We start from the raw sequence: 57,671 nt of genomic DNA, 5'->3' as shown, positions 1-57,671 counted from the left end.
AAAAGCATTGGTGAAGTATTTCATTAAATGCTTTTTAGTTTTCAACACATTTCTATTGTAAGTAATAATATCACCCCATATGTAAAAGTTTTACATATGTCAATATTTAATGTATATAATAATATTATATATAAAACTAACTAATTTTCACGAAACAATGATTCATAACACTAGTGCTACATATGTATAAACTTTTTGGAAAATGAATTACTGAATATACTTTGTAAGATTAAAAAAGCCTTGAGGATTTTGAATCAATTAAAATCAAAAATAGCTATTTATATATAATTTAAAAAAGTAAAATAATATTAATTAAAATAATTGAGGTTGGTTATATGAAAGGGCATGCGATAGTTGTCATACTTATGGTCTCTCTACACTACTTTTTTTAGAACTTATAATAATTAAATATTTTCATCCAGCATTCATTAATCATTTTTTTGACGAATTCACCTATACCAAACCATAAACTCGGAATAGGGGACAAGCTCCTATTCCTCGAACCTTGACGAACTTACTATTGTTAAGTCTATAGTATAGGCCTTTCGCTATCGTTCAAGGCATCCAGTTCGACCTAAAGCTCGGACTGCATATAATGGTGGTGCTGGTTAAATAAAACTACTTTTTTCATTGATGACTTACGGAACCGGCCGGAAATGGTCGTTTCCTCACTATAGTTTATGTTCGCCAAGTCTATTCACCCAGGCCTCCCCTCCACGCCTCCGCTAACGCTCCAGCGTGGGAGTCGGCCTGGGCGAATTGGCTCGCTTAATAACATGGCTATGGTTAGGTTGCTATTTCCAGAATTAATTAACTACAAAAAAATTCGCAATTTTTATTCAAAATTTAATAGTTGCAAATATCAGTTTACAGGCACTCTTATCCCTATTTCAGTTACATATATATACCTAATTTAATAGACTTCTAACTATATTTTGAATATTTTAGACAAAAACAATAGCTTTAAAGATTGTTCGTTTAAAATAAAATATTTTTATCAAAATATTATTCAAAGGAGTACGGGATTATGGAATTCAAAAAAAGTATAATCATAATAATACTGGCTGTTTTTATCATAAGCATTACAAACGTCAGCGCCAGTGACGTGAACGAAACATTAAGTGCTGAAGACATGCAAACTCTTTCAGACTCACCTAAAACATTCACAGAATTAAACAATGACATTAACGAATCAGAAAGTACATTTGAAGTAGAATATGACTACCGATTCAACAACCAAAGTGATGATGGTCCAGTCATAATTGAAAAAAGCAATTTCACAATAAACGGGAACAATCATATTCTCGATGGAAACAAACAATCCGGAATATTCAATATAACAGGAAACAATGTGACAATAAAAAATCTTGTTTTCATCAATGGTAATGCCACTAATGGGGGAGCAATATATTCAACCGGACAGATTACATTGAACAATGTAACTTTTATAAGCAATAATGCCTATTCTGGTGGAGCAATATGGGCTGATGGACTATTGACATTAAATAACACAACTTTCATTAGCAATAATGCTCATTATGGTGGAGCAATTAAATATTATGATAATGTACTTAATTGTATTAATTCTCGTTTTATTGACAATTCTGCTGATGAATCAATATATTCAAGTAATGCCGTATTAAATATCTGCAACTCATCTGTCACTTCAAACAAGTCATGTAAATATGGTCAAATTTTTGCTTTTAGTTCCACAGTTAATATAGATAATTCAGATTTCATAAACATATCCTCTGTTTATGCCTCAGCACTGTATTCGGAATATTGTGAAATTTCAATTACAAATTCCAGATTTGTTAATCTTACAGCTGAGAAATCTGCAGGAGCAATTGCCATAAGAGGGTCAAGTAACTCTTATATAAAAGGCTGTAAATTTGTAAACACCAAATCATTTAAAAATGCAGGCGCCATACATGTGGATTATGGAATTGAATCATGCAATGCAACCCTAGTTGATTGTGTGTTTAACAATGCTTCATCTATGATTGGTGGAGCATATATTCAATTGGGAGGTAATTTAATCTTGAACAGTTCCAACTTCACAAACAATAAAGCTCATGTTGGAGGCGCAGTTTATATCTCATTTACCAATAGTACAATTGATAATTCTATTTTTGATTCAAATGAATTATTTGATGAGGATTCCACCAGTTGTGGAGGTGCAGTATATTGTGATATGAGCAATATGACATTAACCAAATCAGAATTCATAAATAACTCTGCATTTCTGGGAAATGCAGTATATTCCTGTGATTCATGGTATAATATCACCAACTGTCTGTTTGCAAACAATACAAATGCGATTTTCACAGATTTTGACAAAAACCAGTGCAATCTCAACAGTAATGAGTATAATAATGACAGCGTAATCACCAATCAGTCATTTTATAATCCCCTATCTTTTGCATGTTCTGGATTGAATCTGACATTAATCAACAATACAATCAATGTTGCCAGTCTTCCTTCTAGGTTTGATTTACGTGATTGGGGATGGATTACTCCTGTTAAAAATCAGGGCAGAATGGGCTCATGCTGGACATTTTCTTTTGGAGAAGCATTGGAAACTGCTCTTTTAAAAGCAACAGGCATCAGATATGATATTTCTGAAAATTATATGCATAGTCTCCAAATAAGATATTCAGATTTTGGAGATTTGTACAATGATGAAGGAGGCCTTTATTATATGGCTTTGGCCAATGTGGTCAGCTGGCTGAGTGTTGGTGAAAAAGATGATGAATATGATGAGGTTGGAAAATTATCACGTTTTATAGATAGTGTGAATAAGATACGTCTTCAGGATGCTTACTTCATAATGCCGAATTCAGCCGATTATATAGTGGACGTTAAAAAAGCAATTTTAAATTATGGTGCAGTTTCAATTGCTTATGCATGCAGTGAGGAGGAACCATATTTCAATGAAAATACTTCCGCACATTATACTAATGAATCACTTCCACAAAATCATGGAGTTGCCATCATCGGATGGGATGATAACTACTCTGCGGATAACTTCCTAATTACCCCTCCTGGGGATGGTGCATGGATTGTTAAAAACAGCTGGGGAAGCGAATGGGGAGATGAAGGATATTTCTACTTATCATACTATGAAAAATCATTATTTGTACCTGATCCAGATACAGACATCATTTATCCTTTCATAGCTTGCATTTTCACTAATGCAATTGATTATCATGTCAATTATCAGACTGATTTATCTGGTTTACATGATTTTGACGGCAATTACACTCAATATTCCAATGAATTCACTGCAGAATATGATGATTTGATTGCTGGTGTTGGAACATACTTCAACCAGTCATGTATCGATTATTCCTTTGACATTTATGTGAACAATAAGTTGATACACTCACAAAGTGGCATAAGCGAGTTTGCAGGATACAGGACCATTGTCTTAAGCAGTTATGTTCCGGTTAAAAAAGGGGACAAGTTTAAAGTTGTATTTAAAAATAATAATCTTCCTTATGAGGTATACTCTAGAAATCATTATATTCATGGAATGTCCTTTGTAAGTGCAGACGGCAACGTATGGAGGGATATCACTTTAGAAAACAAGACAGTTTGTCTGAAGGTCTATACTGTGGCTGATGATTCCAGAATAATTGACAATAAAGGCCTGTCAGTGAATTATGGTGATGAGTCTTTCTTCACAGTTAGGGTTGCAACTGAGGATGGTCATGCCATTGCAGGTGCATCTGTTCAGTTTACAATCAATGGAAAGAGAATCAATTCAACAACTGACAATGATGGTATTGCAAAATTGGAAATTAATGAGGTTCCGGGAACTTACCTCATCACAACCGTTTATAATAATCAGACATATCAAAACAATGTCACTGTAACATTGAACTCACAGGAATGTATGATTACAGAAAACAAAAATATTAAAGTGGATTATGACGGTGGTTCATATTTTACTGTAAAAGTGGTTTCCAGCGATGGTAAAGTGGCACTAAGTGGAGAGTCAGTTATATTTGTAATTAACGGCAAAACCTCATCTGTTAAAACGGATGAAAATGGAATTGCAAAAATCAAGATAACTGATGTTCCTAAAAAGTACACAATGACAACTATATTCAATGGCAAAAGCTATAAGAATACAGTTACAGTAAAACAGGTATTGACTACAAGTAAAGTCACTGTTAAAAAGACTGCCAAGAAGTTCACTTTAAAAGCAAAGCTTAAAATCAACGGTAAACTCGTTAAAGGCAAAACTGTAACATTCAAGTTCAACGGCAAAACCTACAAGGTCAAAACCAATAAGAAAGGAATCGCCCAAAAGACCTTGAAAAAGAATGTTATCAAAAAGCTTAAAAAAGGCAAAACCTACACTGTCAAAGTGACCTACCTTAAAAACACAATAAAAACAACAGTTAAAGTAAAATAGTGCTCAATGCACTATTTTAAAATTTTTTCTATTTCACGTTTAATTAAATCAGAAGGAAACTTATTCTTTAAATTTAATGGGGAGAATTATGAAAACTCATGTGAAGTTGGTGCTACTTTCCTCTTTACACTACTTTGAAATTTAAAATAATTTAATATTTCATTCACTTGTTTATTGGGGGTTGGGATTAAAAAGAGTATTAGTTTATAGTATAATATTTGAATTTCTATTTTTTTCACATTAATCTTTTGTGGAAGTAATTCCTTGGTGCAGTATTAAGTATATGCGCAATATCATGATTCATAAATATGAATCTGCAGAATTTGATGTAATGGAGTATGCATTAACTGTTGAAGTTCCTGAATTAAAAGAAGATTTAGTTAAGTTGAAAAATATTAATTTGTAATAATCTATTTACTTTTTTCTAGTTTTTTTGGAGTTTATATTATATGTTTCCAACTATGACTTTTGTTATTGCATTGCTTAAGTATTATAAATGTAGGTATTAATTGACTCTTTCAAAAACTTTGTTGATTTGAAATTTTTTGATGAAAATTAGTTTGTAATTTTTAATTTTATCTAAAAATAGTTAAATTTAATAAATAGGTGGAGTAAAAGTTTTTATTATGCCTAATCAAAAAACAAATACTCCAAATAGTATTTTAGATGTTAAACAATATATATTTTGCGATTCTAATGGAGGATTAGTCCTTTCAGATTCTCGTTTTGTGAAAATTTTTAAATCCTGTCAAAAAGCTCTTAAATCTTTTGATTTAAGTTTTAAAAAGGATGTTCCTTATTTTAAAATGAGTTTAGCTAGATGTCCACATTGTGGAACTCGTCATGTTGTTAAATATGGTTTTACAAAAAGAACATTAGTATTTAAAGAAATTGGTAAAACTAATGTGAAGGTTCAGCGTTATATTTGCAAACGTTGTGATAAAACCTTTCAAACAGATTTAACAAGTCTTGTTGATAAAAACAGCAATTTTACGAATGAATTGAAAAGTGAATCTGAACATTTAATTTCAGATTATCTGGGAAGCTTAAAAAATGTTTGTAAATCTTTTAAAAAATTCTTTGGAATCACAGTTTCACATCAAACAATTGAAAATTGGCTTTTTGTTAATGAAAACATTTTTAGAATTTGATTTAGGGCGTTGCTCGGGTTATTATGTCTTTGATGTAGAATGGATAAAAATCAACGGAAAATGGAAATATCGTCACACATTACTTGATTCTATTTCAAATTGCATCGTAGCCGATGCAATTTACGATACTGAAGATGATACAACTGTTGAAAAGTTTTTAAGAGAATCTACAGCAAATAAAAATAAAATTGCAATCACAACAGATTTAGATAAAAAATATGCCTCAATTATCCCAAAATTAGGTTTTAAACATCAATTGTGTATTTTTCATACTAAAAAAAGTTTAAATAAACAATTAAAAACTTTTAAAGATAAAAATCGCATTTCTGACGAAGAATATCAAGAATGTCACAAACAACTGAAAATGATCAAAGATTTATTCGATTTAAATGATTATAATGAATTCAAAAATGAAGTACAATCTTTAATTTATCGTAAAGATGATTTTTCATCCAGTGATTTATAAAATAATCAGAAAATCAATCACTCCACGATATAAAAGCTTCATTTATCACTTAAAAGATAAACGAATTGAAAAAACAAGTAACAAAATTGAAAATGCATTTCAAAAAACAATGCCAAAATCAAGAAAACGAACATTCAAGACCAAACGGGGCGTTTTAAAACGAATCTATCGCAGAGATCTCATTTGGAATGACAATCGCAAAAAGGATTTTGAAAATCAACAAAGTTTTTGAAAGAGTCTATTAATTAAATAGCTATTAATTATATATAATTTGAAAATGAAATAATTAATTAAATAATAAAATTATTTGGAGAGGACAAGATATGAAAGGTGACGTATATTACGGTAAAGGTATCCGAGAATTAAAAGATGAATATCCTGATTTATATGAATTGGTATCTAACATTAACGATACAGTATGGGACGGTAATGTCTTGGATTATAAAACTCAAAAATTAATCGCTATTGGTATTACTGCTTCTCGTGCAGACCCAAGAGCTACCAAAAAACAAATCAGAAGTGCAATTGAAGTATTGGGCATTACTAAAGAAGAAATTGTTGATGTTTTAAGAGTTGTATTATTGACTTCAGGTATGCCTGCATTTTCCAAATCACTTCAAATATTAAATAGTGTTACTGAAGCTATTGAAGAAGAAAGAGAAGATAAAGCTTAAATTTCTTCTCTTAACTATTACTATTGTGTTTTGTTTCTTTTTCTATTATGCATTCTGCATTATTTTTTAAAACTACTTGTTGAGTTTTGTGACGGTTTGTTTTTGGGAGAGTATCAGGACCACTTATTTTTCTAGCATTGCAGATAATTTTTTCCCCTTTAATTTTATCTCCTTTTTTCAAGTAGGTTCCCATATTTTCACCTAATATTCTACATTTAATTTAATTCCTTTTTCTTCAAGTTCATCAATTATTGAGTCAACATCAAGAAGATCTAATTGCAAATCAAACAGCAGGTCTGACAAATTGGGGTTTTCATGTTCGCTACAGTAATTAATTATTTCTTTAACTTGTTGTTCTTTAGGGATTTCTCTTAATGTCATTTCTCTTTGAATAATTCCATTTCTATCATTATTGAAATAAGTTGTTCTAGCAATTAAGTTAACAGCGCTATTATCTTTCATTTTAATTTCTTCAAAATTTTTGTTTTCAATTTCAGGAAATAATACTACTGGACATAATATATCTTCTATAAGAGGTTCAATCTCTTTATAAATAACGTTCATATGGTCAACCATTCCATTAAAAAACATTTCATCATTAACTTTAATGTTTAATAATAATTTTGGTTCTGTTGTCCATCCAAGGTCATTACAGACCTCAAGAGAGTATTTGCTTTCTGGGAAATGTTTTAATAATTGTGGTTCAATTGCATCAATGATTTCAATAGTTTTTTCATTGGCTTTAATAAATTCTTCTATTTCTTGGGGAGATTTAAGGTAAAAATTCTTGCTAATTTTCATAATGATTCCTCCATTGTTTTGACTTTGAAAAATTGCTTTTACTTCGTAAAATTGTCTTGATTTTGAAGTAACATACTTTATTTTTCTATTTAAGAATTTATATGCACTTAATAGCTTAAATATTTGTTGTTTTAACTTTAAAACAATTTAACCTATTAAAATCAATATTGTAGTGATGGAATAATGGATTTTAACGTTGCTCTGGTGATTTGGGGTTAAAATAATTTAATAATCAATGAAGTAACATGTAGATAATCTCTGAAATAAAAAATAAAATTAAAAATATCATTCCTGGATTTAATAGAATTGTCTTTAATGGATTATCTAAAGCAATTTGAGTTTTTGCTCCATTAAATCTGGCCTTTTTGTACCTTGACAGACCTATTATTCCAATTAGCAGGGCAGAAAGAATAATTATCATATAAATGACTACAATCGCCAGATCTGTTGGTGCATATGCGTTTGACAGTAATGTCTGTGCGCTTTTGACTACAATGACGCTTACAACTGATCCCATCAGATTTACAATGATGTGTAGTGCGATTGTATATATTATTTTCCCGGTTTTTATGTAGACATATGCGAAAAATCCGCCCAATAAAAATGCATAAAAGAATTGGCTTATATTTCCGTGGAAAAATCCGAAGATAATCGCTGAAATGATGATTGAAACTCTTGCACCATATCTGATTGTTCTGTCTATTAGAAATTTTCTAAAGAATATCTCTTCAAATATAGGTCCTATTATACTGACCAACATTAAATTTAACATGATGTCTGAGGAGTTAATTAGTCTTTGAACAGGATTTGTGATGCTGGTGTGGAAAGCATTTCCGATTATTGATGTAATTGCAAGCCCAATTATGTTTCCAATCCACATTAACGTAAAGGTTATCCCCAAATAAAGCAGGAACGTTTTTATGTTCAAATTTTGTTTTTCCAATTTTTGCACTTCAATTTTTTTCATTAAATAGAATAGTATTGGAAATGGCAATATGTAATTGCAAATTGCAGATATTATGGTTATAACATTAAAATTACCAAGTAGGCTGCTGTTGGTTATCCCAATGACATTAACGACAATTACTTGCATTATTAAAGCAGATATTGCAAATATCAGGTAATTAAATCCTATTTTTGAGAAAAATTTTTCATGTATGTTCAATGTTTCACCAGTTATCATTATTTCAGTTTTCTTAGTATTTAACTCTAACTTTAGGTAAACCTAAACTTTAAATATTAGGTATGCCTAAATATTAATAGCTGAGCATTTTATTTTTACAAATATGGAGAGTAGAAAAAATGGTAAATAAAGAAATTTTAGACAAATGCGTAGAACACAAACATGCACTTATTTTTGCAGCAGGGATTGCAACAGCTATTGTCGGTAAAAAATTATTAGAATCTAAAGCTGTAAAAGATGCTGCAACTCAAGGAATGGCAAGTGTAATGACCATTAGAAAAGATGCTGAAGAAACCTTCCAGGACATGAGGGAAGAAGCTGAAGAAATTGTCATGGATGCTAATGAGGAAACCAAAAAAGAAATTTACGTAGAAGCTAAAGATTAATTTTATTTTATTTTTAAAGGTAAAGAAAATGAAATATAAAGTAATGTATGATAACGGATCTCGTTTAAGGGTTCGTTCAGGCCAATGGGCTTTCACTAAAAAGGAAGGTTATGGTCTTGCCTCATTACTTTTAGAACATGATTTTATCAATGAAGTCTATACTTCCCATAGAAATGGTAGTATTATTATTTATTATGATTCTGGCGATAAAAACAAAAAGAAAATATTTAGCATTTTAAATAAAATCACAATCGATGATTTGTTTGAAGCAGAACCAACACAGATTCAGGTTTCAAAAGAAATATCTGATGATTTTTATTTGAAATTGTCTTCAATGATTTTCAAAAGATTTATGGGAAGATTATTCCTGCCGATGCCTATTAAAAATGTTTTAACATTTTACAGGGCCATTAAATATATTTGGGAAGGTTTGGATAGTTTAACTGACTTCCGTGTTGATGTTGCACTTCTTGATGGTGCTGCAGTTTCCGGAGCTCTATGGCAGGGTGAATATGCATCAGCAAGCTCCATGATGTTCTTGTTGTCAATCTCCGATGCACTTGAAGACTACACAATTCAAAAAGCCAAAAGCAATCTGAAAGATAGTTTGGCTTTAAATATTGATACTGTATGGGTAGTAGGAGAAGACGGTGAGGAAACACAGATGCCTGCAATCGACATTGAAAAAGGAGATAAAATCAAGATCCATATGGGTGACGTAATACCTGTAGATGGAAAAGTAATTGATGGCGAAGCGATGGTTAATGAAGCTTCAATGACTGGAGAACCGTTAGCGGTTCATAAACGTGATGGAAAAACAGTTCATGCCGGAACGGTTGTGGAAGAAGGAAATATTATCGTTGAGACATATTCAATAAATAAGGAAACAAGATTGAATAAAATCATCGATCTGATTGAAAACTCAGAGGAGCTGAAGGCAGATACTCAAAGTAAAGCTGAAAAGCTGGCTGACTCGATTGTTCCATACAGTTTCCTTGCAACTGCCTTGACATATCTCTTTACAGGAAATGCCTCAAAGGCGTTATCTGTTTTGATGGTTGATTTTTCATGTGCAATTAAGCTTACCACTCCACTGTCTATTATCTCTGCCATGAGTGAGGCGTCTGATAACAGGATGATGGTAAAAGGCGGAAAATTCCTTGAAAACTATGCAAATGCAGATACTATTGTATTCGATAAAACTGGAACTTTAACAAATGCAACTCCGAAAGTTGTGGATGTTATTCCGATGTCTAGAAGATACAAACGTGATGAAATCCTGAGGATGTCTGCATGTATTGAGGAGCACTTCGCACATAGTATCGCAACAGCTATTGTAAAGAAAGCAGAAGAGGAAGGCCTCAAACATGAAGAAGACCACAGTGAAGTGGAATATATTGTTGCGCATGGAATTGTAACTGAATATGACGGTAAACGTGCTGTAATTGGTTCAAAACATTTCCTGTTTGATGATGAGAAAGTTAAAGTAACCAAAACCCAACAGAAGAAACTTAATAAAGTTGAAAAAGAACATTCTGTTGTTTATCTTGCCATTAACGGAAAACTTGAAGGCGTAATATGCATCGATGATCCTGTAAGGCAGGAGGCTAAATATGTCATTGAAGAACTTAAGAGTTTAGGTATTGAAAATGTCATAATGCTTACAGGTGACAGTGAAAGTGGTGCAAAAGCCGGTGCTAAAGCATTAGGCATCACTGAATACAAATCACAAGTGCTTCCTGAAGACAAATCAAGAATCGTCGAGGAATTAAAAGCCGAAGGTAAAACCGTAATTATGGTAGGGGATGGAATTAATGATTCTCCAGCTCTTGCTGCTGCTGATGTGTCTGTTTCAATGAAACATTCATCGGATATTGCACGTGAAGTTGCAGATGTATCTCTGCTGTCTGATGATTTGCATGACCTTGTTACACTTAGAAAATTAAGTATGGGAATGCTTGATAAGATTAATACCAATTATAGAAATATTGTAGCAGTAAACGGTTCATTATTGGTTTTAGGCGTGTTTGGAGTAATTCCACCGACTACATCGTCAATGATACATAATCTCTCTACAATGTTGTTTGGAGCCATGAGCACAAAATCCGTTCTAAAAGATGAAGATTTTAATAAAGGTATAGAAGTTGAAGCTATTGAAGTGGCTGATGCTTCTTAATTTTATTTTTTTTAAAGTTTTTTTTAAAAGTTTTTATATTATGATAACCTAACTAAACATGTATAAAAATTTTAATTTAGTGATGAAATGTTTGATAATTATAAAAATAAGTTCATTCCATTAATTGTACCGATTATCTTAATATTATTTTGGTATTTTATAACTGATGGTATAGAATTATTTTCTGCGTATATATTGCCAAGTCCTATCGACGTTTTAAATTCAGCTTGGACGGTAATTGAAAACGGAAAACTTCTTACAAATACTATTGATACTTTATTTAAGGTATTTTCAGGTCTTATTTTAGCATCTGTTGTAGCTATTCCTGTTGGAATATTGCTTGGATGGTATAAAACTTTAGAAGATTTATGTACATTTGTAATTAGTGTTTTAAGACCAATCCCTCCTGTTGCATGGATTCCATTTTCAATCTTATGGTTTGGAATAGGTACATTTCCGGCAGTATTCATTATATTTATGGGATGTGTATTCCCTATTTTAGTCTATACTATTGACGGAGTAAAAAGAACTGATAAGGTTTTAGTTGAATCTGCTCAGACTTTAGGTGCAAATGATTGGAATGTCTTAAGACGTGTTGTTGTGCCTTCTACTTTTCCATATATTGTTTCAGGTTTAAAAGTAGGTATTGGAATTGCTTTAATGTGTACAATTTCAGCGGAAATGATTGGTTCAAGTAGTGGTTTAGGGTATATGATTTTAACAGCAACTAATTTATTTGATACTGGTACTACTGTTGTCGGTATGCTGGTTATTGGTTTAATCGGACTTGCATTTGACTTTGTATTTACTAAAGCTCAAGATAGGATTTTCTGGTAGGTGTGTTAAATGGCAATTGAAGTGAAAAATATTAATAAATCCTTTGACAGTAAAAAAACAGAAAAATTATCTGTTTTGGAGGATATTAATTTAAACATTAACGATGGTGAATTAATTTGCCTTTTAGGCCCATCAGGTTGTGGAAAAACAACTCTTTTGAGATTGATTGCAGGTCTTGACCATCCTACCTCTGGTGAAATCGTTGCTAATGGGGAAATCGTTAAAAAGCCATCCGGTGACAGAGCAGTAATTTTTCAACAGTATTCATTATTCCCATGGCTGACTGTACTTCAGAATGTAACTTTCGGACTTGAAATGACAAAAAAAGGTTCAAAGGAAGAAAATATTGCCGCTGCAGAAAGATATTTAACAAGTGTTGGTTTAATTGACTTTAAGGATAGCTATCCTCATGAACTTTCAGGTGGTATGAAACAGAGGGTTGCAATAATTAGATCTTTGCTTAACCATTCACCTATATTGCTGATGGATGAGCCGTTTTCTGCATTGGATATGCAAAATAGACATAAGCTTCAAGAACAGCTCATAGGGGTCTGGAAGAGATTCGAAAATACAATTGTTTTTGTAACTCACGATGTCGACGAGGCCGTTTATCTGGCAGATAAAATAGTCATAATGGATAAGAATCCCGGAAGGATTGCAGAAATAGTTGAAGTTGATATTGAAAGACCAAGAAAAAGAGAATCTCAAGAGTTCATTGATTTGCAGGAATCAATAGTTGAAAAATTAAATATGGAAGAATAATAGTTATAATTTAGCTATTAAAGTTCCATAATTTCCATTTTTTATACCTTCATAAACATAATCCAAAGATTTTAAAATTGATGTTTTCAAGTCATTATTTTTTGCAAGATAAGCAACAATAGCTGCAGATAAATTACATCCTGTTCCATGCAGATTGTCTGTTTTTATCAGTTCTTGTTTTTGAATTGTAATTTCACCATCAATATTAATGGTGTTTATTCCGTCAAGATGCCCTCCAGTAATTATGTTGTTGCATATGATATTTTTTGAAGCTTTTATGGCATCTTCTTTATTTTTAATTTCAATTCCTGTTAGTTTTTCTGCTTCGGTGATGTTGGGTGTTGTTAAAATTGAGTTTGGAAGCAGATATTTATTTAAAGCTTTTGCCAAATCTTCACGTGTCAGATTGCCTCCTGAAGTTGCAACCATTACTGGATCAACCACCGCTTTTAAGTGGTACTGTTTAATTTTTTTGGAAACCAACTTGATTATTTCCGGAGAGTATAACATTCCGGTTTTTATAAATTCTACTTCGTAGGCATCTAAAACAGAATCAATTTGCTCTTCAATGTAGTCTTCGCTAACTGGCGATGTTGAGAAAAATTTATATGGATTTTGAGCGGTTAGTGAAGTAACAATGCCTGTTCCATAAACTCCAATCGCCTGAAATGCTTTAATGTCTGTTAAAACACCTGCTCCAGCTGATGGGTCAACACCAGCAATTGACATCACTATCATTTAATCATTCCGTGTAACTTTAATTCTTTCAGATCCCCGAAACGGTTCAAAAGTTACATTTAACTCTTTTAGATATTTTCTTGTATGTGTTTTTTCGCCGTGAATCATGATTTCGCCTAAATCTTCGGCAGTATTAACATCCAATGCCATAAACAGTGAATCGTGAACCTGGGGATTTAATTTTTTCCTCTCGGCAGCCTGCACATGTTCCTTATAACTAAATCCTTCAAATCTTGTGCGAATTGCCAATGGTTTCATAATAATCATGTTTGTTCCGCCGCCTTTGGATGGAACAATGATGAAATCAAGTTTCTTGGATGCATCAATAATCATTTGAATATTGGTTTTGCCAATCAGGGGGATGTCAGATGGAACAATTATGATTTTTCTAGCTTTTCCTTTGCAATATTTCATTGCCTGTGTTAATGCTTTGTTTAAATTTGAATTTTCATCTTCAAGAATTGTATCCAGATTTAAACTTTTTGCATAACTTAAAACGTCCTCATCTCTGCTGATTATGAATATTTTGTCAACATGCTTTTTTAAGGTGTCGGTAACATCATGCAGCATTACTTTTAGAAGCTTTTCCCTTTCTTCTTCGCTGAGAAATGGGGAAAGCCTTGTTTTGGCATTTTTGAATTTGCTGACAGGAATTATTGCGTAAATATCATCCATAATATCACTAATAAGTTTTAGCTATTAAAGCGATGTATTTGGCATCTTTGCCGCTTGCTATGCATTTGCCTTCGGATACTTCTTCCTGAATACCTAAAACGTCGTAACCGGTTTTCTCTTCAATTTCATGACCGACTTCTTCGTCTCCGCACCAGTAGAACTTAACTACATTGCCCGCTTCGACAAGTTCGGAGACTTCATCAATGTTTTCAGCGAATTTAACATGTTCGGTCTGGAAATCCCATGCAGAGGAAGACAAGTTTTCGGAAGTTTTATCAAGTAAATCCAAAACATTGTCTGCTAGAGAATCATCTAAAGTGAGTTCTATTTTTTCACCTTCATCTCTTCTCATGGCAATTGTAATATTGTTTTCCAGGTCTCTTGGTCCTAGTTCAAGTTTAACTGGTGTTCCTTTCAACTCCCAATCGAAGAATTTTTTACCTGGGCGGATGTCTCTGTCATCAATATTTACTCTTAAACCTTTTTCTTCTAGTTGTGCTTTAATTTCACTGCATTTTGCTAAAACTTCTTCTCTTCCTTTTTTAAATAAAATAGGAATAATTGTTACTTGGTTAGGGGATACTTTAGGTGGAAGGCGCAATCCTTTTTCTTCTCCGTGGATTGAAATTAAAGATGCAATCACTCTGTCGGATACTCCGGCACAGGTTTGATAAACGTATTTGTGTTCTCCATCCTTATCTTCAAAGGTAATGTCGAATGTTTTTGCAAAAGTCTGGCCTAAATTGTGGATTGTACCAATTTGTAAGGTTTTACCGTTTGGCATGATTACATCAAAGGCCATGGTGTAGTCTGCACCTGGGAACTTATCCCATTCAGGTCTTTTTGAAATTAAGTATGGAATTCCTAAATCGTCGAAAAACTCTTTATATATTTCAATAAAGTCTTTAATTTGTTCATCGGATTCTTCTTTAGTTGCATGAGCAGTATGAGCTTCTTTAAATGTAGTAATCTCACGCACACGTATTAAAGGTCTTGTGTGTTTTGTTTCGTATCTGAATGTATTTACAATTTGATAAAATTTAATTGGAAGGTCAATATGTGATCTAATCCATAATGAATACATAGGATACATTGCGGTTTCACTGGTTGGTCTTAAAGCAAGCTGTTCATTTAATTCAGTTTGACCACCTTTTGTAATCCAGTATACCTCATCCTCAAACCCTTTTACATGAATTCCCTCTTTTGCAAGTTCTGTTTCAGGTATAAGCATTGGGAACAGTACTTCTTCATGGTCTTTATCTAATAATTTTTTAATAATTTCCATAGTGTGTTTTCTTATCTGAAAACCGTATGGCATCCATACAGCCATTCCTTTAATAGGATATCTTGAATCAGTAATATTTGCTTTTTCTAAAATATCATGAAACCATTCGTCAAAATTTTCCACCATATCACCTAAAATAATTTTTATAATGTTAAAATATCTGTTTTTAATAAGTATTAAATGTTTATTTTAGATTACCGTTCAGTTAAAAGAAACTTATTTATAATTATCTTTTACATATATATTATTGAATAATTTAATTTAGGAGATATTATGAGCAATAGGAAAATACAAATGCCTCGTGAAGTTTACATTGACCCGGGCATTGTAAAAGATACTGGTGAGATTTGCAGGTCTTTGCATTTGGATAAAAAGATTTTGATTGTTACTGGTTCCCATACATATGATGTAGGTGCAGTTCCGGTAATTGAAAGCCTTGAAAAAGATGGTATTGAATATGATGTAATTAAAGTTAACAATGCTTCTGAAGATTCAATATCTGAAGTTGAAGAGTTAATTACACCGGAAACTACAGTTTTGGGAGTTGGTGGTGGAAAAGTTATTGATGTAGCCAAGTTATCTTCATTTAATCAGGGTGTATACTTTGTTTCTATGCCGACTACCGCTTCTCATGATGGTATTGTATCTCCTATGGCATCTATTAAAAATCCTGATACTTCGATATCTGTTGCTGCTCACTCTCCGATTGCAGTTATTGCCGATTCTGAAATTCTCGCACAGTCTCCATTCAGACTATTGGCTGCGGGTTGTGCAGATTTAATGGCTAACTTCACAGCCATTAAGGATTGGGAGTTGGCACACAGACTTAAAAATGAAACGTTCAGTGAATCTGCAGCGGCATTATCCATAATGTCTGCTCATTTAATTACTGATAATATAGCTAATATTAAACCTAATCTTGAGCCTAGTGCCAGAATTGTTATGAAATCTCTCTTTAGCGGAGGTATGGCTATCAGCATTGCAGGTTCATCAAGACCTGCCAGCGGTTCTGAGCATCTGTTCTCACATGCACTGGATAAGATTTTAGAAAAACCGGCTTTGCATGGTGAACAATGTGGAATAGGTACAATAATGATGATGTATCTTCATGGAGGTAATTGGAAAGCTATTAGGGATTCTCTAAAAGCAGTTCAGGCCCCAACCTCTGCATCAGAAATTGGGGTTGCTGAAGATGACATTATTGAAGCGTTAATGATGGCTCATAAAATCAGGCCTGAAAGATACACAATTTTGGGAGATAACGGAATATCTCGTGAAGCAGCCTATGAACTGGCACATAAAACAGAGGTGATTTAGATGATTACATTGATAGGTAAAAGCTTAGCAAAAAAAGGTCAGGAATTCGTATTTCTAGGTCCTGCTGATGAGTGTGAAGACTGCAGATTTAAATCATCCTGTGTCGGTAACTTGGAAGTTAACCGAAAATATGAAATTGTTGATATAAAAGATAACGAGCAAAAATGCCCGATTCATGCAGAAGAAACTGTGATTCCTGTTGAAGTCGATAGGGCTAAAATAACTTTACTAACAGAATCTAAAAATATTTTTGAAGGCTCAACATTCACATTTAATGCTCCAGATTGTGATGAAACTTGCGAATATCATGATTTATGCTTCCCTGAGGGATTAGAGGAAAATGATAAGTGTATAGTATTGAAAAATGATGGAAAACATAAAGACTGTATTAAAGGTTATAATCTTAATAAACTCACTTTAGGATTCGTGATATAAATGAAAAATGCCAGCAGTAACAATTCTAGTAAAAAAAATGCAGGTTATAAAGCAGCAGAATATGTAAAGGATGGAATGGTTTTAGGACTTGGAACAGGTTCAACCACACATTTCTTTATAGAAAAAGTTGGAATGAGAATCAAAGATGAAGGAATAAACGTTTTAGGAATTCCAACATCATTTCAATCACTGCTGATAGCAAAAAAATGGAATATTCCTATAACTACATTGGAAGAACATGACATTGACCTGTCTGTCGATGGAGCTGATGAAGTTGACTCTAACTTTAATCTGATTAAAGGCGGTGGAGCGGCTCACACTAAAGAAAAAATAGTTGACTATGCTGCAAAAGAATTTATTGTAATTGTAGATGAGTCAAAGTGTGTTGATGAATTGGGTAATTTTCCAGTACCTGTTGAAGTGCTACCTGATGCATCAAGAGTTGTTATACAAGCTCTTGAAGATATGGGGGCGACTTGCGAGATTAGAATGGCTCAAAGAAAAGATGGTCCTGTTATAACAGATAACGGTAACTTTGTAATTGATGCCAAATTTGACAAAATAGAATCTCCGGCGCACTTGGAAATAGATTTAAACTCAATTCCAGGTGTTGTGGAAAACGGAATATTTTCACAGATGGTTGATAAAGTCATTGTCGGAACTGACGATGGTACAAAAGAATTGTAGGTGGTAAAAATGCCATTTTCTGCTGGCGGAATGATTCCAGATTTTAGGGATATACTTTACAAAGTTGCTATTTTATTCGGGGCAATAATTGTAATTTATGGAGTTTTGTGGTTACTTGTTAATTTAGGAGTAATACCTGCATTGGTTGCAGCTATTTTCCCACAAATAGTTCTGATTTTAGTTGGATTATTTATAATATATGTTGCTTACAGTAAAAGGAATATGTATTAATTTTTTTTTTAAAAAAAGAAAATATTAGAGAGATTTAAATCTCTCTAGTTAATTGTTATTTTTGCGCTTGCTTTTGATGCTTGGTATCCGTTGTCACCTGCAAAGTTAATGTTTGCGGTGTATGTACCTTTCTTAGTTATATCTAATTTGAAGGTAGCTTGGCCTTTTGCATTGGTTTTTGCAGTGTAGGTTTTACCGTTTACAGTAAGCTTAATAGTTTTACCATTTCTGAGGTAGGTTTTACCGTCGATGGATGATCCTTTTTCTGTTTTTAAGGTTACTGTGTATGATTTGGTTTTTGCAGATGCTTTGTATGATTTAGCAGAAGCAGAAATGCTAGTTGTTTTCTTGGTTACGGTGATTTTTTGAACAACGAATGCGCCTTTATAGTCGTCGTCGCCTAAGAATGCTACAGCGAAAGTGTATGTTCCTGCATTACCTAAGTTGATTTGTAATCTGGCTAAACCGTTTTCATCAGTAGTTGTGTTGTATACTTTTCCGTTGAATCCTATTTTTACAGCTTTATTTGCAATAGGTTTGGATCCATCGGTTAAGGTTACTTCGAAGTATCCTCCACGTTCACCAGCGTAATAATCAATAGCTTTAGTGTTATAGTCTTTTGCTATAATGCTTGTGTCTTTTCTTACAGGGTTAATGTTTTCTAAAGTAATTGAAGTTTCACTTGCTAACCAAGGTTCTGATCCGGCATATTTGAGGGTAACAACAGTGTTGTCTTCAGCTTGGATGGTAAATACACCTTTATCATCAGTTTTGGTAGTTACGTTGGAATCTCCGACTTTAGCAGTAATTTCTGCATCAGCCATAACTTTACCTTCAGCATCTTTTAAAACACCAGTAATGGTACAGTTACCTGTTACTTCACTAATACTTAAAGTAGTGGCAATGTTTTCTCCAACGGTAAGTTTGAATTTTGCGGTAGTTTTAACGTATGTTCCTTCACCCGCATAATTCATAACAACGTCATATACACCATAGTCTAGGATTGCATTAACTTTAGCTACACCGTTTTCATCAGTAGTTTTTTGGTAAGTAACATTGTTAATGACTACTGAAACGTTTTGGTTTGCAATTCCTTTGCCTTTAACGTTTGTTAATTTGACTTCAACAGTTGCATTTTTACCAGTTTTAGCATCGTCTGCGGAAATGATTGTGTCGTAAAGGGTGGTGTAAGTTCCTTCAGCATTTTGATAATATTTATTTTCAGCTTTAGCAAGGTAAGTTACAAATGTAGGTGGGAATGGTAACCAGTCAAGGTTATATGAGTTCATACCGATAGTTACGTTGTAGTATCCTCCACCGAGTAAGATACCGATTCTGCTTCCTTCGATGGTGTTGTTGAATATATTTTCGTTACCTGATCCGTAAGCAGTAATGCCGCTGATTGAACAGCCTAAAACAGTGTTGTTGTAGACATTGTGTCCTTGGGAGTGCATGAGGTAAATACCTTCTCTTGCACCGTCAATGGTATTGTTAAATACGGTTACTCTAGGACCGGTTCCGTGTCTTACGTCAATACCGTGGTTAGCAACATTGATAATAATATTTCCTGCAATTATACTTTCAGGAGTTCCGAAGTTTAGGATACCTGTTGTGAATTGATTTTTAATTTCGTTGTTTGTAACGATTGCAACACCAGAGTATTCTAAGTAAATACCCCATGATGCACCATCAACAGTACATCCGGTAATTGTAATGTTTTTACTGTTTTGAGTACGGATTCCTGCAGTTTTATAAGCTACGGAAGTTCCAGGAACAGTAGCTAATGGTTTGTATCCAGGATATTTTGAAACAATGTTTAAATCACTAATTACAACACCTGAATTGTTTACGGAGTATAATACTGCAGGATTTGAAATACCATATCCTCCTTCAGCAGTTGTTGCTGTGATTTTTGAAGGAACGTTGGTTAAATTAAGATTGTCATATCCAACTAAAGTTGCACCGTTACCAATTATTTTGATGTTTTTATCTGTGTAGATGGAAATGTTGTTGTAGACTGCATTTTTAGCGAATTTTAAAGTATCTCCATCTTTCATACCTTCCATCATTTTTTGTATGTCAGCTGAAGTCATATCTTCAGGAACATTATAAGTAGTTCCGGTTTCACTTAAAATTTTGGTGTAATCAATATTGATATCTTTAGGTGTTGGGATTTCTTTGTAAGCTTTGTAAGCTGGTGAATATGAACTGCTGTCACTGTGAGTACCCATCATTGCTTCTGCACCGTTGTAATCGGATTGTGCTTCAGCGATGTAGTATACAAAGGTTGGTGGGTATGGTAAGTTATTTAAATTGTATGTATTTGGTCCAACAGTAATGTTTCTGTATCCGCTATTGAATAAGATGCCGATTCTTGATTTTTGGAAAGTGTTGTTGTATATCTCGATGTTGGATGATCCGCAACAGGAAACTGAACTGATTGAACAATTTATGAGTTTGTTGAATGCTGCAGTGTGTCCTGCAGAGTGCATGAGGTAAATGCCTTCTTGTGAACCGATAACTGTGTTGTTAAGTACTTGAACATTTGGTCCGGTTCCGTGTCTTACGTCAATACCGTGGTTTTTAGCATTGACTACTTTATTTCTTTCAATTAATGTTCTAGCTGATCCGAAATTTATAAGTCCTGTTACAGCTTGGTTTTGAATCAGGTTATCAGTAATTTTTCCATCATGGGAATATTGTAAATAGAGTCCCCAAGATGAACCGTCAAGCTCATTGTTTATAAAAGTTAAGTTATTTGCATATGATGCGAAAACTAAGGTATTAGAATATCCTGAGGAGCTGTTTGCCCCACCAACTATATTCAAACCATTAATGGTTACGTTATTTGCTCTAACTACATATAATGTTGCTAGGTTTGATATTCCGTATCCTCCTTTAGCACTGGTATTGGTAATAATACTTGGGGTATTATTGATTGAAGGATTGTCGTATCCGACTAATTTTGCGCCATTACCGTTAATGGTTATGCTTTTGTTAACGTAGATACAAATATCGCTATAAGTACCATTTTTAAAGTCCAACACGTCTCCATCTTTCATACCGTTGATTGTATTCTGGATATCATCACTTGTTGCTCCAGGTGAAATGGTATGATGTGAAGCTGTTGGAGTTTCATCTACTGCTAAAATATTATTATCTTGCATATCGCTTGCATCTTCCGCAAATACTGCACTGGATGCAAAGCATACAATGGATACTAATAAGATAGCCATTATAAATCTCTTTTTATTCATGATTTCACTCAATTAAATTAATTTATTCCTTGCTTATTTCACATAAAAATAATTTTGTTCATCGATAAGCAATTATTTTATATTTGTGTTTTTTATATTATTTAAATTTAAAATTTTTGATTTATTTATATAACATTGTTAATTATGTTTTAAAGAAATTTTAAGGGATTAAATGCAATATTTTTGCAAAAAACTTTATATATTATGTCACTTGATATATTATCATATAATCAATATTTATGTAGGTTCATTTTGTTGATTTTTATTCGCAAAATTGGGCTTATTTCATTAAATCAATAGGTCAATAGTTATTGGGGTTTATATTGTTGATTTATCACTTTATTCTCTTCGAACAATTGATTTTTTATCGATTATTGATTATGGTTTATATCGAGGGGAGAGTATGAATAAAAAATTTATAAATCTTTTTTTCATATGTTTAATAGGTTTATTCCTTATTGCTGCGGTGTCTGCTAGTGACAGTGGGGATGGCGGTTTAAATAAAACTTATCAAATCAAATCTTCTCTGTCAAATGATGAAATACAGACTTTGTTTGATAATGCAAATGATGGAGATACATTTGAATTCACCAGTTACACATATAAGAACATATCTTTAGTTGTAGATAAACAGATTACTATCAAATCGAATAAATCTGCTACAATATATGCATCTACCAGTGTAAGCGATAAGGCTAAAAGCATGGGAATAAGCGAAACCTTCGGATTTTACTTTACATCAAATGGTGCTGGAAGTGTTTTATCTGGAATCAGAATTATCGCAGATTCATGTGATAATGCGGTCCTAGTTGATGGTGCTGATGGTGTTACCATTAAAGATAGCAGAATAGTGAAAGGTGAAAATTCTATTTTAGTTAAAAATTCAGAAAAAATCACTTTAAGCAACAACGACATATCACAGGCTAGTAAAAATGGAGTTCAGCTTCAGAATGTAAAATACAGTGATATAGTAAATAATAATGTTCATAATAATGGAAGATCAGGTATTGAGACTTCAAATATTTATAACAGCAATATTTTGCGAAATGCTGTTCACCATAATGGATTTAACGGAATTTCAATGTATGATAACTCAGCAAACAATATTATAAAGTACAATACCGCACACAACAATACAAACGGCATTTTCATCGATTGTAAAACTATAAATGACACGGTAATGGCAAATACATTTTCATACAATCGTAATGATCCGTTTTGTGAATTGGGAGGTTCTGAAACAGGAAACGGTCTTTTATTTGGAGAAAACTTCAGAACACCAAGTGAATCTGGAAGGCTGCTTGTTAAAAACAATGCATTAATTCACAATGAAAATTTCCAGGCTAAAAACAATCCTTCAAATGAACTTTTCAAATTGGATCAAAATTATTTTGATTCAACTGACGGTGAGGATACTTTTATCTGTCCGATGCTTCTTGCAAAAATCCTAAAACTGGATACAATTACAATTCAAAATGGAATTGGAATTCAACTTCAGGATGAAAACGGAAAACCTATTACTGATTCACCGGCATTTGATTTGGCTGATGTTGAGGTAAACGGAAACAAATACACTGCAAGAGTGGAAAATGACGGTATTGCAAAAATCCAGTCTAAAGATATTGAACCTAATGCCGAACAGAATGTAAAGATTACTGTTGGGGACAGAATTCAAAAAGTCCTTGAAAAAAAGGTCAAATCAGGTTCTGAAAGATATCAGGAATCAGAAAAACCTATACAATCCAGTGATGAAAATTATCGGGATGATGATGGTTCAGATGATAGCTCTCAAAATCAAAACACTGATGGAACCAATTCCAATGGCAATGGAAATGGTAATGGAAATTATGTAGATGGTTCATCTCAAAGTTCACATGTTTCCAATGGACAAACCACTGGAAAATACGGATCCAACAGTTCTGATGTAATATCTTCAGATTCAACTGACCAAGGTGAAAATGCAATGTCTATGGGTGATGTTAATGCAGGTTCATCAAGTGAAGGTTCTGGAGAGGGATCAAAAGCTTATGAAATGGTTCCGGAAACTCCAATTTCCAAATCAGTTGACAATACATCTGGTCTTGTCGTATTAAGTATCCTGATTTTATTGGGTTGCCTTGTTTATGGATATAGATGTAACAGTAAATTCGATTAAAATTTTCCTTTCTTTTTTTATTATTTATTAATTATTATTTACAAATAAATATTTGATGATAATTAAATCTGATTCTTTAAAAATTAATACGAATAAAAATTTTGAAATTATTGATATTACCTCATTGGTAAATGAGTTAATCAGTATTGATAATGGAATTGTATCTATTTTTTCTAAACATTCTACTTCAGCTATTGTTGTTAATGAAAATGAATCTGGACTGCTAAGAGATTTTGAATTTATGCTTGATAATTTGGTTTCGGATAAATTCAGTTATCAGCATGATAGAATTGACAATAATGCTCGTTCACATTTAAAATCATTTTTGCTGTCTTCAAGCGAATGTTTGCCTGTAAAAAATGGAAAACTAGAGTTGGGTACATGGCAATCAGTATTTTTCATAGAATTAGATGGGCCAAGAGCCAACAGAACAGTAACTTTGACGATGGTTGGTGAATAATTGAAAAAATGGACAATAATTTTAATAGTTATTATAATAATATTGTTAATTCTGATACTTATTTTTAATAATTATGACACTACATCAGTTTCAAATAATTACTCTGAAATTGAAACTCAAATGAGAAAATTATGGTATTGAAAAAAGAATTCATTTGTTGATGAATTCAATTTCAAATGCAATTACTGGATATTCTAAAGTAAAGTTTGTAATAACTTCCGGAGACACTTCTCCAAAGAATCCTTTGATTGTACCTTTTACAGATTCTCCAGTTACATCAGCCACTCTTCCTTCAATGAAAGTCTTGTTTTCACTGTCAGTTATCTCCATGGAATAGCCTAAATTAGCCAAAACGCTTGTCATTACAGATTTGATTTCGGTAAAGTTTGCAGTTGAATGACAAATCAATGCAGCTAATTTTTTAGAAGATTTTGTTTTATTTTCCTTTGAATCATCCAAGTATAACACATCACCAATTTCAAATATTTTCTGTGGCAAATCTTCATGCTTGTTGTCTTCTAAAAATTCCATTAAGCTATTAATCAGGCTGGTTCTAATCATGGTCCTGTCAATTGTAATTGGTCTTGCAACCTGAACGTGGCCTTCTTCGGTCTGGTTCATCTTTTTGTAATGGGCGTCTTCATTTGTAAGCATGAGGCTCATTACTTCTTGAAAACCCAATCCGACCATTACTTCACGGATAGTTGATTCTGCTTTAAACCAGTTATTTTCATAAGCTACAGTGTTGATGTCTGGCAGTTTTGCTTCAACACTGTTGATATGATATTGGACTGCGATGTTTTCAACAACATCGACTTCATGCAATATGTCTACTCTGTAAGCAGGTATTATTGCATTGACTTCATTGTCATTAATGATTTCAGCATCAAAACGTGCCTTTAAGAGTAATTCTTTGATATCTTCGGCAGTTAAATTGGTTCCTCCAATTAATTCATTTGCGGTTGAAACGTGTACAAGTTGTTCTTGTGGAGTTAAATCAGGACTTATAATAGTTTTGTCTTCATATTTAACTTCCATACTTTTAATTTGACCTCCAACTTCTGCAAATGATGAACAAATGATGTTTAATGCCTGATTGACTGCTTTTTCATCAGTTCCAGTCACGTCAACAATAATGTTTTTAGTATCTTCTTTAAGTTTGGTTAGCTCACCGTTAATGATTGGTGGCATTGATAAAACATTATCGTCTTTATCTAAAATTAATGGATACTTGTCAAATTTATCAATTAAATGAGCATATGCTTTTCCTTTATCATGCTCAGTTAATATTTCGTTTGGAGTCATTTCGGATTCTTTTTCCAAAGGAACAAATGCATTGGCATCTTTTGGAGTTGCGATATATTTAAATGGACCATTAACAACATCTGCATTGTGAATGCCTATTGCAACTTTTTTCCTATCTCTTCCGATTACCCAGTGGAGGTTTTCCTGGAAATCCATCACGTATTTCAGTTTATCTCCAGTAAAATCAACATTATCTATTTTAGCAAATCCGATAAATGGTCTGATTTCAGCAACATCACTTTCTACTTCAACATATTCTCCGGATTCCTCAACTTTATAATCTGGAAGTCCAATTTCTTGGCCAATAAAACCTTTAAAAGATCTGGCTACTCCTTCAACAGATAAATTGTCAGGTCTGTTAGGGAAGAATTCCACTTTAATTTCCTCATCATCAAAGTCTTCAATATCACTGGACATCATTGGTAAAGTGTCAATTAATTCGTCTTTTTCCATATCGATTCCCAAATCTTTTAAATCTTCATATTTGAATGTAATTACTGGCATTTAATAACTCCATTATTTATTTTTATAATCCATAAATTAATATGAAAAATAGAGATTCACAAACGAAGTGAAGTGCTCTATGTTCTAGTTCACCCATATTGCGTATTAATATTGTATGGGTTACATCAATTACAAAATGAATCAGGGCTGCAAGGATTCCTACAACTGGATTTAAGAAAACTATTGATACAACTACAAAATGAAATCCAGCTTCCATTATTTCATGTGCAAGCCATGTTTGCCAAGTTGTTTTAGTGGTTTGTTGGATAAGGCCACCTAAAATAATGTAAAAGTTATTCAAAACTTTCCACATTAATTGTGTGTGCAATATATCGCTTATAGCTAATATAATAGCAACATAAAACCATAATAATTCCATTTTTTCACAGTCCTTTTATAGATTGATAATATAATTATTTTATTTTTTTATTATAATATACTTAACTATTTATTTTAATGTTGATTCTCTTATTTTATAATTACTTTTTTAAATAATAAACTACATATTTAATAATATTATTTTTACTTAATTATTTAGGAGAAAATATATGTCAAAAGAAGAAATTCCTAAAGACTATGATTTTAAAAAAGAAAAAGAATGGGAGGCAAAATGGGAAGATGAAAACATCTACAAATACATTGGAGATGGTTCTCGTCCTAGATATGTTATTGATACTCCTCCTCCATACCCAACAGGTTCTATTCACTTGGGCCACGTTTTAAATTGGGTTTACATTGATATGAATGCAAGATACAGAAGACAAAAAGGCCATGATGTACTGTTTACCCAGGGTTGGGATTGTCACGGCCTTCCAACTGAAGTAAAAGTTGAAGAAACTCATGGAATTAAGAAAAATGATGTTTCAAGAACTCAATTCAGAGAGTATTGTGTTGACCTGACAACTGACAACATTGCAAAAATGAAAGCTCAAATGCAGGCAATGGGTTATTCACAGGATTGGACCCGTGAATTCGTAACCATGACTCCGGAGTATATGAAAAAGACCCAATATTCATTTTTAAAAATGTATGAAGATGGATTAATCTATCAGGGCAAACACCCTGTTAACTGGTGTCCTCGTTGCGAAACAGCTATTGCTTTTGCAGAAGTAGAATACTCAGATAATACTACATTTTTAAATTATGTTAACTTCCCACCTGCCGTTGAAGATTCATATGATGATATTGCTTCATCACAATCCTCCGGCAAACAGGCAGATCCTAAAGAGGAAGGAATTTTAATTGCAACTACCCGTCCTGAATTAATGTCTGCCTGTGTGGCAGTTGTAATTCATCCTGAAGATGAAAGATATGCTCACCTTTTGGGAAAATATGTTGAAGTTCCTCTATCACATCAAAAAGTAAAAATCATTGCAGATGAAGAAGTAGACCCTGAATTCGGTACAGGTGCAGTAATGATTTGTACATTCGGGGATAAAACTGACGTAAGTTGGGTTCAAAAATATGATTTGGAAGTAATCGATGTTATTGACGATACTGGTACATTAACAAGTGCTGCCGGAAGATATGAGGGAATGGACTTACAAAGCTGTAAAAAACAAACTATTGAAGATTTGGATGCTGAAGGATACTTATTAAAACAGGAAGAAGTTGACCAGAATGTGGGTCAATGCTGGAGATGTAAAACTCCTGTTGAAATTCTTCTTAAAGAGCAGTGGTTTGTTGCAGTACGCGAGTTAATTGAAAAAACCAAAGTCGCAGCAGATGAGATGAGATGGGTGCCGGACCACATGAAATCCCGTATGGTAAACTGGGCAGATTCCATGGAATGGGACTGGTGTATCTCAAGACAAAGAATATTTGCTACTCCAATTCCTGTATGGTATTGTAAGGAATGCGGTGCCGTAATCCTGCCTGATGAAGAAGATTTACCAATTGATCCGACAGTTGATAAGCCAAAACATGCATGTGAATGCGGTTGTGAAGAGTTTATACCTGAAGTGGATGTTTTAGACACTTGGATGGATTCATCAATTTCACCATTGTCCATTGCAGGATGGCCTGATGAAGATTATATAAATCATTTCCCATCTGATATTCGTCCGCAAGGCCACGACATTATCCGTACATGGGCATTTTACACAACTTTAAGATGTATTGCCCTAACTGGTCAAAAGCCATTTGACGATATTGTAATTAACGGTATGGTATTTGGTGAAGACGGAAATAAAATGTCCAAATCAAGACCTGAATTTGTTGTAGGACCTGAAGAGGTTATTGAACAATACGGTGCTGACTCATTAAGAACCTGGGCTGCCAACAGCGTTCCGGGATCTGATGTAATATTTGACTGGAAAGACATTAAGCATGGATACAGGTTCCTTAGAAAATTCTGGAATGCATTCAGATTCATCAGCATGCAAATATTTGATGAGGAAATTTCATATGAAGATGTTAAAGATAATTTGGGACCAGTTGATTTATGGATTTTATCCAAATTAAACAATCTCAATAAAACAGTTGATGAAGCTTTCGCAGATTATAACTTTGCCGAAACAATCACATCAATCGAAAGATTCTTCTGGCATGATTTCTGTGATGAATATATTGAAGCGGTAAAATACAGATTATACACTGATGTTTGCGATGAATCCAGAAGAGCTGCAAAATATACTTTAAGAACAGTCGTTGAGACTTCTTTGAAATTATTAGCTCCAATTGCACCATTTTTCACTGAAGAAGTTTACCAATATTTCTCAGATGAATCAATCCACACAACTTTATGGCCTGAGGTATATGAGGAATTAATCAGTGAGGAAATGGAAACTAAAGGTGAAACAACCGTTGAGTTAATTGATGAGGTAAGACGGTTTAAATCAGCTTCTAAAATTCCATTAAATGCAGAACTTGCTGAAGTGAATGTATACACTTCAGATGATTCATTAGTTGATATATTCAATGATTTTGAAGATGATATTAAAGGAACTTTAAAAATTAATGATTTAGCTATTAGCTCTGGAAAACCTGAAGTTCATGAAAAAATCATCGAAGTTGAACCTGACATGTCTCAAATAGGACCTAAATTCAAAGGAGATGCCGGAAAAATCATTGGTTATTTAAAATCAACAGATATTGAAGAAATTGGTGCTGTTTTAGAAAATGATCATGAACTGACAATTGGCGATATTGTAGTTCCTGAAGATATGTTGAATATCAAAAAGGAGATTGTTGGGGCATCCGGTAAAAAAGTGGATATCTTGCAATCTGAAAACTTAGACATGATTGTGGAAGTAATTAGATAATTACTTTCCATTAACTTTTTTTTTAAAATCAATATTGTTTTTACTTTAAATTATTTTTAACTGAAGTAAATATTGTATTTTGTTTATTTAAAGTATTTATACTACTTTCCAGTGAAATAAAAACTGGAGATGAGAAATTATTTTTGTATATTTTAATGGACTTGTGTGTGATGTCAAAAGCCTATATCTATTTTTATTTAAGTCCAGGAGGGTTCTATTAGTGTTTTGGTCTCATCTCCTACTCAATATCATTATCTAATTTCCTCACAACTCTTGCAGGAACTCCTATTGCAAGAGAATTGTCCGGAATATCTTTTGTAACAACTGCTCCTGCACCAACAACTACATTATTTCCAATAGTAACTCCCGGTAAAACTGTCACGTTTCCACCTAACCACACATCATTACCTATTCTGATTTCAGTTGCCTGCGCTAAATGTTCTCTTCGACCTTTTGGAGTTAAAGGATGGCTGGCAGTAGTTATTAGAGTATTTGGACCAATCATCACGTTATCCCCAATATAAACTTCTTTAACGTCAAGAATTGTTAAATTAAAATTCGCTGTAAAATTATTTCCTATGAAAATGTTTTTTCCATTATCAAAACAGAATCGTTTGGCAATCCAAACCTTTTCACCTACTGAACCTAAAATCTCTTTTAAAACTTCATGTTGCTTGTCTAAATCATCTTCAGTAAGTGAATTGTATATATTTGCATTTTCAATTGCATTCAATTTCATTAATGATACTTCTTCATCGTCATAGCAGTATTCAAGACCTGCTTTCATTTTATCAATTTCTTTCATAGGTAAATATATATTGAATTTAATTAAAAAATATTCTGATAAAATGAAATGGGATATATTACTTTGAAGCTATTAATTCATTAATTATTGCTTCATTTTAATAATAAGCATAGCTATATCGTCAGATAGTTCCTGATTGTTGTAAAATTTGTTGAGGTCATTTTCAATGGATTTTATAATGCTGCTTAATTCATTATTCTTATTTTGATTTAATGTTTTTTGCAGATTTTCGTATCCGTAATATTCATCATTGCTATTGTTTGCATCAGTAACTCCGTCAGTATATAAGAATAATGTATCATTAGGTTTTAATCGAATAACGTGTTTTTCATAGTGTATATTTTCCATTCCTGCTAAAAGTAGCCCTGGTTTACCACTTAAAAATTCAAAATTACCATTGTTTTGTTTAATTAATGGTTTTTTGTGTCCTGCATTAACATAAGTCAATTCACCGGTTTTTATATTGAGCTTTCCAAGCCAACAGCTAATAAACAATTCTTCAACATTATCTTTACAAAGTTCGTTGTTGGCTTCGTAAAATGCTTCTGATAAATCTGAATAATATGTTGCATAATCTCTGATTAATGTCATGGCTTTTACCATGATTAATGCAGTTGACACACCTTTTCCACTAACGTCTCCTATTACAAATCCAATATTTTCATCATTAATTTTGAAGTAATCATAAAAGTCTCCGCCAACCTTATGTGCTGCTTTCATAAATCCCCAAAGATTAAGATTATTATTTTCCTGGAATTTTTCAAAATCTGTCGGAACCATTGAGTATTGAATTTCATGAGCTAATTTGAGTTCTGTTTCATATCTCTCTTTTTCTTTGGTTACATCCAATAAGTTGTTAGTATAATCTACAAATTCTTTTTGCATGTTAAGCAAGGATTCAGACAGTGATTTTATTTCATTGTTTACGGTAATTGAATTCAAATTATTAACTAAATCCTCTAAATCATTATCATCACTTATCTCTTCAGACAGATATGTGGATAACTGATCGATTGGTTGTATAACTTGCTTTTCCAAAAACAGCATATAAATTATTAATGGTATTAGAATGGCCAGGAAAAATCCGGATAACATAATAAGATAATTTAAAAATTCAGATGCAATACCAAATTTATAAACTCCACTTATTGTTAATGAAATCAAAAGAATAGTAGGGATTATAATTAATATAACGAATATTGTAATAAATGCATTATAAAATAATGTAGGTTTTTGAGTATTTTCTATTTTAAAGACATCTTCATTCAGTGGTTTAATTAAAAATATTCCGGAGAATATTAAAATTAAAAGTAAATAAATAGTATTTTGGTTGTTTATTGTAAGAATTGAAAGTATTATTGAAATTAAGAAGAATGCTTCATATAATTTAATAGGCATGATTTTTTTAATTTGTTTTGGAGTATATGTTGCAATATTTAATTTTCCAAATATTCCCATACCTAACAACAGCAAAATCAATCCTAATACGAATATCATATAATAGCTTTCAAGATTTAAATTGATGACTTTATCAAAGATTTGATTGGTAAACAGATATGTTTGCAGAATCATGAAAAATATGATGCATATTATTTTAATGAAACTACTAAAACTATTTAAATTAGGTATTTCATAATTTCTATTAGATTTGATTGAATACCATAATTTCCAAGGCATTATTCCCAAAATAAATAGGGATGAACCAGTTAATAGGATTGTTAGAGGGTTGGTCATGCCTAAAAATAAAATCCAATATAATACTTCAACTATGGTAAATCCTACTATCGAATATGGGCCTAACAATAAACTTAGTAAAAGTAAAGAGGATAACTCTAAGTGAATAGAATTGTTATCAAACCAGATGGATCCAATTAAAATTAGCATTATATTTATCATCATGGAGATTAATATTATAAATTTCCTTGATTTGAAAAGTTCTTTACTAATCATTTTCCACCTGCTCCATTATATTTTATTATAAGCATTGTTGTATCGTCAAATTGCTTATTATTGCAAAAATTATTAATGTCTTTATTAATTTCAGTTATTATATCGCTTAATTTTTCATTTTTATTTTCATTGATTATTTCTTTTAACCGTTCTTCTCCATAAAATTCATCATAATTGTCATTAGCTTCAGTAACTCCGTCAGTATATAAGAATATCATGTCTCCGGCATTCAAATTAATTTCATGTTCACTGTATTTGATGTCTTTCATTCCTCCAATGACTAAATTTGGATGTGTATTTAAATACTCAAAATCGGAGGGGCCATGTTTAATTAACGGTTGGTTGTGTCCGGCATTAACATAGGACAGTTTTCCGCTCTTTAAATTTAATTTTCCAATCCATGTTGTTACAAATAATTCCTCATCATTTCTTTCATAAGCCAAATTGTTTACTTTTTCAATAACCTGTGACAAATCATCATTAAATTTAGAATGGTTTTTAATTAAATACATTGTTTTAACCATGAATAATGTTGAAGGGATTCCTTTACCACTTACATCGCCAATGACAAAGTATACATTGTCTTCATCAATTTTGAAATAATCATAGAAGTCCCCGCCAACTTCTCTTGCAGGTTTCATTGTAGCGCTGACTTCAAATTCATTTTCTGAAAATTCCTCGAAATTTTTTGGCACCATGTTTGATTGTATATTGCTTGCAACATCAAATTCAGTTTTGAATTTTTCTTTTTCAGAAGTTGTAATTTGAATTTGCTTTAAATTATTCTTAATCTTATTATAGGACCTTACAAATGAATTGGCCAATACTCCAATACTGTCATTTCCAATGTATTTTTTTACATTAATAATTGATTCACTTCTATTTTCTGTTTTAAAGTAATTGTCTGCAGTATCAATTAGTGTGTAAAGTGGATTGGTTATCTTTTTTTCGATGTATTGTATATGAATTAATGAAACTAGTAATATTAAAATGCTTGTGAATGCAATGATAAGTAAAAGTTGATATGATGGATCAAGATCAGGTGTAAATGATAAAATAAGTGTGTTGAAATAGTTAAAGTTCAAAAATATAGTTATGGATATAATTATTAAAAAGATTAATATAATTTCTTCAATAATAGAATAGTTGTCGTTTGTTGGCTTAATTGTCCTGTCAAAAGTATTGAAACATATCAGCAGAGAAGTCACTATTAATATAAAATAGAAAATATGCTTTATGAACCTAATACCTACAATGAATTCCTTAAACATGATATATGCTACACATATTAAAAGTACTGTTAAAAGATAATATGGGTTAATGTTTATTTTTGTTATTCTTCTTTTAGGAGTTCGTAAAGGTATCTTAAGTATATTAAAAGAACTAATCAGTAGCAATCCGAATATTATTGAAAATGTAATAATATTTAAAATGTAAGGGAAGTTAAAATCCACATCTGTAATGGAATATGAGAAATTTAAACCTGGATACAATGAAAAAGAAATAACTAGAAGTGCAAAATATACAATGGAAACAATCACTGTTATGCAAAAGAACTTAACAATATTATATGTTGAGTTAAATCTTGGGGTGTCTATTTTCTTTTTTGTTAAAATATTATACCACAATTTATATGCTAGCAGTGAAATAAAAAATGTTGTTGCAAAATCAATAATCGGTGTAGGAAAACCTATTCCTTCAATTAGTTCCCCGGTTAATGTTGCAGTTGCAAAACCTAAAGCTCCTGCCGGACCAAACATCAAACCGAATGTTGGGGCAAAAGCCATGTCTATAAATATGTAATTGCCTCCAATACGTTGGTATTCGAAAAGGTAGTTTAATATCAATTCCACACAAAATGTGAAAATGAATAGGAATATTGGATTACTGAATAACTTTTTAATTTTTGAAGGAACCATTGAATATTATGTATAAATACTGGTATATATAAATCTTTTTTTAGTTATTTTTCTAAAAAATGTTAGTATTTAATAGAACAAATTGGTTTTTTTATGAATAATATATAATATTGATTATTACTAAAAAGTATTCAATATAATTATTTCATCTACATTGAATTGAGGGGATGTTAGAAATACGAATATTCTAATTAAAAATATATGTATATATATTTTAAAATTTAAAAATAGTAATGTGTATTTTACAGTTGGTTGAATTATGAATTTATTAAGCAATGATAATAAATTATTAAATTCTTTTTTTAAAAACTATTTATTCGGAACAGTAATTTCTGTTGTACTTACTATTTTAACTGTTATTTTAAATGGAATTGTCATTGGTAATTTCTTTGGCAATATTGGTCTTGCAGCATTCGGTTTAGCGATGCCAATTATTTATGCCAATCTGGCAATAGGATATATTTTCTCGTATGGCGGTTCCATTGTTGCATCCAATAACCTGGCTGATGAGAAAAGAGTAAATAACAATTTCTCCGTGACTTGTATTGTTGCGGCAATTGTGGGGATTGTTTTAACTGTATCATTGTTATTTTTTTCAACAAATGTTGCCCAAATATTAGGTGCATCAGGCGAATCATTAGATGCAACTGTATCACTAATGAGAGGTTTGTTTTTAACGATATTACCTTTGATGTTTTTATATATTTTTGTAAATTATTCAAGAATCGATGGGTATCCTCTATTGGGTCTTTATGCTGGTTTGATATTATTTATATTAAATTTAATTTTAGATTTGGTATTTGTACTGATATTGAAAATGGATATTTTTGGTATTGGACTTGCAACTGCATTAAGTAACATGATTACAGTTCTATTTCTATTGAGCCATTTTCTTTCAAAAAAAAGTTCATATAAATTCCAAAAGAATTTAGAATTTAAAATGGAATTGTCCGAGATAATCAAGTCAGGCCTTCCAAGTGCTTTGAATCAGGTTTATAATATGGTCCGTACAATAATTACAAATAATTTAGGAGTATGGGTTGGTGGAGTTATATTTTTAGGTGCCCTTTCTGTACAATCGAATGTTTATACATTGTTATGTAGTGTAGGTATTGGAATCGGGTCTACTACTTTAGCATTGGGCGGTGTTTTTTATGGTGAAAATGATAAAACTCACTTGGAACAATTATTGGAAATATCAATTAAATATGCATTGGTTATCATTTTTATTATTTCTATAATTCTCTTTATTTTTGCCCCTTATTTCGTGTACATGTTTGGAAATAATCCTGAAGTGTATGACACTGCAATAAGAGGTCTTAGAATATTTACATGGTCTTTGCCGTTTTCGGGATTATGTTTTATTTTATTGAACTTTTATAATGCAACACAGCAGCTAAAGATTGCCAATTATATTAGTTTCGCCCATAGTTTCCTATTCTTGTCAGCATTTGCAACAATATTTTCATTTTTAATTGGTGGTGATGGTATTTGGATAAGTTTTGTATTGTGTGAAATTGTTACATTGCTTAGTTTACCTTTCTTAATTAAATTAAAAACTAAAAAATTCCCTAAATCATTAAGTGATTTTGTAATTATGGATGAAAATGAATTTCCATCTGAAGACACTTATACAGCATATCTTGAGTCAGAAGAGGAGTTATTGGACCTCGTTGAGAATATTGATGAAAAATTGAATGATAGTGATTTGAATGATAAAACCAAATTGAGAATACAATTGATACTTGAGGAAATGGGAACAACTATTTTTACCCATGCCTATAAATTTAAGAAAAATAAATATTTAAATATCAGAATTCTTTATAAGAACACTGAAGAAGTAATTATTTATTTCCAGGATAATGGAGTTCCTTTTGATATTGAAGGCGATATCTGGAATAAAAAGGAATTTTATGGAATTAAAATAGTTAAAAACTTTTCAAAGGACATAGATTACAATAACAACCTTAAATTAAATAACAATAAGATCATTATTCCTAAAAACTAAATTGGTGAATTTATGGATATAGAAAAACAAAAAGACGGAAAAAAATTAGATATTAAATTAGCGGGTAGATTGGATACAAAAACTGCTCCTGAACTATCAGAAGTACTAAAAGATAGTTTAACGGATGTTGAAGAGTTAACTTTTGATTTATCTGAATTGATTTATATTTCAAGTGCAGGACTTAGAATAATTTTATCTACTCAAAAAACAATGAACGAACAAGGTTCTATGAAGGTAACTAATGTTCAGGATATTGTTATGGAGGTATTCGAATCAACTGGATTTGTAGATATCTTGACAATTGAGTAGTTTGAGGTTGAATTATGGATTTAAGCAATATTGATATTTCTAAATTATCCTTTTCTGAACGGTTTTATTTAAAGTGTATTTCAGATGGAAATATGGTTCGTGAATCATTAGATATTATGACCAAGGACCCTATGAAATATAATGCTGATTTATTGTTTAAAATTCTTGAGGATAATAAAGATACAGAGTATGGTCAAAAATATGATTTTGCAAATATTAAAAGCATTGAGGAATATCAAAACAAGGTTCCTATAACTGATTATGATAGTTATGCAGATTACATTTACAGAATGACTGAAAACGGAGAGAAAAATCTATTAACCTCCTATGAAGTAATTCATTATGCAAAATCATCCGGTACAATGGGGAATCCTAAAAGGATACCTGCCAGCTCTCTTAATCAAGAAATCAACATGAAATATAATTATGCTTATCTATTCAACATGTTTTCTGAAAAAGTTGGTTTTGACTGGATTAAATATCCTTTTTTAAATTTAACAGAACTTTCCATATCTACATTGCCTTCCGGTGACACTTATGGTTCTATTTCAGGTAAGATAATGGGTGGTTTTGGCGATAAAATTTCTGAGTTTATCACATCTCCGATTGAGGCTTTAATTCCTGAGGTCGGAACTGATATTCGTTATATCCATGCACGCTTTGCATTAATAAATCCTGACATTTCATTTACAATAACCAGTTTTGTAAGTTTGTTTTTAGAAATTTTACGTTACATTAAAGGTAATTGGGAACTGTTAGTTAAAGATATTGAAAATGGGACTATTAATGAGTCTGTAAAAATGTCTGATGAAGTTCGTGAAAGTTTACTTGGAAAAATCAAACCGATGCCTGAAAGGGCAGATGAACTTAGAAAAATATTCAAAGAAGGCTTTGATGAACCTATTGTTCCTAAAATTTGGCCGAGAATGTTGCTCCTTATAGGATGTGGATCTGGAGGTTTTTCAAATTATGTTGAAAAAATTAAAGAGTTTACAGGTCCTGAATTTAATTTTGCATTAATTGGATTAACTGCATCTGAAGGTATATTCTCACTTTTTACTGAATTAAACAGTCATGATGAAGTTCTCATACCTGACAGTATGTTTTATGAGTTTTTACCGTTGGATGCTGATGGGGACTTTAGTAAAATCGTGACTCTGGATAAATTAGAAGAAGGAAAAGAATATGAAGTTATTACTACTAATCTATCCGGATTTTATCGTTACAGGATGAAAGACGTTGTTCGATGTATTGGAAAATATAACAACACACCAATGATTGAATTTTTATATAGGATGGACCAATGTTTAAGTTTGGCAGGTGAGAAGGTTAACGAAGTAAACTTAAGAGCAGCAGCATATAAAACAGAAAAGGATTTAGGATTCGATTTAATAGATTTCTCAGTTTATGCTGATTCGGAATCATCTCCAATGAAATATGTTTATTTAATGGAAGTTGAGGATTTACCGGATGATGTAACAAAAGGAATCATTCAGAAAAAAATAAATGAGAATTTCTGTGCTACTGATCCAGTTTTACAAAATAAACTTGAAAAAGGGTTACTTGGAAAAACAGAACTTCATTTGCTGCAACCTGAAACTTATCTGCTATATAAAGAATTAAAAGTTGCCAGAGGTTCTTCTCCCGCTCAAGTTAAACCTCCTAGAATACTAATGGATGAACTAGATAGGTCTTTCTTCAATATTTTAATAGATGAAGAATTGGACCAGGATTGCGGATTGAAAATGGAAGAAATTATTTTAAAATCTAATACAGATAATTTGGATGTACTTTTATTAACAATTGAAGAATTGCTCGAAGATAAAGAAGTCCCAATAAAATCTAAATTGCAGTTGGAGTTAATAATGGAAGAATTGTTTGTAAATATTTGTAATTATGCTTATGAAAAAGAGGGTGAAATAAAAATCCAATATGGACTTTTAGAAGACCCTTTGAGGATAATTATGAATTTTATTGATGGAGGAATAGAGTTTAATCCTTTAAATAATGAGTCTCCTGATTTAACTCTTGAAGCAGAAAAAAGAGAGATTGGTGGATTAGGTTTGACAATAGTTCGGAAAAATGCGGATAGAATTGATTACAATTATGAAAATAATCAAAACATTTTAACTATTGAAAAAGTATTTTAATTCATCTAATTATCCAATTTTGGAATTTAATTTATTATTATCTAAAATTTAATAAATGATAAATATTTTATATATCTTTGGCATGATAAAATGATTCTTAAGGTTAAAAAGATTTCAGAAATTGGGGGTGTTGTCAAAGCGCCGCCTTCAAAAAGCTATTCTCACAGAGCAGTAATTTTGGCATCACTTGCAAAAGGCACTTCGAAATTATATGACATGTTGTATTCTGAAGATACTTTGGCATCAATTAGAGTTTGTAAAGCGTTGGGTGCTGAAATTAATAAATCTGAAGATTATTTGGAAGTTATTGGAACAGGAGGGAAACTTCACAATTCTTCAACTAAACCGATTGATTTGGCAAATTCTGGAACTACCTTGCGTCTAATGACTTCGGTGGCTGCTTTAAGTGATAATGAAGTAGTTTTAACTGGTGATGATTCCCTGCAAACCCGTCCAATGGGTTTATTAATGAGCGCCCTACAACCGTTGGGTGTCAATGCAGAATCAATTAATGATAATGAAAAGGCACCAATATTGATTAAACCAGGTTATGTTGGTGGTGAAACAAATATTTATGGAAATGTTAGCTCACAGTTTATTTCATCAATTTTAATATCTTCACCTTTGTCAAAACATGGTGTAGCATTATATGTTCTTCCGGAATTTAAATCAAAGCCATATGTTAACATGACTTTGGATATTATGAGAAAATTCGGTGTTAAAATACTAAAAGGATATTACTTAAAGCACGATAATTGTGATAAGGAGCATCAAAGTTGTAGGATTGATGAATTTAAGGTTATAAAGCAGGAATATGTGGCTTGTGATTATACAGTTGAAGGTGATTATTCTTCAGCATCATATCTTTTAGCATTGATAGCTATTAATGGTGGAAATGCTAAAATTAAAAATCTGTTTAGGAATTCTAAACAGGGAGATAAGGTAATTTTAGATATATTGCAAAAAATGGGTGCCACAATTATCCGTGGTGAGGATTATGTTGAAATTGCATCAAATGGACATTTAAAATCTATAGATGTTGATTTGTCTAATGCTCCGGATTTGCTCATCACCGTTGCAGTTCTAGCGGCGATGGCTGAAGGCACTACTAATATCACTGGTGTGGCTCATGCCAGAGTTAAAGAAACTGACAGAATTGATACTACTTGCAGAGAGTTAGAAAAATTGGGCTGTAAATTAACTGAACGCGAAGACGGAATGAGTATAACTGGCGGAGTTGGCTCAGGTGTTGTTGATTCTCATGGAGATCACAGGTTGGCTATGGCATTTTCACTAATTGGTTTAAAACATGATATTGAAATAACAAATGGGGAAGTATTTGACGTGTCATTTCCTAATTTTATTGAATCTATGGCTGAGTTAGGATTTGAATTGGAGTTGGTATGATGAATAAGGAAGAAAGAGTAATTGAACTTGTAAATCAGCTTGACAATACTTTTGAAATAAGGACTTTTTTAGACCAGGATCCTTACAAGGTATTAGTCAGGACAATTTTGTCCCAAAGAACAAGAGATGAAAATACAGATCAGGCTACTGAAAATTTATTCAGTAAATATAAAGACATATATGAAGTGGTTGATGCTCCAATTGATGATATAAAAGAATTGATTAAACCTGCAGGATTTTATAATGTTAAAGCTGCAAGAATTCAGGAAGTTTCACAAATTCTCATTGATGAATACGGTGGTGAGGTTCCAGATACTTTAGAAGAGCTTGTAAAGCTGCCTGGTGTTGGAAGAAAAACTGCCAATTGTGTATTGGTGTTTGCATTTGACCTACCAGCTATTCCTGTTGACACTCATGTTCACAGAATTTCTAACCGTTTGGGTTTGGTTGATACAAAAGAGCCTGAAGAAACTGAAGTAGAACTTTCAAAAATAGCTCCTAAAGAGTTATGGATTAAGTTAAATGATTTGATGGTTCAGTTCGGTCAAAATATCTGCAAACCTCTAGGGCCTCAGTGTGAGATTTGTCCCTGCACAGAAATCTGCGATTATTTTGATGAAAACATCTAATTTTTTTATTTTTTAAAATTTTCCAAAACATTTATAAACTAAAACAATGTTATATAACAATAGTTATTATAACATTCGTTATATTTAACTTAAAGATAACCCTTTTAATATACCATTAAAAACAATTAATATAATAGGAGAAAAAATTATGGCAAATATACCAGAATTAAAAAGAGGAGTGCTCGACAGTATTACTGATGCTATTGGAAACACTCCAATTGTAAGATTAAACAATTTAACAAAAGACTTAGAAGCAGAAGTGGATGTAAAAATAGAATCATTTAACCCAACAGGCAGTGTAAAGGATAGGGTTGCAGTTGCTATGATTGAGGATGCAGAAGAAAAAGGACTGCTTAAGCCAGGTGCTACAATCATCGAACCGACAAGTGGAAACACTGGTATTGGTCTTGCATTTGCAGCGGCTGCTAAAGGTTACAAATTAATTTTAACCATGCCTGATACCATGTCTGTTGAGAGAAGGAAATTCCTAAGCGTTTTGGGTGCAGAACTTGTTTTAACTCCTGGTGCTGATGGAATGGGTGGTGCTATTGCAAAAGCTAATGAACTTAACGAAGAAACTGAAGGTTCAATTATTTTAGGTCAATTTGACAATCCTGCAAACGTTAAAATCCATGCTGAAACTACTGCTCAGGAAATCTTAAGGGACACTGAAGGAAATGTTGATATTGTAGTAGGTGGTGTTGGTACTGGTGGAACAATTACTGGAATTGGTAAAGTATTAAAAGAAGAAGTTCCTGGTGTAAAAATTGTTGCAGTTGAACCAAAAGATTCTCAAACCTTGGGAAAAGGTGAAAAAGGACCTCACAAAATTCAAGGTATTGGTGCAGGATTTGTACCTTCAATTTATGATTCTGATGTAATTGATGAAATCATTCCTGTTGCAAATGAAGATGCTGGAAACACATTGCTTGCTCTTGCTAAAAAAGAAGGCATATTTTCAGGAATATCTTCCGGAGCTGCAACTTGGGCTGCATTGGATTTAGCTAAAAAAGATGAAAACAAAGATAAAAGGATAATAGCAATTTTACCTGATAATGGTGAAAGATATCTCTCTGTAGAATGGTTATTTGAATAAGAATAATTATTTATACTATATTTAGCGAAATATGATAAACCTTTACAAATTTATCATATTTCCAAAAATATATTTTTCATATTCATAGGAATATGATAATACTTTTCAAATGCTCTCTCTCAACATTAAAATAGAAATGAGAGATAGAAATTATGAACATGAACAACCATGAAATTCTTCAAGAATTCTTCATAGTCAAAGGCCACAAAGGCAAAACACAAGAAACATACCTACGAGCAATAAACAACTACTCAAAATTCCAAGGCCTAACCATGCAAGAACTCATCGAAGAAGCAGAAACAGAAGAAGACAACAACATCATTTGGAAAAGAAGAAAACTCAAAAAAAGACTACTAAACTATAGAAGCTACCTAATAGCAAACTATAAGAAAAACACCGTAAACACCTACTTCACCCAAGTCACCGCAGTATACAAATACTTCGAAATCGAAATAGGCAACCTAACACGTGCAAATCCCAGAAGTTATAAAACTCCTGGAGAAGTAACATTCGATGAACTGCCAACACATGAAGAACTATCACAAGTCTTACATGTAGCGAAATTATGGTTTCAAGCAGCATTGCTTTTCATGACATCAAGCGGTTGTGCAAGAAAAGAAACAATCGAAATGACAGTAGGCCAATTCAAGAAAGCAACATATCCTTTCCACAAAAAGAATGATATTGTCGAAGCATTACACGTCTTAAAAGACATGAACAATGTTATTCCAACATTCAAACTCAAAAGGAAAAAAACAAACAAACACTATTACACCTTTTGCAGTCCGGAAGCGGTGTCTAAGATTGTGGAATACTTGTTGAATGATCGGATTGAAACACTTGAAGACGGCAGCCTAAAACTAATACATCTCAATGATGACGATAAACTATTCGACCGTGCAGAAAACTATCTACCAGTCGCATTCTACAGATACAATGATGAATTCAACTTCGGTGTTGCAAGTGACGGGTTCAACAGATTCCGAAGTCACATGATGAGAAAGTTTCATTCAAATCATCTTCGGAAATCTGGTATGAGTGAGTCAGATATTGATGCACTCCAGGGCAGGTCAAAGACAACTACTCATGCAGCATATTTCCTGGATGATCCAACTGTACTTTTGAAAAAATATGTTGAACATTTCTCATGTCTAGTCATCGAGGCTAATGTTAATAATATTGATTTCAAGAGTCCGGAATATCAAGAGTTGGAACGAAAGTATCATGAAAAAGAAGAAGAAATCGTGCATATGGAAGATAGGTTATCATCGATTGAAGAAAGGTTAGCTGATATAGACCAAAGACCACAATCAAGGGAAAGTATTCTTAAAAAGATTAGTGAATCCTCAAGGTAGTGTTACAAAAAAGTCAATGATAACACAGAATAATTATTGTAACTGGTGAAAAATCGGAGAAAATTAGTCAAAAACAAATGAAATTTTCTAAAAATTTTTGTGAATTACTCCATATATTCGAAGAATTTTCCCATTTTTCTTCTGGTTACAATCTCTTGGTTTAAACGAAATTTTTATTGAGAACCTGTATTGCATGGAAAATTATAGAGTCACTCCTATAAATTAAACACTCTTTAATATTATCTAAATTTAATCACTCCTCTATATTTTTCATGCAACATACAATTGAATTTTTTTTATGATTCTGCTTGTGGTTCGGGATGATTTCATGTTGGTAAGGATAACTAATTTTTGGTTATCATCTATGTGTTTTCAGGTCAATATATAAATAGTGTCCGGCATTTTATTTTTTTAGTATTTTTTTGGGATTATTTTTTGGGATTATTTATTTTGTACATTTCACTATTTTTCAAGTGTTTTTTTAAAAGTTTACCCCATGTGTTTTTGCAAAAATCGATAAACAAACTAATAAAAATATTAAAAAACATTGAACAAAACTTAAAAAACTAAAACAATAAATTTAAATAGTTCAATTACTAAACTATAATCAACCATCAAAAAACAGTACTCAAATTAAAAATATTTTTTTAAGATCACCTAACCTGATGGTGAAAATCTACAATATACTATGAGAAAATATATTGTAAAACAAGATTATAAATATTTGAAAAAATAGATATTATAATTGTAACATTTGTGTTTTGAGAGCTTGGTCATAGTGTTGCAGCACATCGCAAGCTCCTAAACACTGGTTATTAAAAATAAGTCACGCGGATGTGAAAGTATTCTTATAACCAATAGACATATTTATCTTAAATGCTATTTAAATTTTATTAAAATAGTCGCAGACAGAATGCGAAGTTTTAAAGTGTTAGCTTGGCTTTTAAATGATTTTTAAATAGTTATTTTTTGAAAAAAATATAATGTTTTTAAGACTACTCATTTTCACTAACATATGCTCTGATGAAATCATTCAAGATGTTTGTGATAGTTGTGTCATTTTTGGCTGCAATTATCTTGAGTTTTTTCTTTAACTCCGCATCTGTGATAAATGTTATTTTATCAGTTTCCATATTAAAAATTCCTCCATTCTTATTTTTAGTAATTTTATAATGTTATTTTTGTAATTTAAACTATTTATAGTTATTCATATAATTATATAATAGTTTATGAGAATATTAGTATATTATAATATGTGAATAAGTTTATATACTAATAAAACCAATATTAAATCAAGAAGCAATTACATCATGTGTTGCAGCACATGAAAAATTACTTCAAAAAATGCGGATGTGAAAGCATGGAAATTAGAAATCAGAAACTATACATCGATGGCGTTGCCATCGGAGACAAAGAAAGAGTATTCGAACTACTTGACAAAGCAATCAAGTACGACGAATGCAAACCTATTTTTGAAGAACTAAAAGAAGAGAACACAAGATTCAAAGCTAAAAACCTCGCTTTAACCAAAAGGTTACAAAACGTAACACTTTGGGATTTATCTCCTGAAGCACAGGAAGAAGCAGGACACGCTTTAGCAAAAAGTCTACTCGGAGGCAAATAAACATGTCCTCCCAAAAACTCTTTTTAGAATTTCAAGATGACAGCAAATTCCACGTCATCGACGCTGACAACAATACCATAGGTGCAGCATACGAAATTCCAGACGCTATCAAAGAAGCAAGGAAAACTTCAAATGCACCAATTGATATTGAAGATTCACATGCAGGATTTGAAAGACTCTGCGTAGCAGAAAAACCAATAGAAGCTATTGCAGACTCCGAAGTATTCATCTCTGCACTCGCAGAAATCGGAGGTATGAAAGTCAAAAAACTATTCGACGACAACATGCACTTCATCGGCTACACCATGGAACCAATCGAAGAAGACGATTTCACCAAAGCAGAACTTGCAGAGATAAAAGCAGAAGAAGAACTTTTAAGTTCATTCGATTGTTATTTCGAGGAGGAAGTATAACATGAAATGGTTACCAATCCTCAGAGCAGAAACAGACAGCACACATGTTTTTGTAAAAACAAACCGTGGAATCGAACCTGCTCAAAAACAATACGAATTCTGCAACAGAGCAAAAACCGGAGACTTTGCATTATGCAAATCCCAAAAAGGCCAACTCATCATGATGGACTACAGCAATGAAGAGGTGGAAGCATGAGCAAAACTCCTGCAAGACTCGGTAAAGTAGAAAATAATGTTTCTCCATTAATGAATTTAGGAAGCTGGGTGTTACTACACCCAGCTGCAATTGTACTTGGACTTATTTTAATCATGTTCTTTAGTGGAGTATTACTATTTGCAGTAACCGGTCACGCTGCTGTGGAAAGTGGTAGTATGAGAAACTTCATTGCAACTGGAGTGTGATTCAGGATGGATCATAAACCATTCATCATCACAGACCTTGATGAATACAGACAAGAACACGCTGAATTAACCGAACAATACCTTCAATTAAAAAGGAACATTCAAACACTTGTCGAATCTGACGATGATGAAACATTAGCCAACACAGCAGGAGAACTAAAAAGAATCTACTGTGAAATGCAAGCCATGTTCTGGAAAGTCAAAGAAGAAGAAGTCAATATGAAAATTGACCAATTAAAACTAGATAATCCAGAAGACTATGAATCTGTCGAATACTATGAGTTACTCATCAAGAAATTCGAACATTATGACAACTATGCAAAGTATCATTACATGGCTAAGAATCAAGACTACACCTATAATCGACATATCAGGCCAGTAGTGGACCATAAAATCATTGGTTTTCATAATTGCATTGATTCTGTGAAAAGAAGAATAAGAGTATTTGGGAAGTAGATATCTATGAAAACAATCTGCCTTGAAGACGTTAACACTCATGATTCAGTATTCGATGCATATTCCACTTGTAAATACCTTGAAAGACAAGGAATCGAACTCGATGAAATTACACTTGGAAATGTGCATGATGAAATCGAAGAAGCAGTAGATACTCATAATCTACCAATTACCCAAGTGATCTATGAACAATCATATCCAACAGATAATGGAATCCACTCATGGACCAGTATTGAAGGATATCTTATAGGAGCATAAAATAATGAAGAGTTTTAAGCAATCATGTGAAGACATGACAATTTTAATCGAATCATGTTGGGATGAAAACAATCCCAACGATGGCAAAACCTTCGATGAAAGATTAGCAGAAAAAACTGCAAATCTAGAAGGTACAGACAAAGAAGTAATGAACCGAATTTTAGGAGGAAACTAATTATGAAATTTATAAGTAATTCCTGGTCTCCCAACATGTTCTCACTTCATGAATGGGATATGAAATGCCATGAATTAAGTGAAGACGAGTTTAAAGTGTTAAGCTACGATGGTTTCTCTCATATGGGAAACAAAGCGTTAGCTAAAATATTAGGAGTTGCATACAATCCAAGTCCTTTCACTCTCAGACCAGGAGATGTGTTACTTGTAGCACATTTGAAAGGAGGTAGATTACCTGAAAATGCAGAATCTATCCCTGAAAATGTTGTATTAGAATTTTACTGTTATCAAATATTGGAGTCTGAAACTCCTTTGATACGTGAAGAAGAAATCTATATGGAGGAATTTTAGAATGGGTTTAGAACCAACTGAAAATCCCACTATCCAAGCAGCCTTGGAAGAAATGGGAGAAATAGAAAAAGAAGAAGAAATCGAAGAAAAACAATTGTACAAAGATACAGTTGACTTTGAGAAAACTGGTGGTGGTAAAGTTGAAGTTATCACTGAACATGATCCATCTGATGAAGAAATCTTTGAAGCTGTTATTGATGACAGCATTGAAGAACATATGAAAAATAGTCTTGATGAAGATGGAGAGTTAATACAAGTTAACCAACAAAGTCACCAGTTAATTGATGCTGATGTGTTAAATCCTATGATTAGTGTTGCTAATCGTGTGGTTATTGCTACTCGTGTAGCAGATGCATTGAAAAGTGTACTTGAATCACAGAATTTGATTCAAACCATAAGCGGAAACAATTATGTTACTGTATCTGGTTGGAGTACTCTTGGTACAATGATTGGTATACGTGTTGAAATTGAATCTGTGGAACCTTTCCCAACCAAAGCTCGTTTTGGTTACAGGGCTAAAGTCAATTTGATTGATGGTCGTGGTGTTAAAGTTGGTGAAGGTGAAGCTATTGCAACTTCATCAGGCAGACAAAAAGAGGAACATGCTGTGTATTCCATGGCAATTACACGTGCAACCGGAAAAGCCTTTAGATTATCACTTGCATGGATTATGGAATTAGCTGGATACTCCAGTACTCCTTATGAGGAAATGCCGGAGGCAATGATTAACGATACAAGTTAATCTTTCTCCCTTATTATTTTAAATTTTTTATGCGGATGTGAAAGAAGAATGGACTATGAAAACATTGAAAGAATGCACAATACCTTAACAAACGAAAATCAGATAATGGTTTTCGAATTAGTTAGTGGTACTAACGTTCCATGCAATAATCAAGACAGAATAACCCATCAAGGTGGAGATATCTTAATTGAATCTGATGAACATTTAACCACTAAATGTTTAGATTTAGATTCTATCTGCTCCATAATGGTTATGGACATGGATTTGATGAATGAAAAATTAACTGAGACAAGAAATGAACTTTTAAAAAAATTATTTAAGGATTGAGTAACAATGGCAAAAACTGATTTAACTAAATTATTTGGAATGGAAACTGGAACAGAAGAAAACGACCTTGAAGACTACAAAAGATACTACTTATCTGATATGGTAGCAGGTCAAGCTTTCAGCGGTGAAGCAAGTGTTGAATTATTCCCTATAGTGGAAAGAGATGACGAAGTCAAAAAATACTCACAAATTCGTTTCAGATTAATCGACGAACATGAAAACCCATTCCTCGGTGAAGATGAAGAACCAGAAGTTGGAGAATACTTAGACATTTACCTCAACTGTCCTAAATTCAAAGACAATGGTATTGCAACCCGTGTTCAAAAACCAACTGAAAGATTTGACTTCCACAGAAACCTCTGGAACTGGTTAACTGGAATCATGAACATCATTGACCCAAAGTCACTTATTGATCCAAAAACTGGGGATGAAATTAACATCTTCAAAAAAATCAATTTGAAAAATGTTGCAGATTTCATTGATGGTAAAAGAGTCACCATTGAACAAGTAGAAGTCGATAACTCTGATTATCCTACTTTCAAAATCACCAAGATTGAATAACATCCTTTCTTGGTGGTTTATTTGTTTATTTTATTGACTGGACCAGGAGGTGAAAATGGACTATGGGATTAGAAGCTGCACCTGAAACAGAAATGTTATGGAATCTTGATTATGGTATTAAAATGGAAGATGGTTTTACTATAAAACCAATTCCATTTAAAAAAGGCTGTAAGTATTTCTTTTACGATAAATCCAAAAAATTAGTCAGTAAATTGGATGGTAAAACTCCATTGGAATTAACTGAAAATTCAACTATTGGAAAAGAAATCAAAAAACACATTGACCCAAAGAATAAGTATAACAAAACCACTATTACTGAAATTTTCAGTGATTTGAAAATAACATTAGAAAGTTTTGTTGATGAATATGTTGAAGTTGAAACAGCTGTTCAAAAACAAAACGAAGAAGATGAGTTAGCTCAGAACAAACAAGAATATGAAAAAGGACTAAGTCTCTTTGAAACTAAAGATAATCCTTTATTATATATTGCTAGTTTAACCGATTGGTATACTGCAGGGGAACGTATTAACACAATGATTACATTCCTTTGTTACTGTAGTCAAGTTATTCTAAAAAATCCAATATCTGTTATTGGTTTAGGTGAAGGTTCTTCAGGAAAAACATTTGTTGAGAATACGGCCTTGTCAATGATTCCTCCTGAATTTGTAATCTATGAAAAGAAACCTACACTTCCTGCAATGTTCCGTCGTGCTGAATCCAATCCTTATTATTATGATGGTAAAATCGTAGTGTATGGGGATATGGGAGGAAGCAGCGACCAAGATGAAGTTGAAGAAACAAAAAATCTTCTTAAAGAATTGCAAACTGATGGACATTTGGTCAGGCCTATTACTATTAAAGTTGATGGGGAATTCGAGGTAGTTGATTTAGTTTTAAAAGGATTTCCTTGTTTAACTTACACTACTGTCTCTAATTATGATTTTGATAGTCAAGAGTTGTCTCGTAGTTTTATTTTCACTCCAAGAACAGATAATCGGAAAATCTTCAATGCTCAAAAATCTTGTTTAGAATTAAAAGGAAGTAAAACAGAGCAAATTTACCAGTCAATGTTGGATTTGAAATCATGTGTTCAAAGCATGGTTTTAGGTTTAAGGTATAAATTTTCAGATATTATTATTGTTAATCCTTATTCTGAATCTATTCTCAAGTTCATTGGAGAATCTGAATTTTATAAAAGGGATTATGATAAGTATAATGGTATCTTGAAGGTGATAACTGCTTTCAATAGTATTGGACGTCCTGTTTTTAATGTTAATAATCAGAATATTATTTTCACACAACCTGAAGATATCCAGTATTTTGTTAGCTTATTTAGCACATATAAAGCAAGTATTACTCATAATTTGTCTAAAAAAGCTACTGAAATCTATAAGGATATTATTGAACATGACGGGGAATGGGATTATCAACCTGATACTAAATTTGAAGAAGCATTAGATTTTGGATTTACTGTTAATGATTATTATGAGAAGGGTAATGTTCATTTGAATAAGAGATCACTTCAACGTTATTTTAGTGAGTTGAATCGTGAGGGTTATTTGAAAGTTGTTGGAAAATCTTCTCGTAGTAATATGTATGCATTGATGGGCAGTTCCAGTGATGTTGCTGCGGATTGGAGTAATTTGTTTTCATTATCTGAGTTTACTGTTAAACATTTGGAGTATGAGTATCCTGAAGATATTGTTGAGAACATTATTTTGCATGATAACGTGTATGATGAGGAGGTTAGTATTTTAAACCAAAGTGATGATGTTGTTAAACCATTTTGGGTTGACTTTGATGATTAAATATGGTTTTTCGCAGATAGGGTTGCTTTGTTGATGATATAGGCTTTGATTTCATTGTCTTTTATGTTTAGCGACAAAGCGACATAAGGCGACAAATGGGTTTGTCGCTATAATCAATATGTGGAAAAATGATATTATTGCTTTGTTTATCGAAAGGAGGATTTTAAAGGATTATTCAATTTTTGAGTTTTTTTATAGCGACAAAAATTTTGACAACGACAAAATTCAACAATTGACTTTGTTGTCTTGTATGTTCTGGAAAATTTTTGTCGCTCAAATTTTGGATAATGATTGTATGGTCTTGGTTTGACTTGTAAGTGTTTGTATGGTCTTGTTTATGGGGTTGTCGCTAAAACTTTTGGTTTGTCGCTATAATTTAACCATTATGAAACAAGGCAGTACAAGTCTTATTTTGTTTGATTAAGACTTTTAAAGAACTTTGAAAACGACAACATATTTTTGTCGCTAACTTGTCGCTTAAACATATTTGGTGGAGATTATGATTGACTATAAAAAAATCAACAAGGAAATTTCCCAACAAAAATGGGATAGAATTCACAATAAAACTGTTGATGAATTCACTTGTTACTATTGTCCTGGAGTTGGTCATGAGTTATGCACTCATCCACAGCATTGCATATTAGATAAAGAATTCCAAAGATTACGCGGTGAAATCAGTGCGATATACGATTATGTTGGATACCTTGCGGATATTTATGATGATGCATTAGATTTGAAGGAAGAGTTTCCAGAAAAGGATTATGATGAATTATATGTTAATTTTAGTCCTAAAAGGAATCGTATTACAAGGGCTGTGTTAAAAAAGAAAATTAATGGGCATTATAAGAAATTAGATGAATTGAAAACAAAAAAAGGTGGATTCTAAATGAAAGATTTGAATTTCAATGATTTGAGGAAGAACACTATTTATATTGATGCAAGAGAAAAAGGCGGAAAATATGATAGGAGCAGATTATTTAGAAATTATTATTTAAAGTTAAAAAGAGGAAAATCAAAGAAAAAAGGGTTCAATCAACTTAAATTTATAGAATTCGACAATAATTTAGAAATTGGGGATTTTGCTTTTGAAAATTGCATTGTCGAATTCAAGGAATTTGAGAATTTTAAACAAGATTGTAGAAGTGGGGAATTAACAAGATATGTTGAAAATATGCATATGAGTGATTATAAATCTAAGATGTTATTGGTCAGATGCACTCCTGAAGAATATGAATGGTTGTACAATGCTGATGATCTATATAAAGGAGTAGTTAGATTTGGAGATAAAGTGAATATAATGTTTGCACCAGATTACCGTAGGTGCTGGGAGTCTATTATTCACATGTTTTGTTTAAATGCACATCATATTATTCAACCTCCACGGAATAAAATGAAAAAGAATTATAATTATGCTCATAATATGTTATGGGCCACTCACGAGTTGAGTGAAGGACAGATAAAAAAGATTATTCAAAAAACAAGGATTACCACAATCCCTCATGTGTTAAATTTGAATGTTAATATTTTAATTGAATGTGGGATTAAAAAGGAACAAGCCGAACGAGTAATTAAAGTTCTAAATGGTGAGCCTTTAATTTAATGGATGGTGTTAAATTATGAATGAAACTGCTTTTAAGATAGACCATTGGGAATTTAAGAAGGTGGATGATGATTTAATCTGTGGGCATGGTTTAGATAATGAGCCAGATTATTGTTCAGTAGTGTACTATTATCCTTCAGTAAATAATTGGGATGATATAGAAGCAATGTTCAGACAAGAAGATTTTCCTCTTTTCAAAACTCCTCAATTATTCAATGAACTATGTGATAAGCTTGGTTATTCTTTTCCGGAATCTATTTTAAAAACATCAAAATTATTTGATAATTATTACCATTTAAAACAGAATATTCAGTGGTTGATAGGTAATGAAGTAATTGATGGAATCAATCCAAAGCTGATGAGGGACATAATTGTTTCAAGGCATTACTTGACAACTGATGACTGGGTATCATTTAAAAATGATATAGGTCCAAGAAGAATGAAATATATTTATGAATCCAAATTATGTAATCCTTTTTGGAATTCATATGATAATCTTGCTGTATCCATACATAATGTGATGTCTTATTTTGGAGTTATGTATCCCCATGATAAATTGAATTTATGTTATCAAGTAACTGATGATTCCCATTCTCAAAAGATACTTATTCCAAAAAATTATACATTTGAAGAATTATTTGAGAAATTAATTAATTCTATAAACTATGGGGAATATAAAAGGCTTCTTAAATTTTGTAAAAAGGAATTAGAATATCAATTTAATTTATTTAAAAAATATAATACGTGGTTTTATGATGACAGTATTTGTGAGAAATGGAATACTGAGTATCAATTGTATGATATGGATAAAAGGATTAAAATGGAGGAGTTTATTCATGAAACAACACTGAAAGAATTTGATTTAAGACTAACTTTTATTAATTCTCCAAAGTTTTGGATGTATTGTAAAATTAAAGATATTCGTAAACCATCACGCGTTCAAAAAAATGATAAAAGAATTTCCGTGTGGTCAGGTATTGATGAAGGAGACTATGTTCAATCATGTATAATCTATGATGTGGATACGAATAAAGAAATTAAAGGATTGTTACTTGATGATATTGCAGATTTTGATAAATGGGAAAACATATGTGATGTTAAAATATTAGCAAAATATTTCCCTAATGAATCAAGACCTTTATTAATTTCTAAAATGGAGATAATCTCCTTCCCAGAAAACAATAATCTATCAACCAACCGTAACCAAGAAACTCCAGGGTATGATAAATGGAGAAATGCAATTATTAAAAGAGACAAAGTTTGCCAATGTTGTGGTTTGGATAAACATTTGGAAGCACATCATCAATTTGGTTATGCAGAACATCCTGAATTAGCTACTGATCTCTCTAATGGTATTGCTTTATGTAAATTCTGCCATGACAAGTATCACTCTATTTATGGTTTGAAGAATATTAATCCACGAGATTTAGTGGAGTTTGTTAGAAAGTATGGGGTGAGATAATGTTTGTTTATTGCTTATGGGAAGGAGACATTCATGAAAACCGAAGAATACTACTTGCTCATGAAAAACACTACCCAGAAATAGAATTTGAAAACATCTGCAACACCATCAGAAACAAACTAATCAATTTCACCAGCAAAAACCATGAAATAATGGACACATTCAACGGAGTTAAAAGCATCTGGGAATACAGCATTGACGAGGCCCTAATGAGAGACATCAAAAAAGTATTAATCGAAGACTATGATTTCATTGAACTAAAAGATTTCCCAAAATATCATGTTAAAGGAGTTGATCCATATGACTATGAAAATTGAATATGTTCCAGACGAGTATACAACTATTGAATCACAGGAAATGAATGACAATCTGGCATTCAAACTTGTTAAATTCAATACAGAAATCTACGGGATAATCAGTTACAATCCCTCCTCTAAAAAAGAGGAAAGTGTAATATTATTATCCCCAGAAAAAGATAAACTCTCCAATACCTTTTCTTCTTTAGGATGGGATGGTGGTCTAGGTTGTAAAAGTTTCATGGTATTTGCACGTGACGCTAAAAAATACTTGGAAAATGCACCATCTGAATTAGTGGTTTATTTGGGTACTGAGGCACCAGATGAATATCGTGAAGTCATCACAAAAGACCAGGAGAAAACATTATATGAGAAAGTTGCAATCTGTTTGGAAATAATGGAAATGAAATTTGAAGATTCTTTCCATTACAAGTATGGGGATATTATAGTTACTGTTTTCATGTGTATTACTATACTTATGGTTTTGATTGCAATTGCGAATACTTTACATCTTTATGGAGTGATATAAGATGTCTACAGTAGATAAGTTTAGAGATTATTTAAAGTTATTAGATGAGAAAGAAGCTAAAATCAAAGAATTAAAAGATGCGGTGAATAGTGAAACATCATTGAAATTAGACTTACTTCACAAAAGTAATGAAGTTAGATTACATCCTGATAAGGTTAAAGAAGAATATGAGTTATCAAAAGCTCCAACTGAAAAGCAGATTCAAGCACACATTGATGAAACCTATAATGAGTTAACTGATGATTATGAATTAGCTAAACAGAACACTAGTCTCATCCGTAAGGATTTAGAGTTAATTGATAATCGCATTAGCTTTGAAAAGTACGTGTTACAATTGGAGATGAAACAATGACTACCACAATCTGTAATGCAAGAATAACCAGTTGCTGGCTTGGTTTCTTCAGCCCTGACTTAGCAGATGGTAAAGATTTTAAACTTAAAATGGAATTGAAATTAAGCACAAAAGGAGAATGCATTGTTGAATTGAATCCAATTAAAATCCCAATGCTATTAGAGTTATTAGGCCTCAGAGGATTTAATGAAATTGAAGGCAAGTATATTCAAGTGAAATATGAGGGAAATAAACGGCCTGATTTCATTAAAGATATTCTTGCAAGTGAATCTGATGAATGGTTTGAACTGGATAATGGGATTTATCTTGGTTCCAGAATTACAGAAGGTGTTCCTAATGAAGAATAATGACTCAAAATCATGTCTTAATTGTAAACATTGTTATGATAAAACCCAATGTGTACTGAGAGATGATCTAATAGAAAAAGTAGGCAGTTGTTGGATATGGAGTCCGAGGTGAAATATCTATGAGTGATTACTTCCTGCAATTAAATGATTCCATCAGACAACTTCACAATGAAATACAAGACTTTGAAAGAAGATTCTGGGAAACCGAAGACGGTGAACCAGAAATGATAAACATTTGGATAGAAGCATATGCAGCATATCATGGATACAATTTCTATTTAGAAGTTGAAGTAAAAGGAGAAAATACATGGACCAGTAAATGGCATGAAACATTCTGCAAACACTTCCAATGCAAATTAAACAATATCCGAAAAGAAGTAGTTAAAACGGATAACAATTATGGTGATGGATTCAAAGAAAAATGGATTTACACCTACGAACCAAATAACTGGAAAAACTACAATGACCTCAGATACGATGACCTTGCAGTAGTAGAATTCCAAAGACACAACAGTTGGGAAACAGTAAGACTTGATTTAACAATCAACAATGATTTCACAGACAGCATGTGTGTCAGCACAAGTTTCTATGATGCTTTAAAAGAAGCCAGTCCAAACAATACAAGTCTAACTGTTACTGAAGAGGTTTACGAAAGATTACATGACTCTGTCCGCAATGACCGTGAAACCGGATTTGTTCAATTCCTAAGCATTGGAGACCGAGTAAGATTTAAAAAATGGAAAAGGTGATTAGATGAGTTTATATAGCGAATATTTAGACGCAAAAAGTGACTTGCTAAGCAAAGACTTAGCATTTAAAACAGCAGTAGATGAATGGTTCCGTGAACATGAAGGATTAATGTTAATGCAACCAATCGACTTAATCGACACATTAACAATGGATCACTTCACAATCACAACCACCATGGCATTTGAAAAACATTTACGTGACTTCGAAAAAACATTCCAAGTCCAATGTATCATGATACACCACCAGGAAATATTAACTCCAATAACTGGAGAAGAAGTCTCACGTATTGAATATAATGTGAAACATGTTTGGAAATTCCATTTCAAAGAAAAAAAGTGAGGTCACATATGAATCCAGATTTTTATGTTAATGTAGCAGACTTAATGCCTGAAGAACTGCCAAGACCAACACGTAAAAAGCTCATGGAAGACGGTGTTGAAATACCAATCATAACAGTAACATGTGAAGGGATAGAATGGTAATGGTAAGATATGTTTATCAAAAATCAACTCAAACATTTGAAAAAATGCCTAATTACATTTATCCTAAAAAGAACGGGTGTTTTGAGATACGAAAAAGAATTGATAAAGTATTAACTTATTGGGGGACTTTCCATAGTCTTGAGGAAGCTGAACTATGGAGGGCCTATTATATTGGGAAACATTGGAATGTGAATCCAAGCTTTAGAGGAAGACAATACATCATTAAAGCAAATGGAGGATATTTTGTAGCGAAAATAATAAACGGTAAAAGAGAGTATTTTGGTTTCTTTAAAGATTTTAAGGAAGCTGAACGTGAGCGGGATATTTGTCTTGCTTGTAATTGGGATATTAACCAGATTGTTGAATTTGATGAATCTGATTATTGTTGGTTAGACCAACCAATCGAAGCATAAATAGGAGGATAGAAGAAAATGACTGGAGAATATTGGGCAGAACTGGAAAACAATCATCATTACATTATCGTAGATGGTGAGCATGATAGGACTTATTATTGTCCTGCAGAAGCAGTAGCTAATGACCTTAGTAGAATTTTAAATGATAAGAATAAGAAAATCAGCGATTTAAACAGACGATTATATAATATCAGACACTCTGTTGTATTTGAAATCGAACGAAAATTAAGTGACACAACTGAGCATGTGGCCTTTGTAACCAATGAAGAATTAGCATGGGAATTCTGCGATAAACACAAAGATTGCAGTTATCATCAAATCCACATCACAAAATATCGCAACGAATTAGAAGCTAAAAGAGCACAGGTTCCATGTTGCGGATCATGTGACCACGCATCACCACAAATAAAATCTGAGGGATCAAATATTATTTTCTGCAATTCACTTCATCAGGAAGTAAATGAAGATGAATACTGTTGTGGTTGGGAGAGGGAGCCATGATTCCCCATGCAATAACAGAAGACCTACGCAATGGAATGGGATTAGAAGAATGTTTAATCAAACATGAAACTAATCTCAAAACTTTATTTGATAGAGAATACCCTGATGAAATAAAATGTGACCCAGAATGGAGATACATTGAAAAACGAGGCAGAGGATACAATATCAAAAAGAAAATATTCAAATCCACCTACTATTATGGGAAATACAAAACCTTAGAAGATGCGCAACAAGTAAGAGACAAATTAATCTGCATCAATTGGAAACAAAACCAAGTGGATAATATCTGCAAAGAATTAGGGATAACCCGCATCCCAGGTAAAAACGAACAAAGATATTCAGAGGTGCCACAATGAATGATTACTACAAATTATATCTCGGAATACTCATAGCTTGGATAATCATCACAGTATTATCTTATACTGTCAATTGGACCATTAGCAGAAATGGTTTTACAGAAATAGCATTGTGGTTAATGTTTTTAATTCTCGGTTTAATAGGTGGTCGAACATTAACATTAAAAGAAGTGAGAAAATGAGTTTAGAAAATATCTGGAAAAAATTATTAAAAGAAATAATCACAAAAGGCCATGAACACACAAAAGACGACAGCCCATTACATGAAATAATTGGAGTGCATGAATTCATACCAAACCAATTCCAAACTCCAATCTATTTACCTCCAAGTGAATTCCTTAAATGTGTAAAAAAAGGAGCATATGACATTAAAGATTATCCGATGAGTGGTGAATCTTTACATGATTATGTGGCCAGTATTGATGATTCATACATTATTGAGGGTGGAGACTTTGTCTACACTTATCCAAATAGGATTCTTAGATATAATACTGTTGATCTGTTTGGTGAAAACATACTTATCGACCAATTAGAATTAATGATGAACCGTCTTGAAAATAATCCTGGAAGTAACAGAGCTGTTGCAGTAATATATAATCCTGGTCTTGATGGAGTAGCTGAAGACATCCCTTGTCTTCAATTCCTCCAAGCATTAATCCGAGATAATG

At 32.3% G+C, this 57,671-nt stretch carries 64 protein-coding genes (2 of these 64 cut by a window edge); 50 read left to right on the top strand and 14 right to left on the bottom strand.

The features are described from left to right. On the bottom strand, positions 1 to 24 hold the beginning of the coding sequence (locus IJL02_RS04395; protein WP_292809421.1) for a PadR family transcriptional regulator. 342 nt of this gene lie to the left of the window's left edge; only the first 24 of its 366 coding nucleotides appear in the window; it begins with the start codon at positions 22 to 24; its stop codon lies off the left edge, out of view. Positions 25 to 1,027: 1,003 nt separating this feature from the next. On the opposite strand from IJL02_RS04395, the gene IJL02_RS04390 reads away from it, so the two are divergent. The 5 genes from IJL02_RS04390 to IJL02_RS04370 all read left to right on the top strand — a co-directional run bounded on the left by IJL02_RS04390 (position 1,028) and on the right by IJL02_RS04370 (position 6,714). Beyond that, positions 1,028 to 4,423: a C1 family peptidase gene (locus IJL02_RS04390; RefSeq protein ID WP_292809419.1), complete on the top strand. Its 3,396-nt coding sequence runs from the start codon at positions 1,028 to 1,030 to the stop codon at positions 4,421 to 4,423. A 250-nt stretch (positions 4,424 to 4,673) separates the two neighbouring features. After that, positions 4,674 to 4,829 carry a HepT-like ribonuclease domain-containing protein gene (locus tag IJL02_RS04385; RefSeq protein ID WP_292822724.1) on the top strand — a complete coding sequence of 52 codons (156 nt, stop codon included), beginning with the start codon at positions 4,674 to 4,676 and terminating at the stop codon, positions 4,827 to 4,829. 220 nt (positions 4,830 to 5,049) lie between these two features. Then, positions 5,050 to 5,574, top strand: a complete 525-nt coding sequence (locus tag IJL02_RS04380) for a hypothetical protein (RefSeq protein WP_292809414.1) — start codon at positions 5,050 to 5,052, stop codon at positions 5,572 to 5,574. Beyond that, positions 5,552 to 6,040, top strand: a complete 489-nt coding sequence (locus IJL02_RS04375) for a hypothetical protein (RefSeq protein ID WP_292809412.1) — start codon at positions 5,552 to 5,554, stop codon at positions 6,038 to 6,040. The genes IJL02_RS04380 and IJL02_RS04375 overlap by 23 nt, the downstream gene beginning before the upstream one ends. Positions 6,041 to 6,363: 323 nt before the next feature. Then, complete coding sequence (locus tag IJL02_RS04370) at positions 6,364 to 6,714, top strand: carboxymuconolactone decarboxylase family protein (protein WP_292809409.1); 351 nt, start codon at positions 6,364 to 6,366, stop codon at positions 6,712 to 6,714. A gap of 10 nt (positions 6,715 to 6,724) precedes the next feature. Here IJL02_RS04370 and IJL02_RS04365 read toward each other — a convergent pair whose 3' ends face one another. The 3 genes from IJL02_RS04365 to IJL02_RS04355 all read right to left on the bottom strand — a co-directional run bounded on the left by IJL02_RS04365 (position 6,725) and on the right by IJL02_RS04355 (position 8,680). After that, positions 6,725 to 6,907 carry a hypothetical protein gene (locus tag IJL02_RS04365; RefSeq protein WP_292809407.1) on the bottom strand — a complete coding sequence of 61 codons (183 nt, stop codon included), beginning with the start codon at positions 6,905 to 6,907 and terminating at the stop codon, positions 6,725 to 6,727. 8 nt (positions 6,908 to 6,915) lie between these two features. Continuing rightward, entirely contained in the window at positions 6,916 to 7,515 is a 600-nt protein-coding gene (locus IJL02_RS04360; protein ID WP_292809404.1) for a hypothetical protein, read from the bottom strand. 232 nt (positions 7,516 to 7,747) lie between these two features. Beyond that, positions 7,748 to 8,680 (bottom strand): CPBP family intramembrane glutamic endopeptidase, encoded by a 933-nt coding sequence (locus IJL02_RS04355; RefSeq protein WP_292809401.1) that lies wholly within the window; start codon positions 8,678 to 8,680, stop codon positions 7,748 to 7,750. A gap of 137 nt (positions 8,681 to 8,817) precedes the next feature. On the opposite strand from IJL02_RS04355, the gene IJL02_RS04350 reads away from it, so the two are divergent. The 4 genes from IJL02_RS04350 (at position 8,818) to IJL02_RS04335 (ending at position 12,859) form a co-directional block, all read left to right on the top strand. After that, complete coding sequence (locus IJL02_RS04350; protein ID WP_292809392.1) at positions 8,818 to 9,084, top strand: DUF6110 family protein; 267 nt, start codon at positions 8,818 to 8,820, stop codon at positions 9,082 to 9,084. 28 nt (positions 9,085 to 9,112) lie between these two features. Then, on the top strand, positions 9,113 to 11,260 hold the full coding sequence (locus tag IJL02_RS04345; RefSeq protein ID WP_292809389.1) for a heavy metal translocating P-type ATPase: 2,148 nt from the start codon (positions 9,113 to 9,115) through the stop codon (positions 11,258 to 11,260). Positions 11,261 to 11,347: 87 nt separating this feature from the next. Beyond that, positions 11,348 to 12,097, top strand: coding sequence for an ABC transporter permease (locus IJL02_RS04340; protein WP_292809380.1), 750 nt, complete (start codon positions 11,348 to 11,350; stop codon positions 12,095 to 12,097). A 9-nt stretch (positions 12,098 to 12,106) separates the two neighbouring features. Continuing rightward, entirely contained in the window at positions 12,107 to 12,859 is a 753-nt protein-coding gene (locus tag IJL02_RS04335) for an ABC transporter ATP-binding protein (RefSeq protein WP_292809377.1), read from the top strand. 3 nt (positions 12,860 to 12,862) lie between these two features. Here IJL02_RS04335 and thiD read toward each other — a convergent pair whose 3' ends face one another. The 3 genes from thiD to proS are packed head-to-tail and all read right to left on the bottom strand — an operon-like array spanning position 12,863 to position 15,683. Further along, on the bottom strand, positions 12,863 to 13,597 hold the full coding sequence (gene thiD / locus IJL02_RS04330) for a bifunctional hydroxymethylpyrimidine kinase/phosphomethylpyrimidine kinase (protein WP_292809367.1): 735 nt from the start codon (positions 13,595 to 13,597) through the stop codon (positions 12,863 to 12,865). Further along, positions 13,598 to 14,272 (bottom strand): 2-phospho-L-lactate guanylyltransferase, encoded by a 675-nt coding sequence (cofC, locus tag IJL02_RS04325; protein ID WP_292809364.1) that lies wholly within the window; start codon positions 14,270 to 14,272, stop codon positions 13,598 to 13,600. A gap of 7 nt (positions 14,273 to 14,279) precedes the next feature. Next, complete coding sequence (gene proS / locus IJL02_RS04320) at positions 14,280 to 15,683, bottom strand: proline--tRNA ligase (RefSeq protein ID WP_292809354.1); 1,404 nt, start codon at positions 15,681 to 15,683, stop codon at positions 14,280 to 14,282. A 147-nt stretch (positions 15,684 to 15,830) separates the two neighbouring features. On the opposite strand from proS, the gene IJL02_RS04315 reads away from it, so the two are divergent. Genes IJL02_RS04315 through IJL02_RS04300 form a run of 4 tightly spaced genes read left to right on the top strand, consistent with a single transcriptional unit; the run spans position 15,831 to position 18,227 of the window. Continuing rightward, positions 15,831 to 16,874, top strand: a complete 1,044-nt coding sequence (locus IJL02_RS04315) for an NAD(P)-dependent glycerol-1-phosphate dehydrogenase (RefSeq protein WP_292809351.1) — start codon at positions 15,831 to 15,833, stop codon at positions 16,872 to 16,874. Beyond that, positions 16,875 to 17,309, top strand: coding sequence for a UPF0179 family protein (locus IJL02_RS04310; RefSeq protein ID WP_292809348.1), 435 nt, complete (start codon positions 16,875 to 16,877; stop codon positions 17,307 to 17,309). Continuing rightward, positions 17,310 to 17,996 (top strand): ribose-5-phosphate isomerase RpiA, encoded by a 687-nt coding sequence (gene rpiA, locus IJL02_RS04305; protein WP_292809345.1) that lies wholly within the window; start codon positions 17,310 to 17,312, stop codon positions 17,994 to 17,996. A gap of 9 nt (positions 17,997 to 18,005) precedes the next feature. Then, positions 18,006 to 18,227, top strand: coding sequence for a hypothetical protein (locus IJL02_RS04300; protein WP_292809343.1), 222 nt, complete (start codon positions 18,006 to 18,008; stop codon positions 18,225 to 18,227). A gap of 44 nt (positions 18,228 to 18,271) precedes the next feature. On the opposite strand, the gene IJL02_RS04295 is transcribed toward IJL02_RS04300, so the two are convergent. Next, positions 18,272 to 21,484: a right-handed parallel beta-helix repeat-containing protein gene (locus IJL02_RS04295; protein ID WP_292809341.1), complete on the bottom strand. Its 3,213-nt coding sequence runs from the start codon at positions 21,482 to 21,484 to the stop codon at positions 18,272 to 18,274. Between the two features lie 403 nt (positions 21,485 to 21,887). Here IJL02_RS04295 and IJL02_RS04290 point away from each other — a divergent pair, with 403 nt between their 5' ends. Further along, a complete protein-coding gene (locus IJL02_RS04290) occupies positions 21,888 to 23,639 on the top strand; it encodes a right-handed parallel beta-helix repeat-containing protein (RefSeq protein WP_292809339.1) in 1,752 nt (583 codons plus the stop codon). A 55-nt stretch (positions 23,640 to 23,694) separates the two neighbouring features. Beyond that, positions 23,695 to 24,099: a secondary thiamine-phosphate synthase enzyme YjbQ gene (locus tag IJL02_RS04285; protein WP_292809337.1), complete on the top strand. Its 405-nt coding sequence runs from the start codon at positions 23,695 to 23,697 to the stop codon at positions 24,097 to 24,099. Positions 24,100 to 24,249: 150 nt separating this feature from the next. Here the strand turns inward: IJL02_RS04285 and pheT are convergent, their stop codons facing one another. Further along, a complete protein-coding gene (pheT, locus tag IJL02_RS04280; protein WP_292809335.1) occupies positions 24,250 to 25,908 on the bottom strand; it encodes a phenylalanine--tRNA ligase subunit beta in 1,659 nt (552 codons plus the stop codon). A 22-nt stretch (positions 25,909 to 25,930) separates the two neighbouring features. Continuing rightward, positions 25,931 to 26,287 carry a hypothetical protein gene (locus IJL02_RS04275; protein WP_292809333.1) on the bottom strand — a complete coding sequence of 119 codons (357 nt, stop codon included), beginning with the start codon at positions 26,285 to 26,287 and terminating at the stop codon, positions 25,931 to 25,933. 169 nt (positions 26,288 to 26,456) lie between these two features. Between IJL02_RS04275 and IJL02_RS04270 the strand changes: the two genes are divergently transcribed. Beyond that, complete coding sequence (locus IJL02_RS04270) at positions 26,457 to 29,171, top strand: valine--tRNA ligase (protein WP_292809331.1); 2,715 nt, start codon at positions 26,457 to 26,459, stop codon at positions 29,169 to 29,171. 238 nt (positions 29,172 to 29,409) lie between these two features. On the opposite strand, the gene IJL02_RS04265 is transcribed toward IJL02_RS04270, so the two are convergent. From IJL02_RS04265 to IJL02_RS04255, 3 genes are all read right to left on the bottom strand, one after another. Beyond that, complete coding sequence (locus IJL02_RS04265; RefSeq protein ID WP_292809329.1) at positions 29,410 to 29,976, bottom strand: sugar O-acetyltransferase; 567 nt, start codon at positions 29,974 to 29,976, stop codon at positions 29,410 to 29,412. 84 nt (positions 29,977 to 30,060) lie between these two features. After that, the gene (locus tag IJL02_RS04260; RefSeq protein ID WP_292809327.1) at positions 30,061 to 31,926 is read right to left on the bottom strand and encodes a PP2C family protein-serine/threonine phosphatase; all 1,866 of its coding nucleotides are present in this window, start codon (positions 31,924 to 31,926) and stop codon (positions 30,061 to 30,063) included. Next, a complete protein-coding gene (locus tag IJL02_RS04255) occupies positions 31,923 to 33,845 on the bottom strand; it encodes a PP2C family protein-serine/threonine phosphatase (protein ID WP_292809325.1) in 1,923 nt (640 codons plus the stop codon). Before IJL02_RS04255 ends, IJL02_RS04260 begins: the two co-directional genes overlap by 4 nt. 259 nt (positions 33,846 to 34,104) lie before the next feature. On the opposite strand from IJL02_RS04255, the gene IJL02_RS04250 reads away from it, so the two are divergent. The 7 genes from IJL02_RS04250 (at position 34,105) to IJL02_RS04220 (ending at position 42,799) form a co-directional block, all read left to right on the top strand. Beyond that, positions 34,105 to 35,853, top strand: coding sequence for an MATE family efflux transporter (locus tag IJL02_RS04250; RefSeq protein WP_292809323.1), 1,749 nt, complete (start codon positions 34,105 to 34,107; stop codon positions 35,851 to 35,853). Positions 35,854 to 35,865: 12 nt separating this feature from the next. Then, on the top strand, positions 35,866 to 36,162 hold the full coding sequence (locus tag IJL02_RS04245; RefSeq protein WP_292809321.1) for an STAS domain-containing protein: 297 nt from the start codon (positions 35,866 to 35,868) through the stop codon (positions 36,160 to 36,162). Between the two features lie 92 nt (positions 36,163 to 36,254). Continuing rightward, complete coding sequence (locus IJL02_RS04240) at positions 36,255 to 38,312, top strand: GH3 auxin-responsive promoter family protein (protein ID WP_292809319.1); 2,058 nt, start codon at positions 36,255 to 36,257, stop codon at positions 38,310 to 38,312. Between the two features lie 90 nt (positions 38,313 to 38,402). After that, positions 38,403 to 39,719: a 3-phosphoshikimate 1-carboxyvinyltransferase gene (gene aroA, locus IJL02_RS04235; protein WP_292809318.1), complete on the top strand. Its 1,317-nt coding sequence runs from the start codon at positions 38,403 to 38,405 to the stop codon at positions 39,717 to 39,719. Continuing rightward, positions 39,719 to 40,348, top strand: a complete 630-nt coding sequence (gene nth, locus IJL02_RS04230) for an endonuclease III (RefSeq protein ID WP_292809446.1) — start codon at positions 39,719 to 39,721, stop codon at positions 40,346 to 40,348. The genes aroA and nth overlap by 1 nt, the downstream gene beginning before the upstream one ends. Before the next feature lie 148 nt (positions 40,349 to 40,496). Continuing rightward, entirely contained in the window at positions 40,497 to 41,444 is a 948-nt protein-coding gene (gene cysK, locus IJL02_RS04225) for a cysteine synthase A (protein ID WP_292809317.1), read from the top strand. Between the two features lie 152 nt (positions 41,445 to 41,596). Next, positions 41,597 to 42,799, top strand: a complete 1,203-nt coding sequence (locus tag IJL02_RS04220) for a site-specific integrase (protein WP_292809316.1) — start codon at positions 41,597 to 41,599, stop codon at positions 42,797 to 42,799. Positions 42,800 to 43,794: 995 nt separating this feature from the next. Here the strand turns inward: IJL02_RS04220 and IJL02_RS04215 are convergent. Next, positions 43,795 to 43,932 carry a hypothetical protein gene (locus IJL02_RS04215; RefSeq protein ID WP_292809315.1) on the bottom strand — a complete coding sequence of 46 codons (138 nt, stop codon included), beginning with the start codon at positions 43,930 to 43,932 and terminating at the stop codon, positions 43,795 to 43,797. Between the two features lie 191 nt (positions 43,933 to 44,123). Here IJL02_RS04215 and IJL02_RS04210 point away from each other — a divergent pair, with 191 nt between their 5' ends. The 27 genes from IJL02_RS04210 to IJL02_RS04080 form a co-directional block, all read left to right on the top strand. Further along, complete coding sequence (locus IJL02_RS04210; RefSeq protein ID WP_292809314.1) at positions 44,124 to 44,423, top strand: hypothetical protein; 300 nt, start codon at positions 44,124 to 44,126, stop codon at positions 44,421 to 44,423. 2 nt (positions 44,424 to 44,425) lie between these two features. After that, positions 44,426 to 44,836, top strand: a complete 411-nt coding sequence (locus IJL02_RS04205) for a hypothetical protein (protein ID WP_292809313.1) — start codon at positions 44,426 to 44,428, stop codon at positions 44,834 to 44,836. A gap of 1 nt (position 44,837) precedes the next feature. Further along, complete coding sequence (locus IJL02_RS04200; protein ID WP_292809312.1) at positions 44,838 to 45,032, top strand: hypothetical protein; 195 nt, start codon at positions 44,838 to 44,840, stop codon at positions 45,030 to 45,032. Then, positions 45,029 to 45,238, top strand: coding sequence for a hypothetical protein (locus IJL02_RS04195; RefSeq protein WP_292809311.1), 210 nt, complete (start codon positions 45,029 to 45,031; stop codon positions 45,236 to 45,238). Before IJL02_RS04200 ends, IJL02_RS04195 begins: the two co-directional genes overlap by 4 nt. A 6-nt stretch (positions 45,239 to 45,244) precedes the next feature. Next, positions 45,245 to 45,694: a hypothetical protein gene (locus tag IJL02_RS04190; protein WP_292809309.1), complete on the top strand. Its 450-nt coding sequence runs from the start codon at positions 45,245 to 45,247 to the stop codon at positions 45,692 to 45,694. Positions 45,695 to 45,700: 6 nt separating this feature from the next. Then, positions 45,701 to 45,952 carry a hypothetical protein gene (locus IJL02_RS04185; RefSeq protein ID WP_292809308.1) on the top strand — a complete coding sequence of 84 codons (252 nt, stop codon included), beginning with the start codon at positions 45,701 to 45,703 and terminating at the stop codon, positions 45,950 to 45,952. A gap of 4 nt (positions 45,953 to 45,956) precedes the next feature. Beyond that, positions 45,957 to 46,127 carry a hypothetical protein gene (locus IJL02_RS04180; RefSeq protein ID WP_292809307.1) on the top strand — a complete coding sequence of 57 codons (171 nt, stop codon included), beginning with the start codon at positions 45,957 to 45,959 and terminating at the stop codon, positions 46,125 to 46,127. A 2-nt stretch (positions 46,128 to 46,129) separates the two neighbouring features. After that, positions 46,130 to 46,477: a hypothetical protein gene (locus IJL02_RS04175; RefSeq protein ID WP_292809306.1), complete on the top strand. Its 348-nt coding sequence runs from the start codon at positions 46,130 to 46,132 to the stop codon at positions 46,475 to 46,477. Position 46,478: 1 nt separating this feature from the next. Further along, positions 46,479 to 47,219, top strand: a complete 741-nt coding sequence (locus IJL02_RS04170; protein ID WP_292809304.1) for a hypothetical protein — start codon at positions 46,479 to 46,481, stop codon at positions 47,217 to 47,219. Between the two features lie 48 nt (positions 47,220 to 47,267). Beyond that, positions 47,268 to 47,546, top strand: a complete 279-nt coding sequence (locus IJL02_RS04165; protein ID WP_292809302.1) for a hypothetical protein — start codon at positions 47,268 to 47,270, stop codon at positions 47,544 to 47,546. Positions 47,547 to 47,552: 6 nt separating this feature from the next. Next, a complete protein-coding gene (locus IJL02_RS04160) occupies positions 47,553 to 48,107 on the top strand; it encodes a hypothetical protein (protein ID WP_292809300.1) in 555 nt (184 codons plus the stop codon). A 62-nt stretch (positions 48,108 to 48,169) separates the two neighbouring features. Next, a complete protein-coding gene (locus IJL02_RS04155; protein WP_292809298.1) occupies positions 48,170 to 49,915 on the top strand; it encodes a hypothetical protein in 1,746 nt (581 codons plus the stop codon). 499 nt (positions 49,916 to 50,414) lie between these two features. Continuing rightward, positions 50,415 to 50,801 (top strand): hypothetical protein, encoded by a 387-nt coding sequence (locus IJL02_RS04150; protein WP_292809296.1) that lies wholly within the window; start codon positions 50,415 to 50,417, stop codon positions 50,799 to 50,801. Continuing rightward, positions 50,802 to 51,515: a hypothetical protein gene (locus IJL02_RS04145; RefSeq protein ID WP_292809294.1), complete on the top strand. Its 714-nt coding sequence runs from the start codon at positions 50,802 to 50,804 to the stop codon at positions 51,513 to 51,515. A 16-nt stretch (positions 51,516 to 51,531) separates the two neighbouring features. Then, entirely contained in the window at positions 51,532 to 52,977 is a 1,446-nt protein-coding gene (locus tag IJL02_RS04140; RefSeq protein ID WP_292809292.1) for an HNH endonuclease, read from the top strand. Then, positions 52,977 to 53,294: a hypothetical protein gene (locus IJL02_RS04135; protein ID WP_292809290.1), complete on the top strand. Its 318-nt coding sequence runs from the start codon at positions 52,977 to 52,979 to the stop codon at positions 53,292 to 53,294. The genes IJL02_RS04140 and IJL02_RS04135 overlap by 1 nt, the downstream gene beginning before the upstream one ends. Beyond that, the gene (locus IJL02_RS04130) at positions 53,278 to 53,802 is read left to right on the top strand and encodes a hypothetical protein (RefSeq protein WP_292809288.1); all 525 of its coding nucleotides are present in this window, start codon (positions 53,278 to 53,280) and stop codon (positions 53,800 to 53,802) included. The genes IJL02_RS04135 and IJL02_RS04130 overlap by 17 nt, the downstream gene beginning before the upstream one ends. 1 nt (position 53,803) lies before the next feature. Continuing rightward, positions 53,804 to 54,154, top strand: a complete 351-nt coding sequence (locus IJL02_RS04125) for a hypothetical protein (RefSeq protein ID WP_292809286.1) — start codon at positions 53,804 to 53,806, stop codon at positions 54,152 to 54,154. Then, the gene (locus IJL02_RS04120; protein WP_292809284.1) at positions 54,151 to 54,501 is read left to right on the top strand and encodes a hypothetical protein; all 351 of its coding nucleotides are present in this window, start codon (positions 54,151 to 54,153) and stop codon (positions 54,499 to 54,501) included. Before IJL02_RS04125 ends, IJL02_RS04120 begins: the two co-directional genes overlap by 4 nt. 119 nt (positions 54,502 to 54,620) lie before the next feature. After that, positions 54,621 to 55,250, top strand: coding sequence for a hypothetical protein (locus IJL02_RS04115; RefSeq protein WP_292809282.1), 630 nt, complete (start codon positions 54,621 to 54,623; stop codon positions 55,248 to 55,250). 4 nt (positions 55,251 to 55,254) lie between these two features. Then, positions 55,255 to 55,590 carry a hypothetical protein gene (locus IJL02_RS04110; RefSeq protein ID WP_292787944.1) on the top strand — a complete coding sequence of 112 codons (336 nt, stop codon included), beginning with the start codon at positions 55,255 to 55,257 and terminating at the stop codon, positions 55,588 to 55,590. Positions 55,591 to 55,598: 8 nt separating this feature from the next. Next, a complete protein-coding gene (locus tag IJL02_RS04105) occupies positions 55,599 to 55,733 on the top strand; it encodes a hypothetical protein (protein WP_292787946.1) in 135 nt (44 codons plus the stop codon). Next, complete coding sequence (locus IJL02_RS04100; RefSeq protein WP_292787948.1) at positions 55,727 to 56,146, top strand: hypothetical protein; 420 nt, start codon at positions 55,727 to 55,729, stop codon at positions 56,144 to 56,146. Before IJL02_RS04105 ends, IJL02_RS04100 begins: the two co-directional genes overlap by 7 nt. Before the next feature lie 18 nt (positions 56,147 to 56,164). Next, positions 56,165 to 56,647, top strand: a complete 483-nt coding sequence (locus IJL02_RS04095; protein WP_292787950.1) for a hypothetical protein — start codon at positions 56,165 to 56,167, stop codon at positions 56,645 to 56,647. Further along, positions 56,644 to 57,003, top strand: coding sequence for a hypothetical protein (locus IJL02_RS04090; RefSeq protein ID WP_292809280.1), 360 nt, complete (start codon positions 56,644 to 56,646; stop codon positions 57,001 to 57,003). The genes IJL02_RS04095 and IJL02_RS04090 overlap by 4 nt, the downstream gene beginning before the upstream one ends. Then, positions 57,000 to 57,185 (top strand): hypothetical protein, encoded by a 186-nt coding sequence (locus IJL02_RS04085; RefSeq protein ID WP_292787954.1) that lies wholly within the window; start codon positions 57,000 to 57,002, stop codon positions 57,183 to 57,185. The genes IJL02_RS04090 and IJL02_RS04085 overlap by 4 nt, the downstream gene beginning before the upstream one ends. Next, positions 57,182 to 57,671: the 5' portion of a thymidylate synthase gene (locus tag IJL02_RS04080; protein ID WP_292787955.1), read on the top strand. It continues 212 nt past the right edge of the window; only the first 490 of its 702 coding nucleotides appear in the window; it begins with the start codon at positions 57,182 to 57,184; its stop codon lies off the right edge, out of view. The genes IJL02_RS04085 and IJL02_RS04080 overlap by 4 nt, the downstream gene beginning before the upstream one ends.

It is taken from the genome of Methanobrevibacter sp. (assembly GCF_017427765.1).
Taxonomy (GTDB): domain Archaea; phylum Methanobacteriota; class Methanobacteria; order Methanobacteriales; family Methanobacteriaceae; genus Methanocatella.
The sequence above is the reverse complement of the archived record's forward strand: the minus strand, read 5'-3'. Positions and strand labels throughout refer to the sequence as shown.

Coding starts and splice junctions, on each gene's coding strand:
- IJL02_RS04345 (WP_292809389.1), top strand. CDS start 9,113: ATGAAATATAAAGTAATGTATGATAACGGATCTCGTTTAAGGGTTCGT.
- IJL02_RS04115 (WP_292809282.1), top strand. CDS start 54,621: ATGAGTGATTACTTCCTGCAATTAAATGATTCCATCAGACAACTTCAC.
- IJL02_RS04120 (WP_292809284.1), top strand. CDS start 54,151: ATGACTACCACAATCTGTAATGCAAGAATAACCAGTTGCTGGCTTGGT.
- IJL02_RS04350 (WP_292809392.1), top strand. CDS start 8,818: ATGGTAAATAAAGAAATTTTAGACAAATGCGTAGAACACAAACATGCA.
- IJL02_RS04150 (WP_292809296.1), top strand. CDS start 50,415: ATGATTGACTATAAAAAAATCAACAAGGAAATTTCCCAACAAAAATGG.
- IJL02_RS04135 (WP_292809290.1), top strand. CDS start 52,977: ATGTTTGTTTATTGCTTATGGGAAGGAGACATTCATGAAAACCGAAGA.
- IJL02_RS04375 (WP_292809412.1), top strand. CDS start 5,552: ATGAAAACATTTTTAGAATTTGATTTAGGGCGTTGCTCGGGTTATTAT.
- IJL02_RS04310 (WP_292809348.1), top strand. CDS start 16,875: ATGATTACATTGATAGGTAAAAGCTTAGCAAAAAAAGGTCAGGAATTC.
- IJL02_RS04185 (WP_292809308.1), top strand. CDS start 45,701: ATGAAAACAATCTGCCTTGAAGACGTTAACACTCATGATTCAGTATTC.
- IJL02_RS04125 (WP_292809286.1), top strand. CDS start 53,804: ATGTCTACAGTAGATAAGTTTAGAGATTATTTAAAGTTATTAGATGAG.
- IJL02_RS04265 (WP_292809329.1), bottom strand. CDS start 29,976: ATGAAAGAAATTGATAAAATGAAAGCAGGTCTTGAATACTGCTATGAC.
- IJL02_RS04215 (WP_292809315.1), bottom strand. CDS start 43,932: ATGGAAACTGATAAAATAACATTTATCACAGATGCGGAGTTAAAGAAA.
- IJL02_RS04210 (WP_292809314.1), top strand. CDS start 44,124: ATGAAAAATTACTTCAAAAAATGCGGATGTGAAAGCATGGAAATTAGA.
- IJL02_RS04155 (WP_292809298.1), top strand. CDS start 48,170: ATGGGATTAGAAGCTGCACCTGAAACAGAAATGTTATGGAATCTTGAT.
- IJL02_RS04250 (WP_292809323.1), top strand. CDS start 34,105: ATGAATTTATTAAGCAATGATAATAAATTATTAAATTCTTTTTTTAAA.
- IJL02_RS04100 (WP_292787948.1), top strand. CDS start 55,727: ATGGTAATGGTAAGATATGTTTATCAAAAATCAACTCAAACATTTGAA.
- IJL02_RS04195 (WP_292809311.1), top strand. CDS start 45,029: ATGAGCAAAACTCCTGCAAGACTCGGTAAAGTAGAAAATAATGTTTCT.
- IJL02_RS04200 (WP_292809312.1), top strand. CDS start 44,838: ATGAAATGGTTACCAATCCTCAGAGCAGAAACAGACAGCACACATGTT.
- IJL02_RS04270 (WP_292809331.1), top strand. CDS start 26,457: ATGTCAAAAGAAGAAATTCCTAAAGACTATGATTTTAAAAAAGAAAAA.
- IJL02_RS04095 (WP_292787950.1), top strand. CDS start 56,165: ATGACTGGAGAATATTGGGCAGAACTGGAAAACAATCATCATTACATT.
- thiD (WP_292809367.1), bottom strand. CDS start 13,597: ATGATAGTGATGTCAATTGCTGGTGTTGACCCATCAGCTGGAGCAGGT.
- IJL02_RS04300 (WP_292809343.1), top strand. CDS start 18,006: ATGCCATTTTCTGCTGGCGGAATGATTCCAGATTTTAGGGATATACTT.
- IJL02_RS04190 (WP_292809309.1), top strand. CDS start 45,245: ATGGATCATAAACCATTCATCATCACAGACCTTGATGAATACAGACAA.
- IJL02_RS04180 (WP_292809307.1), top strand. CDS start 45,957: ATGAAGAGTTTTAAGCAATCATGTGAAGACATGACAATTTTAATCGAA.
- IJL02_RS04205 (WP_292809313.1), top strand. CDS start 44,426: ATGTCCTCCCAAAAACTCTTTTTAGAATTTCAAGATGACAGCAAATTC.
- pheT (WP_292809335.1), bottom strand. CDS start 25,908: ATGCCAGTAATTACATTCAAATATGAAGATTTAAAAGATTTGGGAATC.
- IJL02_RS04175 (WP_292809306.1), top strand. CDS start 46,130: ATGAAATTTATAAGTAATTCCTGGTCTCCCAACATGTTCTCACTTCAT.
- cysK (WP_292809317.1), top strand. CDS start 40,497: ATGGCAAATATACCAGAATTAAAAAGAGGAGTGCTCGACAGTATTACT.
- IJL02_RS04085 (WP_292787954.1), top strand. CDS start 57,000: ATGAATGATTACTACAAATTATATCTCGGAATACTCATAGCTTGGATA.
- proS (WP_292809354.1), bottom strand. CDS start 15,683: ATGGTGGAAAATTTTGACGAATGGTTTCATGATATTTTAGAAAAAGCA.
- IJL02_RS04295 (WP_292809341.1), bottom strand. CDS start 21,484: ATGAATAAAAAGAGATTTATAATGGCTATCTTATTAGTATCCATTGTA.
- IJL02_RS04370 (WP_292809409.1), top strand. CDS start 6,364: ATGAAAGGTGACGTATATTACGGTAAAGGTATCCGAGAATTAAAAGAT.
- cofC (WP_292809364.1), bottom strand. CDS start 14,272: ATGGATGATATTTACGCAATAATTCCTGTCAGCAAATTCAAAAATGCC.
- IJL02_RS04315 (WP_292809351.1), top strand. CDS start 15,831: ATGAGCAATAGGAAAATACAAATGCCTCGTGAAGTTTACATTGACCCG.
- IJL02_RS04090 (WP_292809280.1), top strand. CDS start 56,644: ATGATTCCCCATGCAATAACAGAAGACCTACGCAATGGAATGGGATTA.
- IJL02_RS04110 (WP_292787944.1), top strand. CDS start 55,255: ATGAGTTTATATAGCGAATATTTAGACGCAAAAAGTGACTTGCTAAGC.
- IJL02_RS04130 (WP_292809288.1), top strand. CDS start 53,278: ATGACTATGAAAATTGAATATGTTCCAGACGAGTATACAACTATTGAA.
- IJL02_RS04145 (WP_292809294.1), top strand. CDS start 50,802: ATGAAAGATTTGAATTTCAATGATTTGAGGAAGAACACTATTTATATT.
- IJL02_RS04170 (WP_292809304.1), top strand. CDS start 46,479: ATGGGTTTAGAACCAACTGAAAATCCCACTATCCAAGCAGCCTTGGAA.
- IJL02_RS04390 (WP_292809419.1), top strand. CDS start 1,028: ATGGAATTCAAAAAAAGTATAATCATAATAATACTGGCTGTTTTTATC.
- IJL02_RS04165 (WP_292809302.1), top strand. CDS start 47,268: ATGGACTATGAAAACATTGAAAGAATGCACAATACCTTAACAAACGAA.
- IJL02_RS04285 (WP_292809337.1), top strand. CDS start 23,695: ATGATAATTAAATCTGATTCTTTAAAAATTAATACGAATAAAAATTTT.
- IJL02_RS04105 (WP_292787946.1), top strand. CDS start 55,599: ATGAATCCAGATTTTTATGTTAATGTAGCAGACTTAATGCCTGAAGAA.
- IJL02_RS04275 (WP_292809333.1), bottom strand. CDS start 26,287: ATGGAATTATTATGGTTTTATGTTGCTATTATATTAGCTATAAGCGAT.
- IJL02_RS04240 (WP_292809319.1), top strand. CDS start 36,255: ATGGTTCGTGAATCATTAGATATTATGACCAAGGACCCTATGAAATAT.
- IJL02_RS04260 (WP_292809327.1), bottom strand. CDS start 31,926: ATGATTAGTAAAGAACTTTTCAAATCAAGGAAATTTATAATATTAATC.
- IJL02_RS04335 (WP_292809377.1), top strand. CDS start 12,107: ATGGCAATTGAAGTGAAAAATATTAATAAATCCTTTGACAGTAAAAAA.
- IJL02_RS04340 (WP_292809380.1), top strand. CDS start 11,348: ATGTTTGATAATTATAAAAATAAGTTCATTCCATTAATTGTACCGATT.
- IJL02_RS04380 (WP_292809414.1), top strand. CDS start 5,050: ATGCCTAATCAAAAAACAAATACTCCAAATAGTATTTTAGATGTTAAA.
- IJL02_RS04140 (WP_292809292.1), top strand. CDS start 51,532: ATGAATGAAACTGCTTTTAAGATAGACCATTGGGAATTTAAGAAGGTG.
- IJL02_RS04360 (WP_292809404.1), bottom strand. CDS start 7,515: ATGAAAATTAGCAAGAATTTTTACCTTAAATCTCCCCAAGAAATAGAA.
- IJL02_RS04245 (WP_292809321.1), top strand. CDS start 35,866: ATGGATATAGAAAAACAAAAAGACGGAAAAAAATTAGATATTAAATTA.
- IJL02_RS04290 (WP_292809339.1), top strand. CDS start 21,888: ATGAATAAAAAATTTATAAATCTTTTTTTCATATGTTTAATAGGTTTA.
- aroA (WP_292809318.1), top strand. CDS start 38,403: ATGATTCTTAAGGTTAAAAAGATTTCAGAAATTGGGGGTGTTGTCAAA.
- IJL02_RS04160 (WP_292809300.1), top strand. CDS start 47,553: ATGGCAAAAACTGATTTAACTAAATTATTTGGAATGGAAACTGGAACA.
- nth (WP_292809446.1), top strand. CDS start 39,719: ATGAATAAGGAAGAAAGAGTAATTGAACTTGTAAATCAGCTTGACAAT.
- IJL02_RS04220 (WP_292809316.1), top strand. CDS start 41,597: ATGAACATGAACAACCATGAAATTCTTCAAGAATTCTTCATAGTCAAA.
- rpiA (WP_292809345.1), top strand. CDS start 17,310: ATGAAAAATGCCAGCAGTAACAATTCTAGTAAAAAAAATGCAGGTTAT.
- IJL02_RS04255 (WP_292809325.1), bottom strand. CDS start 33,845: ATGGTTCCTTCAAAAATTAAAAAGTTATTCAGTAATCCAATATTCCTA.
- IJL02_RS04365 (WP_292809407.1), bottom strand. CDS start 6,907: ATGGGAACCTACTTGAAAAAAGGAGATAAAATTAAAGGGGAAAAAATT.